The sequence below is a fragment of the Oryzisolibacter propanilivorax genome (assembly GCF_900103645.1).
GTDB lineage: Bacteria > Pseudomonadota > Gammaproteobacteria > Burkholderiales > Burkholderiaceae_C > Melaminivora > Melaminivora propanilivorax.
This window is the reverse complement of record NZ_FNHP01000004.1, coordinates 282,942-337,503: the sequence shown is the minus strand read 5'-3', so window position 1 is coordinate 337,503 and position 54,562 is coordinate 282,942. Positions and strand designations below refer to the sequence as shown.

At 69.6% G+C, this 54,562-nt stretch carries 57 protein-coding genes and 1 tRNA gene (2 of these 58 only partly in view); 43 read left to right on the top strand and 15 right to left on the bottom strand.

Features of this window, described 5'->3' with window-relative positions; all coding sequences use genetic code 11:
* The 6 genes from BLQ61_RS09185 to BLQ61_RS09165 form a co-directional block, all read left to right on the top strand.
* A protein-coding gene (locus tag BLQ61_RS09185; RefSeq protein ID WP_091569088.1) for a chorismate mutase crosses the window boundary here: on the top strand, positions 1–318 show its 3' portion. The gene continues 45 nt to the left of window position 1, outside the view; 318 of the gene's 363 nt are visible here — the last part of the coding sequence; its start codon lies beyond the left edge, outside the window; it ends in the stop codon at positions 316–318.
* Complete coding sequence (locus tag BLQ61_RS09180) at positions 315–890, top strand: anthranilate synthase component II (RefSeq protein ID WP_091569086.1); 576 nt, start codon at positions 315–317, stop codon at positions 888–890. The genes BLQ61_RS09185 and BLQ61_RS09180 overlap by 4 nt, the downstream gene beginning before the upstream one ends.
* Positions 891–964: 74 nt before the next feature.
* Positions 965–2,014, top strand: a complete 1,050-nt coding sequence (gene trpD, locus BLQ61_RS09175; RefSeq protein ID WP_091569085.1) for an anthranilate phosphoribosyltransferase — start codon at positions 965–967, stop codon at positions 2,012–2,014.
* Between the two features lie 14 nt (positions 2,015–2,028).
* On the top strand, positions 2,029–2,169 hold the full coding sequence (locus tag BLQ61_RS17365) for a hypothetical protein (RefSeq protein WP_175488261.1): 141 nt from the start codon (positions 2,029–2,031) through the stop codon (positions 2,167–2,169).
* A 31-nt stretch (positions 2,170–2,200) separates the two neighbouring features.
* Complete coding sequence (gene trpC, locus BLQ61_RS09170; RefSeq protein WP_091569083.1) at positions 2,201–3,001, top strand: indole-3-glycerol phosphate synthase TrpC; 801 nt, start codon at positions 2,201–2,203, stop codon at positions 2,999–3,001.
* A 134-nt stretch (positions 3,002–3,135) separates the two neighbouring features.
* Complete coding sequence (locus BLQ61_RS09165) at positions 3,136–3,858, top strand: uracil-DNA glycosylase (RefSeq protein WP_091569081.1); 723 nt, start codon at positions 3,136–3,138, stop codon at positions 3,856–3,858.
* 73 nt (positions 3,859–3,931) lie between these two features.
* Here BLQ61_RS09165 and queA read toward each other — a convergent pair whose 3' ends face one another.
* A complete protein-coding gene (gene queA / locus BLQ61_RS09160; RefSeq protein ID WP_091569080.1) occupies positions 3,932–5,035 on the bottom strand; it encodes a tRNA preQ1(34) S-adenosylmethionine ribosyltransferase-isomerase QueA in 1,104 nt (367 codons plus the stop codon).
* A 142-nt stretch (positions 5,036–5,177) separates the two neighbouring features.
* Between queA and BLQ61_RS09155 the strand changes: the two genes are divergently transcribed.
* On the top strand, positions 5,178–6,314 hold the full coding sequence (locus BLQ61_RS09155) for a GGDEF domain-containing protein (RefSeq protein WP_091569078.1): 1,137 nt from the start codon (positions 5,178–5,180) through the stop codon (positions 6,312–6,314).
* 147 nt (positions 6,315–6,461) lie between these two features.
* On the opposite strand, the gene fes is transcribed toward BLQ61_RS09155, so the two are convergent.
* Positions 6,462–8,177, bottom strand: coding sequence for an enterochelin esterase (gene fes, locus BLQ61_RS09150; protein WP_091569076.1), 1,716 nt, complete (start codon positions 8,175–8,177; stop codon positions 6,462–6,464).
* Between the two features lie 253 nt (positions 8,178–8,430).
* Between fes and recG the strand changes: the two genes are divergently transcribed.
* The 5 genes from recG (at position 8,431) to ubiA (ending at position 14,101) form a co-directional block, all read left to right on the top strand.
* Positions 8,431–10,521, top strand: a complete 2,091-nt coding sequence (recG, locus tag BLQ61_RS09145; RefSeq protein WP_091569075.1) for an ATP-dependent DNA helicase RecG — start codon at positions 8,431–8,433, stop codon at positions 10,519–10,521.
* Positions 10,522–10,542: 21 nt separating this feature from the next.
* Positions 10,543–11,508, top strand: a complete 966-nt coding sequence (locus tag BLQ61_RS09140) for a LysR substrate-binding domain-containing protein (protein ID WP_091569073.1) — start codon at positions 10,543–10,545, stop codon at positions 11,506–11,508.
* Positions 11,509–11,593: 85 nt separating this feature from the next.
* Entirely contained in the window at positions 11,594–12,136 is a 543-nt protein-coding gene (locus tag BLQ61_RS09135; protein ID WP_091569072.1) for a Dps family protein, read from the top strand.
* Between the two features lie 31 nt (positions 12,137–12,167).
* Positions 12,168–12,941 carry a phosphatase PAP2 family protein gene (locus tag BLQ61_RS09130; protein WP_091569070.1) on the top strand — a complete coding sequence of 258 codons (774 nt, stop codon included), beginning with the start codon at positions 12,168–12,170 and terminating at the stop codon, positions 12,939–12,941.
* Positions 12,942–13,207: 266 nt separating this feature from the next.
* Entirely contained in the window at positions 13,208–14,101 is an 894-nt protein-coding gene (gene ubiA, locus BLQ61_RS09125) for a 4-hydroxybenzoate octaprenyltransferase (protein WP_091569068.1), read from the top strand.
* Positions 14,102–14,288: 187 nt separating this feature from the next.
* On the opposite strand, the gene proC is transcribed toward ubiA, so the two are convergent.
* Both proC and glpK read right to left on the bottom strand, forming a co-directional pair.
* Positions 14,289–15,146, bottom strand: a complete 858-nt coding sequence (gene proC, locus BLQ61_RS09120; RefSeq protein WP_091569067.1) for a pyrroline-5-carboxylate reductase — start codon at positions 15,144–15,146, stop codon at positions 14,289–14,291.
* A 116-nt stretch (positions 15,147–15,262) separates the two neighbouring features.
* On the bottom strand, positions 15,263–16,798 hold the full coding sequence (gene glpK / locus BLQ61_RS09115) for a glycerol kinase GlpK (RefSeq protein WP_091569065.1): 1,536 nt from the start codon (positions 16,796–16,798) through the stop codon (positions 15,263–15,265).
* 102 nt (positions 16,799–16,900) lie between these two features.
* Here glpK and BLQ61_RS09110 point away from each other — a divergent pair, with 102 nt between their 5' ends.
* The 19 genes from BLQ61_RS09110 to BLQ61_RS09020 all read left to right on the top strand — a co-directional run bounded on the left by BLQ61_RS09110 (position 16,901) and on the right by BLQ61_RS09020 (position 27,698).
* Positions 16,901–18,499, top strand: a complete 1,599-nt coding sequence (locus BLQ61_RS09110; protein WP_091569064.1) for a glycerol-3-phosphate dehydrogenase/oxidase — start codon at positions 16,901–16,903, stop codon at positions 18,497–18,499.
* 235 nt (positions 18,500–18,734) lie between these two features.
* Entirely contained in the window at positions 18,735–19,103 is a 369-nt protein-coding gene (rplN, locus tag BLQ61_RS09105) for a 50S ribosomal protein L14 (protein ID WP_091569062.1), read from the top strand.
* Between the two features lie 13 nt (positions 19,104–19,116).
* A complete protein-coding gene (gene rplX / locus BLQ61_RS09100) occupies positions 19,117–19,437 on the top strand; it encodes a 50S ribosomal protein L24 (RefSeq protein WP_091569060.1) in 321 nt (106 codons plus the stop codon).
* Between the two features lie 9 nt (positions 19,438–19,446).
* Positions 19,447–19,986: a 50S ribosomal protein L5 gene (gene rplE / locus BLQ61_RS09095; protein WP_091569059.1), complete on the top strand. Its 540-nt coding sequence runs from the start codon at positions 19,447–19,449 to the stop codon at positions 19,984–19,986.
* A 9-nt stretch (positions 19,987–19,995) separates the two neighbouring features.
* On the top strand, positions 19,996–20,301 hold the full coding sequence (gene rpsN / locus BLQ61_RS09090; RefSeq protein ID WP_091569057.1) for a 30S ribosomal protein S14: 306 nt from the start codon (positions 19,996–19,998) through the stop codon (positions 20,299–20,301).
* Between the two features lie 20 nt (positions 20,302–20,321).
* Entirely contained in the window at positions 20,322–20,717 is a 396-nt protein-coding gene (rpsH, locus tag BLQ61_RS09085) for a 30S ribosomal protein S8 (protein WP_091569056.1), read from the top strand.
* A gap of 25 nt (positions 20,718–20,742) precedes the next feature.
* On the top strand, positions 20,743–21,276 hold the full coding sequence (gene rplF, locus BLQ61_RS09080) for a 50S ribosomal protein L6 (protein ID WP_091569054.1): 534 nt from the start codon (positions 20,743–20,745) through the stop codon (positions 21,274–21,276).
* Between the two features lie 11 nt (positions 21,277–21,287).
* Entirely contained in the window at positions 21,288–21,653 is a 366-nt protein-coding gene (rplR, locus tag BLQ61_RS09075; protein ID WP_091569053.1) for a 50S ribosomal protein L18, read from the top strand.
* Positions 21,654–21,668: 15 nt separating this feature from the next.
* Complete coding sequence (rpsE, locus tag BLQ61_RS09070) at positions 21,669–22,190, top strand: 30S ribosomal protein S5 (RefSeq protein WP_091569051.1); 522 nt, start codon at positions 21,669–21,671, stop codon at positions 22,188–22,190.
* Positions 22,191–22,207: 17 nt separating this feature from the next.
* Positions 22,208–22,393: a 50S ribosomal protein L30 gene (rpmD, locus tag BLQ61_RS09065; RefSeq protein WP_091569050.1), complete on the top strand. Its 186-nt coding sequence runs from the start codon at positions 22,208–22,210 to the stop codon at positions 22,391–22,393.
* A gap of 10 nt (positions 22,394–22,403) precedes the next feature.
* Positions 22,404–22,835: a 50S ribosomal protein L15 gene (gene rplO, locus BLQ61_RS09060; RefSeq protein ID WP_091569145.1), complete on the top strand. Its 432-nt coding sequence runs from the start codon at positions 22,404–22,406 to the stop codon at positions 22,833–22,835.
* Positions 22,836–22,861: 26 nt separating this feature from the next.
* Positions 22,862–24,178, top strand: coding sequence for a preprotein translocase subunit SecY (gene secY / locus BLQ61_RS09055; RefSeq protein ID WP_091569048.1), 1,317 nt, complete (start codon positions 22,862–22,864; stop codon positions 24,176–24,178).
* Positions 24,179–24,340: 162 nt separating this feature from the next.
* Positions 24,341–24,454: a 50S ribosomal protein L36 gene (gene rpmJ, locus BLQ61_RS09050; RefSeq protein WP_003050535.1), complete on the top strand. Its 114-nt coding sequence runs from the start codon at positions 24,341–24,343 to the stop codon at positions 24,452–24,454.
* A gap of 28 nt (positions 24,455–24,482) precedes the next feature.
* A complete protein-coding gene (gene rpsM, locus BLQ61_RS09045; RefSeq protein WP_091569047.1) occupies positions 24,483–24,848 on the top strand; it encodes a 30S ribosomal protein S13 in 366 nt (121 codons plus the stop codon).
* A 16-nt stretch (positions 24,849–24,864) separates the two neighbouring features.
* A complete protein-coding gene (gene rpsK / locus BLQ61_RS09040) occupies positions 24,865–25,269 on the top strand; it encodes a 30S ribosomal protein S11 (RefSeq protein WP_091569045.1) in 405 nt (134 codons plus the stop codon).
* Positions 25,270–25,366: 97 nt separating this feature from the next.
* The gene (gene rpsD, locus BLQ61_RS09035; protein WP_091569044.1) at positions 25,367–25,990 is read left to right on the top strand and encodes a 30S ribosomal protein S4; all 624 of its coding nucleotides are present in this window, start codon (positions 25,367–25,369) and stop codon (positions 25,988–25,990) included.
* Positions 25,991–26,117: 127 nt separating this feature from the next.
* Positions 26,118–27,110 (top strand): DNA-directed RNA polymerase subunit alpha, encoded by a 993-nt coding sequence (locus BLQ61_RS09030; protein WP_091569042.1) that lies wholly within the window; start codon positions 26,118–26,120, stop codon positions 27,108–27,110.
* An 83-nt stretch (positions 27,111–27,193) separates the two neighbouring features.
* Positions 27,194–27,595 carry a 50S ribosomal protein L17 gene (rplQ, locus tag BLQ61_RS09025; protein ID WP_091569040.1) on the top strand — a complete coding sequence of 134 codons (402 nt, stop codon included), beginning with the start codon at positions 27,194–27,196 and terminating at the stop codon, positions 27,593–27,595.
* Positions 27,596–27,621: 26 nt separating this feature from the next.
* Positions 27,622–27,698, top strand: a tRNA-Met gene (locus BLQ61_RS09020).
* Between the two features lie 115 nt (positions 27,699–27,813).
* Here the strand turns inward: BLQ61_RS09020 and rsmI are convergent.
* Positions 27,814–28,731 carry a 16S rRNA (cytidine(1402)-2'-O)-methyltransferase gene (gene rsmI, locus BLQ61_RS09015; RefSeq protein WP_091569039.1) on the bottom strand — a complete coding sequence of 306 codons (918 nt, stop codon included), beginning with the start codon at positions 28,729–28,731 and terminating at the stop codon, positions 27,814–27,816.
* Between rsmI and BLQ61_RS09010 the strand changes: the two genes are divergently transcribed.
* Genes BLQ61_RS09010 through BLQ61_RS09000 form a run of 3 tightly spaced genes read left to right on the top strand, consistent with a single transcriptional unit; the run spans position 28,731 to position 30,447 of the window.
* Positions 28,731–29,132 carry a YraN family protein gene (locus tag BLQ61_RS09010; RefSeq protein WP_091569037.1) on the top strand — a complete coding sequence of 134 codons (402 nt, stop codon included), beginning with the start codon at positions 28,731–28,733 and terminating at the stop codon, positions 29,130–29,132. The two genes, rsmI and BLQ61_RS09010, sit on opposite strands and share 1 nt — an antisense overlap.
* 59 nt (positions 29,133–29,191) lie before the next feature.
* On the top strand, positions 29,192–29,788 hold the full coding sequence (locus BLQ61_RS09005) for an SIS domain-containing protein (protein ID WP_091569035.1): 597 nt from the start codon (positions 29,192–29,194) through the stop codon (positions 29,786–29,788).
* A complete protein-coding gene (locus tag BLQ61_RS09000) occupies positions 29,785–30,447 on the top strand; it encodes a BON domain-containing protein (protein ID WP_091569034.1) in 663 nt (220 codons plus the stop codon). The genes BLQ61_RS09005 and BLQ61_RS09000 overlap by 4 nt, the downstream gene beginning before the upstream one ends.
* A 35-nt stretch (positions 30,448–30,482) precedes the next feature.
* Here the strand turns inward: BLQ61_RS09000 and BLQ61_RS08995 are convergent, their stop codons facing one another.
* The 3 genes from BLQ61_RS08995 to BLQ61_RS08985 all read right to left on the bottom strand — a co-directional run bounded on the left by BLQ61_RS08995 (position 30,483) and on the right by BLQ61_RS08985 (position 33,715).
* On the bottom strand, positions 30,483–31,418 hold the full coding sequence (locus BLQ61_RS08995; RefSeq protein WP_091569032.1) for an NAD(P)-dependent oxidoreductase: 936 nt from the start codon (positions 31,416–31,418) through the stop codon (positions 30,483–30,485).
* A 49-nt stretch (positions 31,419–31,467) separates the two neighbouring features.
* Positions 31,468–32,604, bottom strand: coding sequence for a PilT/PilU family type 4a pilus ATPase (locus BLQ61_RS08990; RefSeq protein ID WP_091569030.1), 1,137 nt, complete (start codon positions 32,602–32,604; stop codon positions 31,468–31,470).
* 67 nt (positions 32,605–32,671) lie between these two features.
* Positions 32,672–33,715: a type IV pilus twitching motility protein PilT gene (locus BLQ61_RS08985; protein WP_091569029.1), complete on the bottom strand. Its 1,044-nt coding sequence runs from the start codon at positions 33,713–33,715 to the stop codon at positions 32,672–32,674.
* A gap of 53 nt (positions 33,716–33,768) precedes the next feature.
* Here BLQ61_RS08985 and BLQ61_RS08980 point away from each other — a divergent pair, with 53 nt between their 5' ends.
* The 3 genes from BLQ61_RS08980 (at position 33,769) to BLQ61_RS08970 (ending at position 37,319) form a co-directional block, all read left to right on the top strand.
* A complete protein-coding gene (locus tag BLQ61_RS08980) occupies positions 33,769–34,503 on the top strand; it encodes a YggS family pyridoxal phosphate-dependent enzyme (protein WP_091569027.1) in 735 nt (244 codons plus the stop codon).
* A 211-nt stretch (positions 34,504–34,714) separates the two neighbouring features.
* The gene (locus tag BLQ61_RS08975) at positions 34,715–35,860 is read left to right on the top strand and encodes an aminotransferase class V-fold PLP-dependent enzyme (RefSeq protein ID WP_091569026.1); all 1,146 of its coding nucleotides are present in this window, start codon (positions 34,715–34,717) and stop codon (positions 35,858–35,860) included.
* Positions 35,861–35,969: 109 nt separating this feature from the next.
* Positions 35,970–37,319, top strand: a complete 1,350-nt coding sequence (locus BLQ61_RS08970) for a DUF445 domain-containing protein (protein WP_245703932.1) — start codon at positions 35,970–35,972, stop codon at positions 37,317–37,319.
* Between the two features lie 80 nt (positions 37,320–37,399).
* Here the strand turns inward: BLQ61_RS08970 and BLQ61_RS08965 are convergent, their stop codons facing one another.
* From BLQ61_RS08965 to purU, 6 genes are all read right to left on the bottom strand, one after another.
* The gene (locus BLQ61_RS08965; protein WP_091569022.1) at positions 37,400–37,849 is read right to left on the bottom strand and encodes a hypothetical protein; all 450 of its coding nucleotides are present in this window, start codon (positions 37,847–37,849) and stop codon (positions 37,400–37,402) included.
* Positions 37,850–37,960: 111 nt separating this feature from the next.
* Complete coding sequence (locus BLQ61_RS08960; RefSeq protein ID WP_245703931.1) at positions 37,961–39,496, bottom strand: FAD-linked oxidase C-terminal domain-containing protein; 1,536 nt, start codon at positions 39,494–39,496, stop codon at positions 37,961–37,963.
* A 73-nt stretch (positions 39,497–39,569) separates the two neighbouring features.
* The gene (locus BLQ61_RS08955) at positions 39,570–40,700 is read right to left on the bottom strand and encodes an ABC transporter substrate-binding protein (RefSeq protein ID WP_245703930.1); all 1,131 of its coding nucleotides are present in this window, start codon (positions 40,698–40,700) and stop codon (positions 39,570–39,572) included.
* A 117-nt stretch (positions 40,701–40,817) separates the two neighbouring features.
* Complete coding sequence (locus BLQ61_RS08950; RefSeq protein WP_091569016.1) at positions 40,818–41,933, bottom strand: ABC transporter substrate-binding protein; 1,116 nt, start codon at positions 41,931–41,933, stop codon at positions 40,818–40,820.
* Positions 41,934–42,063: 130 nt separating this feature from the next.
* Entirely contained in the window at positions 42,064–42,954 is an 891-nt protein-coding gene (locus tag BLQ61_RS08945; protein WP_091569014.1) for a LysR substrate-binding domain-containing protein, read from the bottom strand.
* A 10-nt stretch (positions 42,955–42,964) separates the two neighbouring features.
* Positions 42,965–43,813 (bottom strand): formyltetrahydrofolate deformylase, encoded by an 849-nt coding sequence (gene purU / locus BLQ61_RS08940; RefSeq protein WP_091569143.1) that lies wholly within the window; start codon positions 43,811–43,813, stop codon positions 42,965–42,967.
* Positions 43,814–43,887: 74 nt separating this feature from the next.
* Between purU and BLQ61_RS08935 the strand changes: the two genes are divergently transcribed.
* Positions 43,888–46,608 (top strand): sensor domain-containing protein, encoded by a 2,721-nt coding sequence (locus tag BLQ61_RS08935; protein ID WP_245703929.1) that lies wholly within the window; start codon positions 43,888–43,890, stop codon positions 46,606–46,608.
* Here the strand turns inward: BLQ61_RS08935 and BLQ61_RS08930 are convergent.
* Complete coding sequence (locus tag BLQ61_RS08930; protein ID WP_091569011.1) at positions 46,527–47,435, bottom strand: ChaN family lipoprotein; 909 nt, start codon at positions 47,433–47,435, stop codon at positions 46,527–46,529. The two genes, BLQ61_RS08935 and BLQ61_RS08930, sit on opposite strands and share 82 nt — an antisense overlap.
* Before the next feature lie 327 nt (positions 47,436–47,762).
* On the opposite strand from BLQ61_RS08930, the gene BLQ61_RS08925 reads away from it, so the two are divergent.
* From BLQ61_RS08925 to BLQ61_RS08905, 5 genes are all read left to right on the top strand, one after another.
* The gene (locus BLQ61_RS08925) at positions 47,763–50,201 is read left to right on the top strand and encodes an adenosylcobalamin-dependent ribonucleoside-diphosphate reductase (protein WP_091569009.1); all 2,439 of its coding nucleotides are present in this window, start codon (positions 47,763–47,765) and stop codon (positions 50,199–50,201) included.
* 127 nt (positions 50,202–50,328) lie between these two features.
* Entirely contained in the window at positions 50,329–52,269 is a 1,941-nt protein-coding gene (locus BLQ61_RS08920; protein WP_091569141.1) for a type IV pili methyl-accepting chemotaxis transducer N-terminal domain-containing protein, read from the top strand.
* A gap of 16 nt (positions 52,270–52,285) precedes the next feature.
* Positions 52,286–52,990, top strand: coding sequence for a response regulator (locus BLQ61_RS08915; RefSeq protein WP_091569007.1), 705 nt, complete (start codon positions 52,286–52,288; stop codon positions 52,988–52,990).
* A 227-nt stretch (positions 52,991–53,217) separates the two neighbouring features.
* On the top strand, positions 53,218–54,504 hold the full coding sequence (locus BLQ61_RS08910; protein ID WP_091569005.1) for an MFS transporter: 1,287 nt from the start codon (positions 53,218–53,220) through the stop codon (positions 54,502–54,504).
* Between the two features lie 33 nt (positions 54,505–54,537).
* Positions 54,538–54,562, top strand: the beginning of a protein-coding gene (locus BLQ61_RS08905) for an MFS transporter (RefSeq protein ID WP_091569004.1). 1,421 nt of this gene lie beyond the right edge of the window; the window shows 25 of its 1,446 coding nt (coding positions 1–25); it begins with the start codon at positions 54,538–54,540; the stop codon falls past the right edge of the window.

Below are 54,562 nucleotides of genomic sequence, written 5' to 3'. Positions count from 1 at the left end.
GCCAGCATGGACGAGGTGCGCAGGCACATCGACGCGCTGGACGACACCCTGGTGCCGCTGCTGGTCGAGCGCGGCGGCTACATGACGCAGGCCGCGACGCTCAAGCCCCTGGCCTCGCAGGTGCGCGACGAGGCGCGCATCGAGGACATCGTGCGGCGCGTGCGCGCGCGCGCCGCCGCGGAAGGCGGCGAGCCAGACGTCATCGAGGCCATCTACCGCGCCATGATGGAGGCGTTCATCGCCTTCGAACACCGCGAATTCGACCGTTTGACCGCCGAGGGCCGCAAGCCGCAGCTGCAACAGGAGACCGCACCATGACCCGCGTGCTGATGGTGGACAACTACGACAGCTTCACCTGGAACATCGTGCAGTACTTCGCCGAGCTGGGCGCCGAGGTGCAGGTGTTCCGCAACGATGAGATCGACCTGCAAGGCATCGAGCGCGAAGCGCCGGACCGGCTGGTGATCTCGCCCGGCCCCTGCTCGCCGGCCGAGGCCGGGGTGTCGGTGGCGGCCATCCGGCATTTCGCCGGGCGCCTGCCGATCCTGGGCGTGTGCCTGGGCCACCAGGCCATCGGCGCGGCGTTCGGCGGCAACGTGGTGCGCGCGCAGCAGCTGATGCACGGCAAGACCAGCACCATCACCACCACCCGGCAGGGTGTGTTCGCCGGTCTGCCGGCGCAGTTCACCGTGAACCGCTACCACTCGCTGGCGATCGAGCGCGCCAGCTGCCCCGAGGTGCTGGAGGTCACGGCCTGGACCGACGACGGCGAGATCATGGGCGTGCGCCACCGCGAGCTGGACATCCAGGGCGTGCAGTTCCACCCCGAGAGCATCCTGACCGAGCACGGCCACGCCATGCTGAAGAACTTCCTGCAGCCGCAGGTTTGAGGTTTTTCAAGCCAAAACGGTTGCTGGCCCTTTTGCACAACGGGCATGTAGCTATATAAAAAGGAGCAAAGCGGATGTCGCCCATCACCCCGCAGGAAGCGCTGCAGCGCACCATCGAGCACCGCGAGATCTTCCACGACGAGATGCTGCACCTGATGCGCCTGATCATGGGCGGCGAGCTGTCGCCGGTGATGACGGCGGCCATCCTCACCGGTCTGCGCGTCAAGAAGGAGACCATCGGCGAGATCACCGCCGCCGCGCAGGTCATGCGCGAGTTCGCGCGCCAGGTGCATGTGCCCGACACGCGCCATCTGGTGGACATCGTCGGCACCGGCGGCGACGGCGCGGGCACCTTCAACATCTCCACCTGCGCCACCTTCGTGATCGCCGCCGCCGGCGCGCGCTGCGCCAAGCATGGCGGGCGCAGCGTCAGCAGCAAGAGCGGCAGCGCCGACGCCATGGAGGCGCTGGGCGTGAACATTGCGCTGGAGCCCGAGCAGGTCGCCGCCTGCATCCGCGACGTCGGCATCGGCTTCATGTTCGCGCCGAACCACCACCCAGCGATGAAGAACGTCGCGCCGGTGCGCCGCGAGCTGGGCGTGCGCACGCTGTTCAACATCCTCGGGCCGCTGACCAACCCGGCGGGCGCGCCGAACACGCTGATGGGCGTGTTCCATGAGGACCTGGTCGGCATCCAAGTGCGCGCGCTGCAGCGCCTGGGCGCCGAGCACGCGCTGGTGGTCTACGGCCGCGACGGGCTGGACGAGATCAGCCTGGGCGCCGGCACGCTGGTGGGCGAGCTGAAGGACGGTGTGGTGCGCGAGTACGAGATCCACCCCGAGGACTTCGGCCTGCGCATGGCCGGCACGCGCGCGCTGCGCGTGGACAACCCCGAGCAGTCGCGCGCGCTGCTGCTGCAGGTGCTGGAGGGCGCCGACGGCCCGGCGCGCGACATCGTCTGCCTGAACGCCGGCGCCGCGCTGTACGCCGCCGGCGTCGTGCCCGGCATCGCCGAGGGCCTGGCGCGCGCGCAGGCCACCATCGACAGCGGCGCCGCGCTGGCCAAGCTGCGCGAGCTGGCCGCCTACACCCAGGCACTGGCGCAGCCCGTGGCCGCGGCCTGAAGGAGAAAGACGCCATGAGCCTGCTGGACGCCCCCATCTGGCGCGACCCCGGCACGTGGATCGTGCTGGGCGTGTCGCTGCTGTCCATCGTCGTGGCCGTGGTCATGCACCAGGTCATCCGCCGGGTGCTGCGCGCGCCGCCGCGCCAGGACTGAACCTGGCGACCCTTTATTCCCAAGGAAATCCGTGTCCGACATCCTGCAAAAGATCTGCGCCACCAAGCGCGAGGAAGTGGCCGCCGCGCAGCAGCGCCTGTCCCTGGCCGATGTGCGCCGCGACGCCGAAAGCCGCGTGCTGACGCGCGACTTCGAGGGCGCCCTGCGCGCGAAGATCGCCGCTGGCCAGGCCGCCGTCATCGCCGAGATCAAGAAGGCCAGCCCTAGCCAGGGCGTGATCCGCGCCGACTTCATCCCGGCCGACATCGCGCAAAGCTACGCCGAGGGCGAGGGCGGCGTCAGCGCCGCCTGCCTGTCGGTGCTGACCGACCGGCAGTACTTCCAGGGCCAGGGCGACTACCTGAAGCAGGCGCGCGCCAGCTGCCCGCTGCCGGTGCTGCGCAAGGACTTCATGGTCGATCCGTGGCAGGTCTACGAGTCGCGCGCCCTGGGCGCCGACTGCATCCTGCTGATCGCCGCCTGCCTGGACGACGCCCAGCTGGCCGACCTGGAGGCCATCGCCCACGGCCTGGACATGGCGGTGCTGGTCGAGGTGCACGACGCGGCCGAGCTGGAGCGCGCACTGCGCCTGAAGACGCCACTGGTCGGCATCAACAACCGCGACCTGCGCACCTTCCAGGTGCGGCTGGAGACCACGCTGGAGCTGCGCCGCGAGGTGCCGCCCGGGCGCCTGCTGGTGGCCGAGTCCGGCATCGCCACCCGGGAAGACGTGCAGCGCCTGCGCGACGCCGATGTGCACGCCTTCCTGGTCGGCGAGGCCTTCATGCGCGCACCCGAACCGGGGCAGGCGCTGGCGCGGCTGTTCGGCTGACGCGGCGCCGGTGCCAGGGGCCACGCACGGGACGCGGCATGCGTGCCATCGTCGCGGCCATCCGCCGCCCGGTCGCGCGCCGCGCTCGCCCGGCCCGGGCGCTGGCCACCCCTTGCCATTTTCAGGAGAGCCGCATGACGACCCATGCACCGACCGATCCCGACAGCCAGTTGCCCAGCGCCGACCCGGCCGACTGGCCCGTCGCGCCGGGCTGGCAGCCGCTGGTGGACGAGTTCTTCGCCAGCCCACGCGGCCAGGGGCTGCTGGGCTTCCTGCGCCAGCGGCTGGCGGCCGGCGCGGTGATCTTTCCGCCGCAGCCGCTGCGCGCGCTGCAGCTGACCCCGCCGCAGGAGGTGCGCGTGGTCATCCTGGGCCAGGACCCCTACCACGGCCGTGGCCAGGGCGAGGGCCTGGCGTTCTCGGTGCGCCCGGGCGTGCGCATTCCGCCGTCGCTGCGCAACATCTTCAAGGAGATGCAGCGCGACCTGGGCACGCCGCCGCCGCCGTTCCCGCAGCCTGGCGGCAGCCTGGTCAAATGGGCCGAAAACGGCGTGCTGCTGCTCAACACCACGCTCACGGTGGAAGAGGGCCAGGCCGCCAGCCACGCCGGCAAGGGCTGGGAGCAGCTGACCGACGCCGTGATCCGGCAGGTGGCCGAAGGGCCGCGCCCGGTGGTGTTCATGCTCTGGGGCAGCCATGCCCAGGCCAAGCAGTCCTTTATCCCCGAGGACCGCGGCCACCTGGTGCTGCTGGCCAACCACCCCTCGCCGCTATCGGCCGAGCGCCCGCCGCGCCCCTTCATCGGCTGTGGGCATTTTGGCCAGGCACGCGCGTTCAAGCTGCAGCACGGCCAGTGACGCAGCCTGTGGCCGTGCTGCAGGGTTTTGAAGCAAAATCGGCCTGTAGCCCTTTGCAAGTAAGGACAAGTAGCTATTTTTTTAATAGTAAATCCTGGCGCTGCAGCAGCATCGCGTCGCCGTAACTGAAGAAGCGGTAGCCCTCGGCCACCGCGTGCCGGTACAGCGCCATGACGTGCTCGTAACCGGACAGGGCGCTGACCAGCATCATCAGCGTGCTGCGCGGCAGGTGGAAGTTGGTGACCAGCAGGTCGACCACCTGGAAGGCGAAACCCGGCGTGATGAAGATGCTGGTGTCGCCCGTCGCCCGCCCGCTTTGTGCCCACGACTCGAGCGTGCGCACGGTGGTCGTGCCCACCGCCACCACGCGCCCGCCGCGCTGGCGGCAGCGCTCCAGCGCGGCCAGCGTCGCCGGCGGAATGTCATACCACTCGCTGTGCATGCGGTGTTCGGCGAGGTTCTCGGTCTTGACCGGCTGGAAGGTGCCCGCGCCCACGTGCAGCGTGACGCTGGCGCGCTCGATGCCGCGCGCCGCCAGGGCGGCCAGCACCCCCGCGTCGAAATGCAGCGCCGCCGTGGGCGCGGCCACGGCGCCGGGCTTGTCGGCGAACACGGTCTGGTAGCGCTCGGCATCCTCGGTCGCGTCCGGGTCGTTGCCGCCGGACTGCTGGCGCGCGATGTAGGGCGGCAGCGGCAGGTGGCCGTGGCGCTCCATCAGCTCCCAGGGCGACTCGCCGGCCGGCGGCTGCAGCGCCAGGCGAAACAGCGGGCCGTCGGCGTTCGGCCAGCGCCCCAGCAGCAGCGCGTCGAAGCCGCCACGCGCGCGCCCGCCCGCCAGGTGCAGCACGGCGCCGGGCTGCGGTTTCTTGCTGACCTTCATGTGCGCCACCACTTGGCCGCCGTCCAGCACGCGCTCGATCAGCAGCTCCAGCTTGCCGCCGCTGGCCTTCTCGCCAAAGATGCGCGCGCGCACCACGCGCGTGTCGTTGAACACCAGCAGGTCGCCGGGCGCCAGCAGTTCGGGCAGCGCGCGGAAGATGCGGTCGACGGGTTGCGCGCCGCGCCCGTCGAGCAGGCGCGAGGCGCTGCGCTCGGGCGCCGGGTGCTGGGCGATGAGCGCTTCGGGCAGCGCGAAGTCGAAGTCGCTCAGGGTGAAGGGGCGGTGGGTGTCGGGCATGCGAAGGGGCGGTGGAGCGGCGAAAAAATGCGCGCGATTGTCGCAAATGGCGTCCTTGTCGCAGGTCATGGGAACGGTGGCGGTGTTTCATACACTGGCCGGTTTGTTTGGCTGCCCTGGCGCCTGGCGCGCCCTTTGCGTAATGGAACCTTCCTTTGTCTGGGACGACAGCTATCTCACCCACCTGGGCGACGTCGACGAACAGCACCGCGCGCTGATCGCGTTGTTCGACGAGCTCAGCCGCGCGCTGTTCCAGGGCGCCGGCGCCGACGATGGGCCGGCGCACGCCATCTACCAGCGGCTGCTGGCGTACACGCAATACCACTTCCACGAGGAGGAGGAGCTGATGCGCCGCGCCGGGCTGGACGAGCGCCACGTGCAGGCGCACTGCGCGCTGCACCAGCAGTTCGTCGAGCAGATCCGCCTGCTGTGGAGCCAGCGCCGGCACATGCAGGACCAGGCGGCGACGCTGGCCGGCTTCCTGACCTCGTGGCTGGGCCTGCACATCCTGGGCATCGACCAGGCGATGGCGCGCCAGATCGCCGCCATCGAGGCCGGCACGGCAGCGGCCGAGGCCTTCGAGCACGAGCGCGAGGGCCACGACCAGGGCACGCAGGCGCTGCTGCGCATGATCGGGCGGCTGTACGGCGTGCTGTCGGCGCAGAACGCGCAACTGGCGCGGGCCAACCAGACGCTGGAGGAGCGCGTGGCGCAGCGCACCGCCGAGCTGCAGCAGGCCAACGAGCGCCTGCGCGTGGCCTCGCGCACCGATGCGCTGCTGGGCATTGCCAACCGCGCCAGCTTCAACGAACGGCTGGAGCAGGCCTGCGCGCTGGCCCGGCGCGGACGGCGCCCGCTGGCGCTGGTGATGCTGGATGTGGACCATTTCAAGCGCTACAACGACCACTACGGCCACCTGCAGGGCGACGCCTGCCTGCAGGCGGTGGCGCACGCGGTGCGCGGCTGCCTGCGCCGCGACAGCGACCTGGTGGCGCGCTACGGCGGCGAGGAGCTGGCGGCGATCCTGCCCGACACCGACGCGGCCGGCGCGCTGGCCGTGGGCCAGGCCATGGTGCAGGCGGTGCGGGCGCTGGCCCGGCCGCACGCGGCCTCACCCGGGGCGCCGCACGTCACGGTCAGCGCCGGGGTGTGCGCCGACGTGCCGCCGGCCGACGCGCCGGGCGCCAGCGGCTCGGCGGCGCTGGTGGCGCGTGCCGACGCGGCGCTGTACCGCGCCAAGGCCGCCGGGCGCGACCGCTGCCTGGGCGAAGGCGGCTGACGGCGCGCTGGCCAGCGCGCCGTCAGCCGCGCTTCCCGGTCGGGGCGCGTGCATGTGCGCCAGGGCTCGCGCGCGGCAACGCGGTGCCGCGGCCGGTCCCGCGCTGGTTGCGCTGCGCCCGGGTGTGGCGGTGACCGCCCGGCGAATTCACGGGTCGGTATCGGGGCAGGCTGCCAGCGGCGGCGCCTGCGTGCCCGGGTGCAGCAGCGCCACCAGCCCGCAGGCCAGCGCGCCCTGCCAGTGCAGGTAGTCGTGTCCGGTGGCGTGCTCGCGCTGCACCACCGGATAGCCGCGCGCGCGCAGCACGTCGGCCAGGTGGCGGTTGGTTTCCAGGATGCCGTCCAGCCCGCCGCGCGCGCGCTCGTAGCGGCCGGCGTCCAGGTAAAAGCGCACCGGCCGCACCGGCGCCCGGGACCAGGCGCGCATCATCCAGCCCGGCGTCTCGCCCGGCGGAGCCCACCAGAACGAGCCCGACAGGCTGAGCACGCGCCCGAAGCGCTGTGGCAGCACCAGGCCGGCATAGGCCGCGGCCAGGCCGCCATAGCTGGAGCCGGCGATCACCGTGGCCTCGGGTGGCAGTGCCAGGCCCTGCGCCTGCGCCCACGGCATCAACTCCTCGTCCAGGAAGCGCGCGAAGCGCGGGTTCGGCGGCAGCTCGGCGGCGCGTGCCGCGGGACTGGGGTTGGCCACCAGCAGCACCGCCGTGGGCGGAATCAACCCGTCCGCCGCCAGGTGGGCGACGATGCGCGCGGCCGGCACGTCCTCGCGGTAGGCGTGCGCGTCGAACAGCACCAGCAGCGCCCGCGCCGGGCCCTGCACCGGTCGGTACAGCCAGACCGGGCGCTGGTTGCCCAGGATGCGGCTGGCCAGCATGTGGCGCTGCGCCGGGCCTAAACCGGCGCCGGCGCGCGGCGCGCTCCACGGCTGCGGTGGTGCGCCGGGCAGTTCCAGCACCGAAAAACCCTGGAACACGTCCAGCGCCGCGTCGGCGCGCGCCGGGAACACACGCGGGTTCAGCGGGTCGCGCTGCGCGGTGGCCAGGATCATGCGGCGCTGGTCCAGCGCGCTGCCCGCCACCTGCGGCACGTCGGGCGCCAGGCGGTAGGACAGGCGCGCGCTGTCGGGCATGCGGAAGCTCGCCCACCACACATCGCTGTCGCCCAGCCGGGCCAGCGGATCGTGGTTGCCCGAGGGGCTGCCGAACAGGCGCACGCTGCGGGTGCCGGCGCCGCGCCACAGGAAGGTGACCAGCCAGTCGCCGCCCTCCAGCGGCTCGGTCAGCGGCGTGCCCTGGGCAGCGCGCTCGCGCCAGAACGCCTCGGTGTCGCCGCCGTCCCGCAGGGTGCGTGCCAGCGCGCGCAGGCGCGGGCTGTCCGGCAGCGGCGCGGCGGCGCCCGCGGCGGAGCGGTCCGGGGCCAGGGCGCGGTCCAGCTGCACGCGGTAGTCGCTGCCCGGCCCGTCGGCGGCGGCGCGCACCTGCAGTTGCTGGCCCGGCCGGACCTGCCAGGTAAAGCCCTGTGGGCTGCTGCCTGCGGCCACCAGGCGGCGCAGATGCCGGCCGCTGGCGTCCAGCAGGTCCAGCGCCGCGCCGTCACCGTCGAAGCTGCCCTGCACCACATGGCCGGCGGGCACCTCCACCTCCAGGCGCAGCGCATGGCCGGCGTCCAGCTGGCCGGAACGGGGCGCGCCGACGGCGATGCCGCCGGCCTGCGCCGCGGACAGCAGCGGCAGGAGCAGCAGCGCCAGCAGGGCGGCGGCGCTGGGCCGGGGCAGTACACACCGGCTCTGCTGCGCCGGCGGTGCGCGGTGCGTGCGCAGACTGGCCGACGCCCGGGCGGGCGCGGCGGGAGAGACGCTGGTCATGGGCGGATGCGCTGCGGGGCTCTGGTTGATAATAATTCCCATTATCTTGGGCGTGCCTCCGATCGGCGCGGCGCCTGCCGCTGCTGAGCGTGCCATGGCTGTTGAATTTGGAGGCAAAATGGCCTGAAGCCGTTATTCTGCAAGGGCATGCAGCTATTCTTTGCGGAGCATGCCCGGCACGGCGCAACGGCCCGGGCCGGCGTGTTAGCCTGCGCCAGCGCCCCGTTTGCCTTGCCCGCCGCCTTCCGTCCGCATGCCCACTCCCGCCCCTTCCAGCCCCGCGCGCCAGGCGCTGCACAAACTGGGCCTCACCCGTGACATCGACCTGGCGCTGCACCTGCCGCTGCGCTACGAGGACGAGACGCGCATCACCCCCATCGCCAGCGCGCGCGAGGGCGCCAGCGTGCAGATCGAGGGCACCGTCACCAACAGCCAGGTGCAGCTGCACCCGCGCCGCCAGCTGGTGGTGACGCTGCAGGACGCCACGGGCAGCTGCGAGCTGCGCTTTTTCAGCTTCTACCCCTCGCACCACAAGACCATGGGCGTGGGCATGCGGCTGCGCGCGCGCGGCGAGGTGCGCGGCGGCTTCTGGGGCCGGCAGATGCTGCACCCGGTGGTCAAGAGCGCCAACGCCGAGCTGCCCGCCGCGCTCACCCCGGTCTACCCGACGGTGGCGCAGCTGCCGCAGGCCTACCTGCGCCGGGCGATTGCCACCGCCCTCACGCGCGTGCAGCTGCCCGAGACATTGCCACGCAGCCTGCCGCCCCCGCCGCTGGCGGTGTATGGTCAAAACGCCGGTCAGCCGGCATGGAGCTTGCGCGATGCGCTCTTGTTTTTGCACCGCCCGGCGCCCGACGTGGCGCTGGCGACGCTGGAGGACCACAGCCACCCAGCCTGGCAGCGCCTGAAAGCCGAGGAGCTGCTGGCGCAGCAGCTGTCACAGTTCGCCGCGCGGCGCGAACGCGCGCAGCTGGCCGCGCCGACCCTGGCGCCCGCCGCCGAACAGCCCCTGCACGAGCAGCTGCTGGCGGCGCTGCCGTTCGAGCTGACCGGCGCGCAGCGGCGCGTGGTGGACGAGATCGCGCGCGACCTGGGGCAAAGCCGCCCCATGCACCGCCTGCTGCAGGGCGACGTCGGCTCCGGCAAGACGGTGGTGGCGGCGCTGGCCGCGTGCATCTGCATGGACGCCGGCTGGCAGTGCGCGCTGATGGCGCCCACCGAGATCCTGGCCGAGCAGCACTTCGCCAAACTGATCGGCTGGCTGCGCCCGCTGCTGGGCGCGCGCGGGCAGGGCATCGCCTGGCTGGCCGGCGGGCAGAAGAAACGCGAGCGCGCGGCGATGTTGCAGGCCATCAAGGACGGCACGGCGGCGCTGGTGGTGGGCACGCACGCGGTGATCCAGGAGCAGGTGCGCTTTGCCCGCCTGGGGCTGGCGGTGATCGACGAGCAGCACCGCTTCGGCGTCGCCCAGCGCCTGGCGCTGCGCCAGAAGAACGCCCACCTGCGCGAGGAGCCGCACATGCTGATGATGAGCGCCACGCCCATCCCGCGCACGCTGGCGATGAGTTATTACGCCGACCTGGACGTGTCCACCATCGACGAGCTGCCGCCCGGGCGCACGCCCATCGTCACGCGCGTGATCGCCGACAGCCGGCGCGACGAGCTGATAGAGCGCATCGCCGCGCAGGTCGCCGCCGGGCGGCAGGTGTACTGGGTCTGCCCGCTGATCGAGGAGAGCGAGGCGCTGGATCTGTCCAACGCCACCGCCACGCACGCCGAGCTGGCCGAGGCCCTGGCCGGCACGCCGGTCGGGCTGCTGCACTCGCGCCTGCCACCCGCCGAGAAGAAGGCGGTGATGGAGGAGTTCAAGTCCGGGCGCATGGGCGTGCTGGTCTCGACCACCGTGATCGAGGTCGGCGTGGACGTGCCCAACGCCTCGCTGATGGTCATCGAGCACGCCGAACGCTTCGGTCTGTCGCAGCTGCACCAGCTGCGCGGGCGCGTGGGCCGCGGCGCGGCGGCCTCGGCCTGCGTGCTGCTGTATGCCACCGGCGATTCCGGCCGCCTGGGCGAGACCGCGCGCGAGCGCCTCAAAGCCATGCAGGAGACCAACGACGGCTTCGAGATCGCCCGGCGCGACCTGGAGATCCGCGGCCCGGGCGAATTCCTGGGCGCGCGCCAGTCGGGCGATGCGCTGCTGCGCTTCGCCGACCTGGCCGGCGACACCGGCCTGCTGGACTGGGCGCGCGAGGTGGCGCCGGTGATGCTGGAGCAGTATCCCGAGCTGGCGGCGCAGCACGTCGAGCGCTGGCTGGGCTCAAAATCGGACTACTTGAAAGCCTGACGCCATGGCGCATATCCGTTCATGACCCTGACCGAACTCAAATACATCGTCGCCGTGGCGCGCGAGCGGCACTTCGGCCGCGCCGCCGAGGCCTGCTATGTCTCGCAGCCGACGCTGTCGGTGGCCGTGAAGAAGCTCGAGGACGAGCTGGAGCTGAAGCTGTTCGAGCGCAGCACTGGCGACGTGACGGTCACGCCCCTGGGCGAGGAGATCGTGCGCCAGGCGCAGAGCGTGCTGGAGCAGGCCGCCGCCATCAAGGAGATCGCCAAGCGCGGCAAGGACCCGCTGGCCGGCGTGCTGACCCTGGGGGTGATCTACACCATCGGCCCCTACCTGCTGCCGCAGCTGGTGCGCCACGCCATCGCCACCACGCCGCAGATGCCGCTGATGCTGCAGGAGAACTTCACCGCCCGGCTGCTGGAGATGCTGCGCACCGGTGAGATCGACTGCGCCATCCTGGCCGAGCCGTTCCCGGACACCGGCTTGGCGCTGGCGCCGCTGTATGACGAGCCGTTCCTGGCGGCCGTGCCGTCCAGCCACCCGCTGGCGCAGCAGGACAGCGTGTCCACCACCGAGCTGAAGAACGAGACCATGCTGCTGCTGGGCGCCGGGCACTGCTTTCGCGACCATGTGCTGCAGGTCTGCCCGGAGTTCGCGCGTTTCGCCAGCAACGCCGAGGGCATCCGCCGCACCTTCGAGGGCTCATCGCTGGAGACCATCAAGCACATGGTCTCGGCCGGCATGGGCGTGACGCTGGTGCCGCGCCTGTCGGTGCCGCGCGACGCGCTGCACACCGGCGCGCGGCGCCGAAAGAGCGACGACGCGCACATCCGCTACCTGCCGATCGCCGCCGACGACAGCGGCGGCGTGCCCACGCGCCGCGTGGTGCTGGCCTGGCGGCGCAGCTTCACGCGCTACGAGGCGATTGCCGCGCTGCGCAACGCGGTCTACGCCTGCGATCTGCCCGGGGTCAAGCGGCTATCCTGAAGCCCGGTTCATGATGCCGGCGGGGCGGCCACCCTGCGCCGCCCGGCAGCATTTTTTCGTCACCCACCCCACCAGGAGTTGTTACATGGCCAAGGCCCCCAGCACCAAGACCACCCCCAAGGCGAACAAGACCCCGGTGACGCGCAGCGGCGCGCCGCGCATCGACATCGGCATCAGCGACAAGGACCGCGCGGCCATCGCCCAAGGCCTGTCGCGCCTGCTGGCCGACACCTACACGCTGTATCTCACGACGCACAACTTCCACTGGAACGTCACCGGCCCGATGTTCAACACCCTGCACGTGATGTTCATGGAGCAGTACACCGAGCTGTGGAACGCTGCCGACCCGATCGCCGAGCGCATCCGTGCGCTGGGCCACCATGCGCCGGGCTCGTACGCCGCCTTCGGCAAGCTGGCCAGCCTGCCCGACGCGCCCGAGGCGCCGCCGCCGGCGCTGGAGATGGTGCGCATCCTGGTCGAGGGCCACGAGGCCGTGGCGCGCACCGCGCGCGAGATGTTCCCGGTGGCCGACAAGGCCAGCGACGAGCCCACCGCCGACCTGCTGACGCAGCGCCTGGCGGTGCACGAGCAGACGGCGTGGATGCTGCGCTCGCTGCTCGAGGCGTGATGCCGCGCTGCGCCCCGGACGGGCCGCCCCGGTGATCTGGGGCTGGCTGGACCGCCACGCCGTCGCCTTCGGCTTGGCCCTGACCCTGGCCGCCGTGGGCGGCCTTTTCTTTTGGCTGCATCGCACGCGCGGCGCCGCGCCGCACTGGGGCGCGCCGGTGCTGCCGGCGCGCGCCTGGCCGCCGCTGGCGCTCGTCGGTGTGCTGGCGGCGCTGGCGCTGGCCGGCATGGCGGCGGCGCTGGCCGGCGACGCGGGCGGGATCGACTGGCCGGCGCTGGACGCGGCCGTGGCCGGGTGGGTGCAGCGCCATGTGCCCAGCCACTGGCGCACGCCGCTGGTGGTGTTCACGCAATTGGGGCATGTGGCCCTGCTGCTGGCCGTGGGCGTGCTGGTGCTGCTGGCGCTGGCGCGGCGGCAGGCTTGGCTGCACGCCGGCGTCTGGCTGGCGGCCACCGGCGGCGCCGGGCTGTGGACGCGCGCGCTGAAGGCCGAGGTGGCGCGCCCGCGTCCTGCAGACGCCTGGGTGACCGAGGCCAGCCACAGCTTTCCCAGCGGCCACAGCGCCGGCACGCTGGCGTTCTGCGCCGCGCTGGCTTGGCTGCTGTGGCCCCGGCTGCGCCGCGCCTGGCGCTGGCCGGCGGCGCTGGCGCTGGTCGGACTGGCGCTGGCCGTGGGCGTCAGCCGGGTGCTGCTGCGCGTGCACCACGCCAGCGACGTGCTGGCCGGCTGGCTGCTGGCGCTGGCCTGGCTGGCCTGCGTGCTGGGCGCGGCGGAGTGGGCGCTGCGCCGGCGCGCCGGGCGGTGACGGGTGCCTGCAGCCTCGGGAAGAGCGCGCTTCGCGCGCCAGCCACCACGCCGGCTGGCGCAGCACTGGCACGCGCATCCACGCATCCATGCCTACCCTACGTTGCATGCGCGCGGGCGCGCCGTGCGCCAGGCGCCTGTCTGTAGCACCGCAGGCCTGTGACCGGCAACGGCCAACGCTGGCCTGATGTCCGCGCGGCGCGGCCCCTTGCACCAGCGCGACCAGACGCTGGGCCACAATCGCCGGTTGCCGTGTTGTTGCCTGCCATGCCTGCCTCTGCCCCTTCCGTCCCGCCCGCGCGCAGCCGCCTGGCGCTGTACCTCGACCTGATCCGCTTCAACCGCCCGGCCGGCTGGCTGGTGCTGGTCTGGCCGACGCTGGCGGCGCTGTGGGTGGCGGCGGACGGCTTTCCCGGCTGGCACCTGCTAGCGGTGTTCGTCGCCGGCACGGTGCTGATGCGCAGTGCCGGCTGCTGCGTCAACGACGTGGCCGACCGCGATTTCGACCGGCATGTGAAGCGCACCCAGGCGCGGCCGATCACCACCGGCCAGGTCTCGGTGCGCGAGGCGTTGCTGCTGGCCGCCGCGCTGGCGCTGGTCGCCTTCGCGCTGGTGCTGACCACGCGCTGGCAGGCCGTGGCCTGGTCGGTGCCGGCGCTGGCCTTCACCATCGTCTATCCGTTCACCAAGCGCTTCTTCGCCATGCCGCAGGCCTTCCTGGGGCTGGCGTTCAACTTCGGCATCCTGATCGCCTTCGCCGCCGTGCAGGGCCGGGTGCCGGGGCTGGCCTGGCTGCTGTGGCTGGCCAACCTGTTCCTGGTGCTGGCCTACGACACCGAATACGCCATGGTGGACCGCGACGACGACCTGAAGATCGGCATGCGCACCTCGGCCATCACGCTGGGGCGCTTCGACGTCGCCGGGGTGATGCTGTTCTTCGTCCTGTGCCTGGGATTGACCGCCGCGGCACTGGCGCCGCAGGGCCTGGGCTGGCCGCTGTGGCTGGGCCTGGGCGCCGCCGCCGCGCAGGTCGCCTGGCACTGGACGCTGATCCGTGGCCGCACGCGCGCCGGCTGCTTCGTTGCCTTCAGCCAGAGCCACTGGATCGGCGCGGCGATCTTCGCCGGCGTGGCGCTGGGCTTCATGCTACGCAATCAATAGCTGCAGGCCCTTGATTGTCAAGGGCTGAAGCCCATTTTCATGTAATTTTTCGGTGTGCCGCATGGTTGGGTCGCGGGCGCAACTGGCGCCAGCAGCCGCCGTGCCAGGGCCGCCCCGCAGCACCGGTGGCGCCCCCCTTCCCGCTGCGCGCAACGGTGCGAGAGCAGGGGGGAAGGCGCGCAGCGCCTCAGGGGATTGCCTCGTGGTCCTTCCCGAACTCCGCCGCCATGGCCTGCGCCCGTGCCTGTGCGGCGTGCATGGCGGCGATGAACTGCTCGGGCACCTGGTGCTGCTGCATGTGGCTGATGGCGGCGTGGGTGGTGCCGCCGGGGCTGGTCACGCGCTGGCGCAGCAGGGCCGGGGCGTCGCCCGAGCGTGCGGCCAGCTCGGACGCGCCCTGGAAGGTGGCCAGCGCCAGTTGCCGCGCCTGCGCTTCGGTCAGGCCCATCTCGGTGCCGGCGCGCGCCATCGCCTCCAGGAACAGGAACACATACGCCGGGCCCGAGCCAGACAGCGCGGTGACCGCGTCCAGCTGCGCCTCGTCCTGCAGCCACAGGAGCTGGCCGGTCGGCTCCAGCACCTGCTCGACCAGCGCCCGCGCGGCCGCATCGACCTGGGGGCGCGCATACAGCCCGGTCATGCCGCGCCCGACCAGCGCTGGCGTGTTGGGCATGGCGCGCACGATGCGCTCGCTGCCCAGCCAGTGCGCGATGCTGTCCGTGGTGATGCCGGCGGCCACGCTCAGGTGCAGCGCTCCGGGCGCGGCGTGCGTGCGCACTTCGCGGGCGGCGGCGGCGAAGGTCTGCGGCTTGACGGCCCACAGCACCAGCCGTGCGCGCGCCAGCGCCGGCGACGGCGCCGCCTGCGCCGTGACGCCGAAGGCCTGTGCCAGCGCGGCGCGCGCCGGCTCGAACGGCTCGACGACTTCGAGTTGCGCGGCCGGCAGGCCCTGGCGCAGCAGGCCACCGATCAGCGCGCTGGCCATGTTGCCGCCGCCGATGAAGGCGATGGGGGTGTCGAGCGAGGGCAGGGCAGTGACGGTCATGGTGAGGAGATAAGGTAACTGGAAGAAGGAGTTTGGTCGCCGGATGTGTCTTTCCGGCTATTTTCAAGGAAAAAATGGATTCAGCCCATGTATTTCAAGGGTCTGCAGCTATCTTTTCAGGAGTGATCGGGTGGCAGCGTCGCCTGCGCCACGGCATGTTCCCAGCGCGCCATCAGCTCCTGCGCACGCCCCGGCGCCAGCGTCGGCACGAAGCGCCGCTCGGCGCGCCACAGGCCGCTGAGTTCGTCCTGGTCGGCATACACGCCTGAGGCCAGGCCGGCCAGCCAGGCCGCACCCAGGGCGGTGGTCTCGACGCAGGCCGGGCGCACCACCGGGATGCCCAGCAGGTCGGCCTGGAACTGCATTAGCAGGTCATTCACGCAGGCGCCGCCGTCCACGCGCAATTCCGACACCGGTGCGCCGCCGGCGGCCACCGCGTCGCGGCCCATGGCGGCCAGCAGGGCCGCACTCTGGTAGGCGATGGATTCGAGTGCCGCGCGCGCGATGTGCGCCAGGGTGCTGCCGCGCGTCAGCCCGGTGATGGTGCCGCGCGCATCGGGCTGCCAGTACGGCGCGCCCAGGCCGGTGAACGCCGGCACCAGCATCACGCCGCCGGAGTCGGGCACGCTCTCGGCCAGCTGTTGCACCTCGCTGCTGGCGCGGATGGCGTGCAGGCCGTCGCGCAGCCACTGCACCACGGCGCCGCCGACGAACACGCTGCCCTCCAGCGCGTACTGCGGCGCGGCAGGCGTGCCGCCGGGCTTGGGCGCCAGCTGTGCGGCACTGGTGGTGAGCAGGCCGTTCTGGCTGTGCTGAAAGCGCTCGCCGGTGTGCATCAGCAGGAAGCAGCCGGTGCCGTAGGTGTTCTTGGCCAAGCCGGGTGTGAAGCACGCCTGGCCGAACAGCGCGCTCTGCTGGTCGCCGGCCACGCCGGCGATGGGGATGGCGCCGCCCAGCAGCTCGGGCGTGGTGGCGCCGAACTCCAGGCTGGACGAGGGCAGCACCTCGGGCATCAGCGTGCGCGGGATGTCCAAGAGCGCCAGCAGCTCGTCGTCCCACTGGTTGCTGTGCACGTTCAGCAGCATGGTGCGGCTGGCGTTGGTCACGTCGGTGACGTGGCGCGCGCCGCGCGTCAGTTGCCAGATCAGCCAGCTGTCCACGGTGCCGAAGGCCAACTCGCCGCGTTCGGCAGCTGCGCGCGCACCAGGCACGTGTTCAAGGAGCCACTGCAGCTTGGTGGCAGAGAAGTAGGCGTCGATCCGCAGGCCGGTCTTGTCCCGGATCAGCGCCTCATGGCCCTGCTCGCGCAGCCGCGCGCAGGCCGGCTCGGCGCGCCGGTCCTGCCAGACGATGGCATGGTGGATGGGCTGGCCGGTGGCGCGGTTCCATACCAGCGTGGTCTCGCGCTGGTTGGTGATGCCCAGGGCGCGCACTTGGGCGGCGCCGATGCCGGCCTGCGCCAGCGCCTGGCGCGCGGTGGCCAGCTGGGTGGCCCAGATCTGCTGCGGGTCATGCTCGACCCAGCCGGGGCGCGGGTAGTGCTGCGGCAGCTCCTGCTGCGCCTGTGCCACGATGCGCCCGGCCCGGTCGAAGACGATGGAGCGCGAACTGGAGGTGCCCTGGTCCAGGGCGAGCAGGTAGGGTGTCGTCATCGCCCGAGGATAAATCGGGCCTGTCGCCGACGCGCCTGTGCCGCGTGCCGGAATCCGGGGTAAACCCTGACGCGACTGCGCCAACTGAAGGAAAATCGCCGCATGACCGATGCCACCGCCGCCCCCCTGCCGACCGACCGCGCTGCGCTGCTGCAGCAGTTGGCCCAGCCCCGTGTGTATGACCTGGCCGTGGTCGGTGGCGGTGCCACCGGCCTGGGCGTGGCGCTGGACGCGGCGGCGCGCGGCTTTTCGGTGGTGCTGCTGGAGTCGCACGACTTCGCCAAGGGCACCTCGTCGCGCGCCACCAAGCTGGTGCACGGTGGCGTGCGCTACCTGGCGCAGGGCAACATCGCGCTGGTGCGCGAGGCGCTGCACGAGCGCACCACGCTGCTGGCCAACGCGCCGCACCTGGCGCAGCCGCTGGCCTTCGTCATGCCGTCGTACAAGCTGTGGGAGACGCCGTTCTACGGCACCGGCCTGAAGATGTACGACGCGCTGGCCGGCAAGGCGGGCCTGGGCGACACCCAGTGCCTGTCGCGCATGGAAACCCTGCGCTGCCTGCCCACCGCCGCGCCGGCAGGTCTCAAGGGCGGCGTGAAGTACTGGGACGGGCAGTTCGACGACGCGCGCCTGGCGCTGGCGCTGGCGCGCACGGCAGCCGCCAAGGGGGCGCTGCTGGTCAACTACTGCCCGGTCACCGACCTGCTGTACGACGGTGCGAAGGTGGCCGGCGTGGTCTGCGAGGACGCCGAGGGCGGCCAGCGCTTCGAGGTGCAGGCGCGCTGCGTGGTGAACGCCGCTGGCGTCTGGGTGGACGCGCTGCGCCAGCGCGACGGCGCGGCGGCCGGCCGGGAGCTGGCCCCCATGGTCGCGCCCAGCCAGGGCGTGCACCTGGTGGTGGACCGCGACTTCCTGCCCAGCGACCACGCGCTGATGGTGCCCAAGACCGCCGACGGGCGCGTGCTGTTCGCCGTGCCGTGGCTGGGCAAGCTGATCCTGGGCACCACCGACACGCCGCGGCGTGACCTGGCACGCGAGCCGCTGGCGCTGCGCGAGGAGGTGGCCTTCATCCTAGCCGAGGCGGCGCGCTACCTGCGCCGCGCGCCGCAGGCCTCGGACGTGCGCAGTGTCTGGGTCGGGTTGCGCCCACTGGTCAAGCGGCAGGAGGGCGACGGCGGCAATACCAAGCGCATCAGCCGCGAGCACACCGTGATTGCCAGCGGCAGTGGTCTGGTCACCGTCACCGGCGGCAAGTGGACCACCTACCGCGCCATGGCCGAGGATGTGCTGGACAAGTGCTTCGACGCCGGCCTGCTGCCGCGCCGCGCTGGCGGCGTGACGGTGGCGCTGCCGGTGGTCGGCGCGCCCGGCGTGCGGCCGCGCCACGGCATGAATCAGCCGCAGGGCTTGCATTCGTACGGCAGCGAGGCGCCCCAGGTGGCGGCGCTGCCGGGTGCCGACCGCTGGCTGGCCGAGGGCCTGAGCGAGGCCATGGTGCGCTGGGCCGTGCGCCATGAATATGCGCGCACCGTGGAGGATGTGCTGGCGCGGCGCGCGCGCGTGCTGTTCCTGGATGCACGCTTGGCCGCCACGCTGGCGCCGCGCGTGGCGCAGATCCTGGCCGAGGAACTGCCGGGCCACGATCCGCAGCTGGCGGCCTTCCTGGAGCTGGCGCACCAGTACGCCAGCGTGCCGCTGTAAGCCGGCAGCAGCGCGACTGCGCCAAAAAAACCTGCACAGGGCCTTGACGGGCCTTTTGCTTTTTGCGACACTTGCGGGCTTCGCGCTTTATCTGCGCGAGGCTTATCTGCCCAGCGGAAACGCTTGCGAAACGGTTTGCGGCGTGGACGACGGGCCCAAGACTGACTGGCGTTGCGTCTTTGCTTTCGAGCGATCGGAGGCATGAGCGCCGCTGGTACAAGTTGGGAATATTCACATGATCCAGACAGAATCTCGGTTAGAGGTTGCCGACAACACCGGCGCCAAGTCCGTCCTGTGCATCAAGGTGCTGGGTGGCTCCAAGCGCCGCTATGCCAGCGTCGGCGACATCATCAAGGTGAGCGTGAAAGAAGCCGCTCCCCGTGGTCGCGTCAAGAAGGGCGAGATCTACAGTGCCGTGGTGGTGCGCACCGCCAAGGGCATCCGCCGCGCAGACGGTTCGCTCGTCAAGTTCGACGGCAACGCCGCCGTGCTGCTCAACGCAAAGCTGGAGCCCATCGGCACCCGCATCTTCGGCCCGGTGACGCGCGAGCTGCGTACCGAGCGCTTCATGAAGATCGTGTCCCTGGCTCCTGAAGTCCTCTGAAAGGCAAGGCACCATGAACAAGATCCGCAAGGGCGACGAGGTCATCGTGCTGACCGGTCGTGACAAGGGCAAGCGCGGCACCGTCGCGCTGCGCGCCGATGACTCGCACCTGGTCATCGACGGCATCAACCTGGTCAAGAAGCACGTCAAGCCCAACCCCATGAAGGGCACCACCGGCGGCATCGTGGAAAAGGCCATGCCGATCCACCAGTCCAACGTGGCCATCTTCAACGTCGCGACCGGCAAGGCCGATCGCGTCGGCATCAAGCTCCAGGCCGACGGCACGCGCGTGCGTGTGTTCAAGTCCAGCGGCGCCGAAATCAAGACGGCTTAAAGGGTTCCCATGGCACGACTGCAACAAATCTACCGCGACAAGATCGCGTCCGAACTGAAGGAAAAGTTCGGCTACCAATCCGTCATGCAAGTCCCGCGCATCACGAAGATCACCCTGAACATGGGTGTCAGCGAAGCCGTGGCCGACAAGAAGGTGATGGACAACGCCGTGGCCGACCTCACCAAGATCGCCGGTCAGAAGCCCGTGGTCACCAAGGCCAAGCGCGCCATCGCCGGCTTCAAGATCCGTGAAGGCCAGGCCATCGGCTGCATGGTCACGCTGCGTGGCGTGCGCATGTACGAGTTCCTGGACCGTTTCGTCACCGTGGCCCTGCCGCGCGTGCGTGACTTCCGCGGCATCTCGGGTCGCGCGTTCGACGGCCGTGGCAACTACAACATCGGCGTCAAAGAGCAGATCATCTTCCCCGAGATCGAGTACGACAAGGTGGATGCGCTGCGTGGTCTGAACATCAGCATCACCACGACGGCCAAGAACGACGAAGAAGCCAAGGCGCTGCTCGCCGGCTTCCGTTTCCCCTTCAAGAACTAAAGGTGGCGCATGGCTAAGAAAGCTTTGATCGAGCGCGAACTCAAGCGCGAAAAACTGGCCGCCAAGTACGCTGCCAAGTATGCCGAACTGAAGGCCATCGCCGGCGACGCCAAGCGTTCCGACGAAGAGCGCGAAGCCGCCCGCCTGGGCCTGCAGAAGCTGCCGCGCAACGCCAACCCCACGCGCCAGCGCAACCGCTGCGAAATGACCGGCCGCCCGCGTGGCACGTTCCGTCAGTTCGGTCTGGCGCGCGCCAAGATCCGCGAACTGGCCTTTGCCGGTGACATCCCCGGTGTCACCAAGGCCAGCTGGTAAGCAGCGAGGAGTAATACAACATGAGCATGAGTGATCCCATCGCTGACTTGCTGACCCGCATCCGCAATGCGCAGATGGTCTCCAAGTCCACCGTGTCGGTGCCGTCTTCCAAAGTGAAGATCGCCATCGCCCAGGTGCTCAAGGACGAAGGCTATATCGACGGTTTCGAAGTCAAGAGCGAAGCCGGCAAGTCTGAACTGCAGATCGCCCTGAAGTACTACGCCGGCCGTCCGGTGATCGAGCGTATCGAGCGTGTCAGCCGCCCTGGCCTGCGCGTGTACAAGGGCTCGGCCTCCATCCCCCAGGTCCAGAACGGTCTGGGCGTGGCCATCGTCACCACCCCCAAGGGCGTGATGACCGACCGCAAGGCGCGCGCTACCGGTGTCGGTGGCGAAGTGCTGTGCTACGTGGCCTGACGCCGGCATCGAGGAGAACACAGAAATGTCCCGAGTAGGCAAATCCCCGGTGACCATCCCGCAAGGCGTGGATGTGTCCATCCAGGCCGATCAGATCAGCGTGAAGGGCGCCGGCGGCTCGCTGCAGCTGCCCCAGCACGCACTGGTCAAGGTCACCAACAGCGACGGCAAGCTGAGCTTTGCGCCGGCCGACGAGTCGCGCGAAGCCAACGCCATGAGCGGCACCATCCGCCAGCTGGTGAACAACATGGTCGTCGGCGTCAGCCGCGGCTTCGAGAAGAAGCTGACCCTGGTCGGCGTGGGCTTCAAGGCTGCGGCCTCCGGCTCCAAACTGAACCTGAACATCGGCTATTCCCACCCCGTCAACTTCGACATGCCCGCCGGCGTCACGGTGGCCACCCCGACTCCGACCGAGATCGTGATCAAGGGTGCCAACCGCCAGGTGGTGGGCCAACTGGCCGCCGAGATCCGCGCCGCTCGTCCGCCCGAGCCCTACAAGGGCAAGGGCATCCGCTATGCGGACGAGAAGGTCGCGATCAAAGAGACCAAGAAGAAATAAGGAGCTGCAACATGTTGACCAAGAAAGAGCAGCGTCTTCGCCGTGCCCGTCAGACCCGTATCCGCATCGCCCAGCAGGGCGTGGCGCGCCTGACCGTGCATCGCACCAACCTCCATATCTACGCCAGCGTCATCTCCGAAGATGGCGCCCGCGTGCTGGCCACCGCCTCGACCCTCGAGGCCGAGCTGCGCAAGTCGCTGGGTGGCGCGGGCAAGGGCGGCAACGCCGCTGCCGCGACGGAAGTCGGCAAGCGCATCGCCGAGAAGGCCAAGGCCGCCGGCGTCGAGAAAGTGGCTTTCGACCGTGCAGGCTTTGCCTACCACGGCCGTGTGAAGGCCCTGGCCGAAGCCGCCCGCGAAGCCGGCCTGCAGTTCTAAGGGAGCGAAACAACAATGGCTAAATTTCAACCCCGCGTGCAGGACGAAGGTCGCGACGACGGCATGCGCGAGAAGATGATCGCGGTCAACCGCGTCACCAAAGTCGTCAAGGGCGGCCGTATCCTCGGTTTCGCAGCCCTGACGGTGGTGGGCGACGGTGACGGCCGCATCGGCATGGGCAAGGGCAAGTCCAAGGAAGTGCCGGCTGCCGTGCAGAAGGCCATGGAAGAGGCCCGTCGCAAGCTGGTGAAGGTGTCCCTCAAGGATGGCACCATCCACCACCAGGTGACCGGCCACCACGGCGCGGCGCGCGTGATGATGGCTCCGGCTCCCAAGGGTACCGGCATCATCGCCGGCGGCCCGATGCGTGCTGTCTTCGAAGTCATGGGCATCACCGACATCGTGGCTAAGAGCCACGGCTCGTCCAATCCCTACAACATGGTGCGTGCAACGCTGGACGCTCTGGCCAACTCCACCACGCCGGCCGAAGTGGCCGCCAAGCGTGGCAAGTCGGTCGAAGACCTGTTTGCCGCCTGAGCCGGAGTCGACAAGCTATGACGACGCAAGAACAAACCGTGAAGATTCAACTGGTGCGCAGCCCCATCGGCACCAAGGAATCGCACCGCGCCACCGTTCGTGGCCTGGGCCTGCGCAAGCTCAACAGCGTGAGCGAGCTCAAGGACAGCCCGGAAGTGCGCGGCATGATCAACAAGATCAGCTATCTGGTCAAAGTCCTGTAAGAGGTCGATGATGGAACTCAACAGCATCCAGCCTGCAGCAGGTGCCAAGCATGTCGCGCGCCGTGTCGGCCGCGGCATCGGCTCCGGCCTGGGCAAGACTGCCGGTCGCGGCCACAAGGGCCAGAAGTCGCGTTCGGGCGGCTACCACAAGGTCGGCTTCGAGGGCGGTCAGATGCCCCTGCAGCGCCGCCTGCCCAAGCGCGGCTTCAAGTCGCACCTGCTGAAGTACAACGCCGAAGTCACGCTGACGGCCCTGGCCCGCCTGGACGCAGCCGAGATTGACGTGCTGGCACTCAAGCAGGCCGGCCTGATCGACGCTATGGCCAAGGTGGTCAAGGTCGTCAAGAGCGGCGAGATCGGTCGTGCCGTGAAGCTCTCGGGCATCACCGCGACGGCTGGCGCCAAGGCGGCCATTGAGGCGGCCGGCGGCAGCGTGGCCTGATTCAGGCTTCATCAGGAAAGGCATCCGTGGCTACGAACGCAGCTCAACTGGCGAAAACCGGCAAGTTCGGCGACCTTCGCCGGCGTCTGGTCTTTTTGCTGCTCGCGCTGGTCGTGTACCGCGTGGGCGCGCACATCCCCGTGCCGGGGATCGACCCGACGCAGCTGCAGCAGCTGTTCAACAGCCAGCAGGGCGGCATCCTCAACCTGTTCAACATGTTCTCGGGCGGGGCACTGTCCCGCTTCACGGTCTTCGCGCTGGGGATCATGCCGTACATCTCGGCATCGATCATCATGCAGCTGATGACCTACGTCATCCCGACGTTCGAGCAGTTGAAGAAGGAAGGCGAGGCCGGTCGGCGCAAGACCACCCAGTACACGCGCTACGGCACAGTGGGCCTGGCCATCTTCCAGTCACTCGGCATCGCCGTGGCGCTGGAAAGCCAGGCCGGCTTGGTGATCGACCCGGGCTTCGGCTTCCGCATCACGGCGGTGGTCAGTCTGACGGCCGGCACCATGTTCCTGATGTGGCTGGGCGAGCAGATCACCGAGCGTGGGCTGGGCAACGGCATCTCGATCCTGATCTTCGCCGGCATCGCTGCCGGTCTGCCCAGCGCGCTGGGCGGTCTGCTGGAACTGGTGCGCACGGGTGCGATGAGCATCATCGCCGCCATCTTCATCGTGCTCATCGTCGGTGCGGTCACGTACTTCGTGGTCTTCGTCGAGCGGGGTCAGCGCAAGATCCTGGTGAACTACGCGCGTCGCCAGGTGGGCAACAAGGTGTATGGCGGTCAGTCGTCGCACCTGCCGCTGAAGCTGAACATGGCCGGGGTGATTCCGCCGATCTTCGCGTCGTCGATCATCTTGCTGCCGGCGACGGTGGTGAACTGGTTCAGCGCTGGTGAGTCTATGCGCTGGCTGCGCGACATCGCCGGCACCCTGACGCCAGGCCAGCCGATCTACGTGCTGCTGTATGCCACGGCCATCATCTTCTTCTGTTTCTTCTATACCGCGCTGGTGTTCAACAGCCGCGAGACGGCAGACAACCTGAAGAAGAGCGGGGCCTTCATTCCGGGAATCCGCCCGGGCGAGCACACGGCGCGCTACATCGACAAGATCCTGCTGCGCCTGACGCTGGTGGGGGCGATCTACATCACCTTCGTTTGCCTGCTGCCCGAGTTCCTGATCCTGAAGTACAACGTCCCGTTCTACTTCGGCGGAACATCACTGCTGATCATCGTGGTGGTCACCATGGACTTCATGGCCCAGGTGCAAAACTACATGATGAGCCAGCAGTACGAGTCGCTGCTCAAGAAGGCGAACTTCAGAACGACCGCAGGCTGATCGTATCGATCCGTTTGAATGCCAAGGTTTTGGCGGATGCGCTATAGTGCGCGGTTCGCCAAAATCCGCTGGCTGCCATAGATGCCCAACGATGCTTCGCGGGGCAAGGTTTTCACTATGTTCCGCCAGAGCCGGAACGCTTTGGACAGTTAGGAGAATGCAATGAGAGTTTCGGCTTCAGTGAAGAAGATCTGCCGCAACTGCAAAATCATCCGCCGCAAGGGCGTTGTGCGCGTGATCTGCACGGATCAGCGTCACAAGCAGCGCCAGGGCTGATTCGCACAAGAACAGTTAGAGGACGCACATGGCTCGTATCGCTGGTATCAATATTCCGCCCCATCAGCATGCTGAGATTGGCCTTACGGCCATCTACGGCATCGGGCGCACCCGTGCTCGCAAGATCTGCGACGCATGCGGCATCGCTTATTCCAAGAAGGTCAAGGAACTGACCGACGCCGATCTGGAAAAGATCCGCGACCAGATCGCCCAGTTCACCATCGAAGGCGATCTGCGTCGCGAGACGACGATGAACATCAAGCGCCTGATGGACATCGGCTGCTATCGGGGCTTCCGTCACCGCCGCGGCCTGCCGATGCGCGGTCAGCGCACCCGCACCAACGCCCGCACCCGCAAGGGTCCGCGCAAGGGCGCAGCGGCTCTGAAGAAGTAAGGACTGAGGAAATTTCATGGCCAAGTCTCCCGCCAACAACGCCGCCCAGCGCGTGCGCAAGAAGGTCCGCAAGAACATTGCCGATGGCATCGCCCACGTGCACGCGTCCTTCAACAACACCATCATCACCATCACCGACCGTCAGGGCAACGCGCTGTCGTGGGCTTCCTCCGGCGGTCAGGGCTTCAAGGGTTCGCGCAAGTCGACGCCCTTCGCCGCCCAGGTGGCTTCCGAGATGGCTGGCCGCGCCGCCATGGAGCAGGGCATCAAGAACCTGGACGTCGAAATCAAGGGCCCAGGCCCGGGTCGCGAGTCCTCCGTGCGCGCCCTGGGCGCCCTGGGCATCCGCATCACCTCGATCTCCGACGTGACGCCGGTGCCGCACAACGGCTGCCGCCCGCAAAAGCGCCGCCGCATCTAATCTTCACTGAAGCCCACCGCCACCTCGCGCCCGTGACGGCGACGAAGGTGGCTCCCGCAGCCGTGCTGCGGTAGCTGAAAATTCCAAGGAAATACAAGTGGCACGTTATCTCGGCCCCAAGGCCAAGCTCTCCCGCCGTGAAGGCACCGACCTGTTCCTGAAGAGCGCCCGTCGCTCCATCGCGGACAAGGCCAAGTTCGACACCAAGCCTGGCCAGCATGGCCGCATCTCCGGCGCACGCACCTCCGACTACGGTCTGCAGCTGCGCGAGAAGCAGAAGGTCAAGCGCATGTATGGTGTGCTGGAAAAGCAGTTCCGCCGTTACTTCGCCGAAGCCGAGCGCCGCCGTGGCAACACCGGCGCCAACCTGCTGGGCCTGCTCGAGTGCCGCCTGGACAACGTCGTCTATCGCATGGGCTTCGGCTCGACCCGTGCCGAGGCGCGCCAGCTGGTGTCGCACAAGGCGATCACGGTGAACGGCCAGTCGGTCAACATCGCGTCGTACCTGGTCAAGGCCGGCGACGTGGTGGCCGTGCGCGAAAAGTCCAAGAAGCAGGCGCGTATCGTCGAGGCGCTGCAGCTGGCACAGCAGGTCGGCATCCCCGCCTGGGTCGAGGTCAATGCCGACAAGGCCGAAGGCACCTTCAAGAAGGTGCCGGATCGCGACGAATTCGGTGCCGACATCAACGAATCGCTGATCGTCGAACTGTACTCGCGCTGATCCTTGAAGGCGCCGCCATGGCGCCAACGCACGCAAAAACCGTCCCCCCTACCGCGAGGCATCGCGATAGGGGCGCTTCACCAGCCTTACCGGCGTAACGAGCTGGGGGTATTGAGAGGAAGTCTGCATGCAAACCAATTTGCTGAAGCCCAAGGCCATCAACGTCGAGCAGCTGGGCCCCAACCGCGCCAAGGTCGAACTGGAACCGTTCGAGCGCGGTTACGGCCACACGCTGGGCAATGCCCTGCGTCGGGTGCTGCTGTCGTCCATGCTGGGCTACGCAGCAACCGAAGTGACGATTGCCGGCGTCGTGCACGAGTATTCGTCCATTGATGGCGTCCAGGAAGACGTCGTCAACATCCTGCTGAACCTGAAGGGCGTGGTGTTCAAGCTGCTCAACCGTGACGAAGTCACGCTGTCGCTGCGCAAGGATGGCGACGGTGTGGTCACGGCGCGCGATATTCAGACGCCGCACGATGTCGAGATCGTCAACCCTGACCACGTCATCGCGACGCTGTCTGCTGGTGGCAAGCTCGACATGCAGATCAAGGTCGAGAAAGGCCGTGGCTATGTGCCCGGTACGCTGCGCCGTTACGCCGATGAGTCGACCAAGTCCATCGGCCGCATCGTGCTGGATGCATCGTTCTCGCCGATCCGCCGCGTCAGCTACACCGTCGAAAGCGCCCGCGTTGAGCAGCGTACCGACCTGGACAAGCTGGTCATGGAGATCGAGACCAACGGTGCCATCACCGCGGAAGATGCGGTGCGTGCCTCGGCCAAGATCCTGGTCGAGCAGCTGGCGGTATTCGCGCAGCTCGAAGGCGGCGAACTGGCGGCCTTCGATGCCCCGGCCAGCTCGCGTGGTGCGGCCACGTTCGATCCGATCCTACTGCGTCCGGTGGACGAGCTGGAACTTACGGTGCGTTCAGCCAACTGCCTGAAGGCCGAGAACATCTACTACATCGGTGACCTGATCCAGCGCACCGAGAACGAGCTGCTGAAGACCCCCAACCTGGGCCGCAAGTCGCTCAACGAAATCAAGGAAGTGCTTGCCTCGCGCGGCCTGACCTTGGGCATGAAGCTCGAAAACTGGCCGCCTGCCGGCCTGGACAAGCGCTGATCTGCCATTTTCCCATTGTGGGAGTGCTCCGGGCAGTACCTGATACGGCTGTCCGTTTTAATTGAATCAAGAAGGAAAGCACCATGCGTCACGGACACGGCCTGCGCAAACTCAACCGCACCACATCGCACCGCCTGGCGATGCTGCAGAACATGATGAACTCGCTCATCGAGCACGAGGCCATCAAAACCACTGTGCCGAAGGCCAAGGAACTGCGCCGCGTGATCGAGCCCATGATCACCCTGGCCAAGCAAGACTCGGTGGCCAATCGCCGCTTGGCTTTCAACCGCCTGCGCGACCGCGACAGCGTGACCAAGCTGTTCAACGAACTCGGCCCGCGCTTCAAGGCCCGTCCGGGCGGCTACACGCGCATCCTGAAGATGGGTTACCGCGTGGGCGACAACGCGCCCATGGCTTTTGTGGAGTTCGTCGAGCGCGCTGAAGAAAATGCAGCGGATGCCGGCGAAAATGCTGCCAAGGCCTAAAAACTAGGTTATACTTTCGTTTCTGACGCGCGATGGAGCAGCCTGGTAGCTCGTTGGGCTCATAACCCAAAGGTCGGAGGTTCAAATCCTCCTCGCGCAACCAAACTTCAGCAACTCCGGTTGTTGTGAAAGACCCGCTACAAGCGGGTCTTTTTTTGTCTGCTTGAGCGGCATTGCAGGCCATCCCGGCCCGGATGGCTTTGCTGCGCAGCTCGCCTTCAGCTTCCCGTGCTTTTTTCTTGCAGGGCAGCGTCATAGAGCGTGTTGCGCGCGGCGCCGGTGATCTGGGCGGCCAGTCGCACCGCGGTCTTGGTCGGCAGTTCCTGCAGCAACAGGCGCAGCACGTCCAGTGCCTGGGATTGCTGCGGCGCCAACTCCGTTGGATGCAGCACGACCACGAATTCTCCTTTGCTGCGTTGTGGCGCTGCCTCCAGCCAAGCGTCCAGGTCCTGCGCCACATGGCTGGTGATTTCTTCGAACTGCTTGGTCAGCTCGCGCGCCAGCGTCACGCGGCGCGTACCCAGCACTCCCAGCGCTTGTGCCAAATCGCGGATACGGTGCGGCGCTTCCAGAATCAACACGCTGCGCGGCTCGCCGGCCAGTGCCTGCACCGCTGTACGACGCTCCGCGCCCCTGGACGGCAAAAACCCCGCGAACAAGAAGCCTGTACTGTGGTTGCCCGTGCCGATGGCGCCTGCCGCGGACAGCGCCGTGGTCACGCTGCTGGCCCCTGGCAGTGGAATGCAGCGCATGCCGGCGGCCGTGATGCTGTCCACCAAACGGGCACCCGGATCACTCACGCCCGGCGTGCCGGCGTCGCTGACATAGGCCACGCGCTGCCCCTGCTGCAGCCGTGCCAGCACCTGCTGGGCCGCCTGGGCCTCATTGTGCTGGTGCAGCGCCACCAAGCTGCCGGCCGGCTTGTCGATGCCATAGGCACGCAGCAGTGCCTGGGTGTGGCGCGTGTCCTCGCAGGCGATGATGTCCACCAGCTGCAGCACATGCAGCGCGCGCAGGGTGATGTCGGCCAAGTTGCCGATGGGCGTGGCCACCACGTACAGGGCGGCCTGCGGATAATGCTGACTGGCCGCGGCATCGCGGGCGGCAATCAGGGCCTGGGCAAAGGATGGATTCAATGGGATTCCTCGAACGGATACGGCCAGCTTCCAGCCCTGATACCACCCGTGCCAGGGGCCAGGCAGCGGAGGATCAGGCGCTGGACCACCTGCTGGCCGCTGGCCTGACGCTGGTAGCGCGCAATTATCGAACCGCCGGCCGCGGCGGTGGCGAGATCGACCTGATCCTGCGCGAGCGCGACGGCACGCTGGTGTTCGTCGAAGTGCGCAGCCGCTCGGGGACCGGTCATGGCGGTGCCGGCGGCAGCATCGGCGCGGCCAAGCGCCGGCGCATCGTCTTCGCTGCGCGCTGCTACCTGATGCGCCTGCCGGCGCCGCCGCCGTGCCGCTTCGATGTGGTGCTGATCGAGCCCCAGAGCCTGCAGTGGCTGCGTGCCGCCTTCGACGCGGACGGTGCCTGAGCGAGGCGCACCCGCCTGTTGCGTCCTGCTACAGAAGCCGCGGGTATCATCCCCGGCCCATGCTCGAGCAACGCATACAACAGCAGTTCATCGACAGCGCGGACCTCAAATACCAGTCCGCCCAATCCCTCAGCCCCGCCATCGCCGCTGCCGCGCATGCCGTGGTGGCCTGCATCACCAGTGGCGCACGCCTGCTGGCCTGCGGCGTCGGTCCGTGCGGTGCGCTGGCGCAGCAGTTCGCCGCGATGTGCGTCACCGGTTTCGAACGCGACCGCCCGGAGCTGGCCGCGCTGGCGCTGGTTCCCGACGCGACCTGGTCGCTGTGCAGCGATGCCGGCCTCGGCGACACACGCTTGGCACGCCAGGTGCGGGCGCTGGGGCAGGCTGGTGACGTGCTGCTGGTACTCACCATGGCTGGCAGCGACACGGCCCTGCTGCAAGCGGTGCAGGCCGCGCACGAACGCGACATGACCGTGATCGCCTGCTATGGCCGCGACGGTGGCGAACTGGCCACGCAGCTGCGCGAGACCGATGTGCAGATCGCCGTGATGCACGAGCGCGCCGCGCGCGTGCGCGAGGTGCAGGCCCTGGTGCTGCACTGCCTGTGCGACAGCGTGGACACCCTATTGCTTGGAGACCAGGAGATCATGCTATGAACCCGTTCCTGACGCGCGGCACGCTGGCCGTGCTTGCAACCGCCAGCTTGGCCGCCAGCCTGACGGCGTGCGTACCGCTGGTCATCGGCGGTAGCGCCGTGGTGGGCACGTTGATCGCCGTGGACCGGCGCACCACCGGCGCTCAGGTCGAAGACGAGGGCATCGAGCTGCGCGCTGCCAACCGCATCCGTGAAACCCTGGGCGAGCGCGTGCACGTCAATGTCACCAGCTACAACCGCCAAGTGCTGCTCACCGGCGAGGCCAGCAGCGCTGGGGACGTGCAGAAGGTGGAACAGGTGGTGCGTACCGTCGAGAACGTGCAATCCATCGTGAACGATGTCGGCGTGATGGCGCAGACTTCGCTGTCCCAGCGTTCCGCCGATACCTTCATCACCGGCAAGGTGCGCGCCAGCCTGGTGGATGCGCGCGACCTGTCGGCCAGCGCCTTCAAGGTCGTGACCGAGCGCAACGTGGTGTACCTGATGGGCCGGGTCACGCAGCGCGAGGCCAAGCGCGCCGCCGAGATCGCGCGCGGTGTCGATGGCGTGCGCAAGGTGGTGCGGGTGTTCGAGGTGTTGACCGAGGAGGAGCTCAGCCGCCAGCTGGCGGCTCCGGTGACGCAGGACCCGGCGGCCGCCTCGACCCCTGCCAAGCCGTGATCGTGCCCGTCTAAGCGGGCGCTGCGAGCAGTGGTTCAGGAGGGCTGCGGCGGCAGCAGGCGGGTGATCAGGCTGGAAGTGTCCCAGCGGGCCCCGCCGGACTCCTGCACATCGGCATAGAACTGGTCCACCAGAGCCGTCACCGGCATGCGCGCGCCGTTGCGCCGGGCCTCGTCGAGCACCAGGCCCAGGTCCTTGCGCATCCAGTCCACGGCGAAGCCGAAATCGAACTGTCCCTGCAGCATGGTGGGGCCGCGGTGGTCCATCTGCCAGCTTTGCGCCGCGCCCTGGCCGATCACCTCCAGCACCTGCGGCATGTCCAGGCCGGCGCGCATGCCGAAGGCCAGCGCTTCCGACAGACCCTGCAGCACGCCCGCGACGCATACCTGGTTGACCATCTTGGCCAGCTGACCGGCGCCGCTTTCGCCGACATGCGTGACCGCGCGCGCAAAGGCCAGCGCCACCGGCCGCACCTGCTCGAACGCTGCCGCGTCACCGCCGCACATCACCGTCAGCTGCCCGCCTTGAGCGCCGGCCTGGCCGCCCGAGACGGGCGCGTCCAGGAACTGCAGGCCACGCTCGCGCGCTGCGTCATATAGCTCGCGCGCCACCGCTGCCGAGGCAGTGGTGTGGTCGACGAAGATGGCGCCGGCGCGCATGCCGGCGAACGCGCCTTCCGGCCCCAGCACCACGCTACGCAGGTCGTTGTCGTTGCCCACGCAACTGAAGATGATGTCTGCTTCCTGCACGGCTTCGCGCGGCGTGTGCGCCGGATGCCCGCCTTCGGCCTGTGCGTTGAATTCCTCGCGCCAGGCTTCGGCCCGGGCGTGGGTACGGTTGTACACCGTCACCTGATGGCCGGCGCGCGCCAGGTGCCCGGCCATCGGGTAGCCCATCACGCCCAGGCCCAGGAAGGCGACGCGGCGGGGTTTCGGGGTGTCGTAGGTGCGGGGCTGGATGCTGGGTGTCATGGGCGTGAAAGTTGAGGAGGCCAGGGAAGGATAGAAGGACGCCGAGGGATCAGATGATGGTCAGGTGCTCGGTGCCTGCCGCCAAGTCGGTGGTCTTCAGGCGCTGGCTGGAGAGCTTGAACTGCAGCCGCAGGTCGTTCACCGAGTCGGCGTTGCGCAGCGCGTCCTCATAGGTGATGACATTGGCCTCGAACAGGTCGAACAGCGACTGGTCGAAGGTCTGCATGCCCAGGTTGCGGCTCTTCTTCATGATCTCCTTGATCTCCACCACCTCGTTCTTGAAGATCAGGTCGGCGATCAGCGGGGTGTTCAGCATGACCTCCACGGCGGCCGCGCGGCCCTTGCCGTTCTGGTGCGGGATCAGGCGCTGCGAGACCATGGCGCGCAGGTTCAGCGACAGGTCCATCAGCAGCTGCTCGCGCCGCTCCTCGGGGAAGAAGTTGACTATGCGGTCCAGCGCCTGGTTGGCGCTGTTGGCGTGCAGCGTGGCCAGGCACAGGTGGCCGGTCTCTGAAAACACCACCGCGTGCTCCATGGTTTCACGGTCGCGGATCTCGCCCATCAGGATCACGTCCGGCGCCTGGCGCAGGGTGTTCTTCAGCGCGATCTCCCAGCTGTCGGTGTCCAGCCCGATCTCGCGCTGCGTGACCACGCAGTTCTTGTGCGCATGCACGAATTCCACCGGGTCTTCCACGGTGATGATGTGGCCGTGCGAGTTCTCGTTGCGCCAGTCCAGCATCGCCGCCAGCGTGGTCGACTTGCCCGAGCCGGTGGCGCCCACCAGGATGCACAGCCCGCGCTTGGCCATGGCGACTTCCTTGAGCACCTGCGGCATGCCCAGGCCGTCGATGGTCGGCGGCCGGGTGGGGATCGAGCGCATCACCATGCCGACCCGGCCCTGCTGCACGAAGGTGTTGACGCGAAAGCGCCCGATGCCGGCCGGCGAAATGGCGAAGTTGCACTCCTTGGTGCGCTCGAAGTCGGCGATCTGCCGGTCGCTCATGATCGAGCGCGCCAGCGCCAGCGTGTGGCCGGGGGTGAGCGGCTGCGGCGAGACCTTGGTGACCTTGCCGTCGACCTTGATGGCCGGCGGGAACTCGGCAGTGATGAACAGGTCGCTGCCGCCGCGGCTGACCATCAGCCGGAGCAGGTCGTTGATGAATTTGCTGGCCTGATCGCGTTCCATGGTGCAGTGGCTTTCATGGGCCGCCCGGCGGGGGCGGCATTGGGGACGGCAGCGGCGGCGCGCCGCGTCAGCCGGGGAAGTTCTCCGGGATCTTGGCCTTGGCCCGTGCCTCGGCCGGGCTGATGACGCTGCGCCGCACCAGATCCGTCAGGTTCTGGTCCAGCGTCTGCATGCCGACGCTGTTGCCGGTCTGGATGGCCGAGTACATCTGCGCCACCTTGGCCTCGCGGATCAGGTTGCGGATGGCGCTGGTGCCCAGCATGATCTCGTGCGCCGCCACGCGCCCCTGGCCGTCGCGAGTCTTGCACAGGGTCTGCGAGATCACGGCCTGCAGCGACTCCGACAGCATGGCGCGCACCATCTCCTTTTCCTCGGCCGGGAAGACGTCGATGATGCGGTCGATGGTCTTGGCGGCACTCGACGTGTGCAGCGTGCCGAACACCAGGTGGCCGGTCTCGGCGGCGGTCATGGCCAGGCGGATGGTCTCCAGGTCGCGCATCTCGCCCACCAGGATCGCGTCCGGGTCCTCGCGCAGCGCCGAGCGCAGCGCGGCCGAGAACGACAGCGTCATCGGCCCCACCTCGCGCTGGTTGACGAGCGATTTCTTGGACTCGTGCACGAACTCGATCGGGTCCTCCACCGTCAGGATGTGGCCGTAGCTGCTCTCGTTCAGGTAGTTGATCATCGCCGCCAGCGTGGTCGACTTGCCCGAGCCGGTCGGGCCCGTGACCAGCACCAGGCCACGCGGCTTGAGCGCCAGGTCGGCGAAGATCTTCGGCGCGCCGAGTTGCTCCAGTGTCAGGATCTTGCTCGGGATGGTGCGGAACACCGCCCCCGCGCCCCGGTACTGGTTGAAGGCGTTGACGCGAAAGCGCGCCAGCCCCTCGATCTCGAATGAGAAATCAACCTCCAGGAACTCCTCGTAGGCCTTGCGCTGCGAGTCCGTCATGATGTCGTAGACCATGGCGTGCACCGTCTTGTGGTCCAGTGCATCGACGTTGATGCGGCGCACGTCGCCATGCACGCGGATCATCGGCGGCAGGCCGGCTGACAGGTGCAGGTCCGAGGCCTTGTTCTTCACGCCGAAGGCCAGCAGCTGGGTGATGTCCACGAGAATGTCCTGACCTGAAAATCACGGGTTTTGGATACGTCTGGACAAACATTATGGCGACGATTGCCGAGCGACTGGAACACGTGCACGCCCGCATCCGGGAGGCCTGCCACGCGGCCGGGCGCCCACCCCAGGCCGTCGGCCTGCTGGCGGTTTCCAAGACCTTCGATGCCCACGCTGTGCTGGCGGCGGCGCAAGCCGGCCAGCGTGCCTTCGGCGAAAACTACCTGCAGGAAGGCGTGGACAAGATCGCCGCCGTGCGCGCGCTGGCACCACAGCTGGCCGATGACCTGCACTGGCACTGCATCGGCCCGATCCAGAGCAACAAGACCCGGCTGGTGGCCGAGCATTTCGACTGGGCGCACACCATCGACCGGCTGAAGACCGCCGAGCGCCTGTCCGCGCAGCGCCCGCCCAGCCTGGCGCCGCTCAACGTCTGCATCCAAGTCAACGTCGATGGCGGTGCCACCAAATCCGGCGCGGCGCCGCAGGACGCGCTGGCGCTGGCGCAGGCCGTGGCGCGGCTGCCGCGCCTGGTGCTGCGCGGAGTCATGGCGATCCCCGATCCGGTGGAAGGCTTCGAGGCGCAGCGCGCGCTGCATGCGCGCGTGCGCGCGGTGTTCGATGCTATCGCCACCTCGGGCGCGCCGGGGCTGGCGCAGTTCGACACCGTCTCGCTGGGCATGACCGCCGACCTGGAGGCCGCCGTGGCGGCCGGCAGCACGCTGGTGCGCGTGGGCAGCGGCATCTTCGGTGCGCGCCCGACGCGGGCGGAGCTCGCCGGCTAACAATGCCAGACTATCAAAAACGATAGCTGCAAGCCGTTACGGAATATGGGCTAAAGCCTTAAAACGTCCTGAACCCACGGGCGTGAAGCCGGGGCGCTGGCGCAGGGCCTGGCCGCAGCCACGGCGCTGCCAGGGGCGACAGCCCGGTGGTAAGCTGACCCGATTCGGCGCCGGCCTCCGGCGCCGGTCCTTTTTTCGGAGAACCTTCCCCATGCCCGGACTGCTGCCCGACATCGACCCCGACGGCCTGCTCGAATTTTCCGTGGTCTATACCGACCGCGCGCTCAACCACATGTCCCGGCGCTTCGTCGGCGTGATGCAGGACATCCTGGCGACGCTCAAGGAGGTCTACCACGCCCGCACCGCGGTGCTGGTACCCGGCAGCGGCACCTTCGGCATGGAGGCCGTGGCGCGCCAGTTCGCCAACCAGCAGAAGGTGTTGATCGTGCGCAATGGCTGGTTCAGCTACCGCTGGACGCAGATCTTCGACGCCGATGCCGGCCTGGGTGGCGGCTCGGTGGTGTGCAAGGCGCGCCAGCAGGCAGGCGGCAGCCAGGCGCCCTGGGCGCCGTGCCCGGCCGACGAGGTTGCTGCGACCATCCGCGCGGAAAAGCCGAAGGTCGTGTTCGCCCCGCACGTCGAGACCGCCAGCGGCATCATCCTGCCCGACGACTACCTGCGCACCGTGGCCGATGCGGCGCACGAAGTCGGTGCGCTGTTCGTGCTGGACTGCGTGGCCTCCGGCGCGATGTGGGTGGACATGGAAAAGACCGGCGTGGACGTGCTGATCAGCGCGCCGCAAAAGGGCTGGAGCGGCTCGCCGTGCTGCGCCATGGTGATGCTGTCCGAGCGCGCCCGCGCGGCCATCGAGCACACGCAGAGCTCCAGCTTCTCGTGCGACCTGAAGAAATGGATGCAGATCGCCGAAGGCTATGAAAAGGGCCAGCACGCCTACCACACCACCATGCCAACCGACGCGCTGGTGCTGCTGCGCGACGTGATGCTGGAGACGCGCGCCTACGGCTTCGACAAGGTGCGCGACGAGCAGATCGCGCTGGGCGCCCAGGTGCGTCAGCTGCTGGAGTCGCGCGGTTTCCCGAGCGTTGCCGCCGAAGGGTACAAGGCGCCGGGCGTGGTGGTCAGCTACACCACCGACCCGGGCCTGCAAAACGGCAAGAAATTCCTGGAGGCCGGCCTGCAGACCGCCGCCGGGGTGCCGCTGCAGTGCGGCGAGGGGCCGGACTTCCAGACCTTCCGCATCGGTCTGTTCGGTTTGGAGAAGTGGCACAACGTCGAGCGCACGGTGGGCCATCTGCGCGCCGCGCTGGACCGCATCGGCGTGCCGGCCACGGCCTGACTGGAGCGGACAGGGCGCGGCACTGGCGCGGTGGGAGCACGCGCGCCGGCTGCCCTTTCCTACAGCCCGGCATGGACGCGGCGGCAGGCGCCGGTCTATGCTGCGGCGCATGCAAGCCTCTCCCCTGCAGCGCGCCGCGGCGGCCGCTGCCCCTGATCTGCAGCCGCCCCTGCCGCCGGACAGCCACGCGCGCCAGCTGGCGCGCGCCAAGCGCCAGGCCACCGGGCTGCTGCTGGCGGTGATCGTGGTCTTCGCGGTCACGCATTTCCTGCCCACGGGCTTGGCCACCAGCTGCCTGCGCGCCGTGGCCGAGGCGGCGATGGTCGGCGCGCTGGCGGACTGGTTCGCCGTCTCGGCGCTGTTCCGGCGCATCCCGCTGCCGCTGGTCTCGCGCCACACCGACATCATCGCCCGCAACAAGGACCGCATCGGCGGCAACCTGGCGGGCTTCGTGCGCGACAAGTTTCTGGACGCGCCGTCGCTGGTGGCGCTAATCCGCCAGCACGACCCGGCCGGCATGCTGTCGCAGTGGCTGACGCTGCCGGCCAACGCCCAGCTGCTGGGCCGCCAAGTGGCGCGGCTGGCGCTGACCGCGCTGGATACGGTCGAGGACAGCAAGATCCAGGCCTTCATCGCACGCGCGGCGCGCACGCTGGTCGGGCAGCTGGACGTGTCGCGCACCATGGCCTCGGCGCTGGGCGCGCTGACGCACGAGGGCCGGCACCAGGCGCTGCTGGACGCGTTGCTGGCACGCCTGGGCGACACCGTGCGCTCACCCGAGACGCGCCAGTTCATCGCTGATACGCTGGTGCAGTGGCTGCGCCGCGAGCACCCGCTGAAGCAGAAAATGCTGCCTACCGACTGGCTGTCGGGCAAGGGCGCCGGCGCCATCACGCATGCGGTGGAGACGCTGCTGCAAAGCATCGCCGAAGACCCGCGCCATGAGCTGCGCGAGGCCCTGGATGGCGCCATCGCCCGGCTCATCGAGCGCCTGCAGCAGGACCCGGAATGGGAGCGGCGCGGCCAGGAGGTGCGCAGCTACCTGCAGAGCGACGCGCTGCTGGGCGAGTACGTGCAGGAGCTGTGGCACGACCTGCGTCTGCGCCTGCGCCAGGACCTGCTGGACGAGGACTCGGAACTGTCACGCCGCGTGGCCGGCATGGGCCAGTGGCTGGGCATGTCGCTGGCCGGCGATGCCGCGCTGCGCGTGCGCCTGAACGTGCGCCTGGAGCTGTGGGCCGCCACTTTCGCACCCGACGTGGCGCAGTCGGTGGCCGAGCACATCGAGGCCACGGTGCAGCGCTGGAACGCCCAGGAGACGGCGCGGCTGGTCGAACTGCACATCGGCCCGGACCTGCAGTACATCCGCATCAACGGCACCATCGTCGGCGGCCTGATCGGCCTGGTGCTGTTCGGCATCTCGCACGCCCGCGCGCTGTGGGCGGCGGCGGGCGGCTGAGCTATTCGTTTTTGATAGCTGCCAGCCCATATGGAACAAGGGCTGGCGGGTGTTTTGACCTGAAAACCGCGCTGGCGCGGTCAGAAACGGAAGTCCAGCGACTGCGGCGCGCCGCCGACTTTCACCGTGCGGCTGTGGCGCTGGCCCGCGCCCTGCACGTCCACCTGGTAGCTGCCGGCCGGCAGCTGCAGCAGGCACACCGGGCCGCTGGCGGTGAACTGCATGGCCTGGCCGCTACCGCCCTGCGGGCTGACGCGCACATCGACATTGGCCTCGTACGCGCCGTCGGCGCGGGCGAACAGCAGCGACAGCGGATAGTCCTTCATGGCGGCGCGCATGGCCGTGGATTCGTCCACGCCAATGCCGCCGCAGCGGTGGCTGGCCGTCGCCTGAGCGTGCTGCGTGGGCGGCGTGGCGCCGCTGGCGGCGGCGGATTGCGCCAGGGCGCCGCCGCCGGCCAGCAGGGCCGCCAGGCCCAGCGGGACCAGGGCGGGCAGCGCAAGGCGGCGGGTGGGATGGTGCATCGGCATGGCAAGTCCTCCTGAGGAAGTGAAAGGAAGTGCCAATGCTGGCGCGGCGCCCTGCGCCGGACTGTCAGCGCAGCGCGTGCGCCGCTGTGCTGCGGGCGCGCATGGCGCACGTCAGAAGCGCGGCAGGTCCGGGTGGCTCAGCTGGCCGCCGCGCACCAGCATCCGGCCGTACTCGGCACAGCGGTTCAGCGTCGGGATGACCTTGCCCGGGTTCAGCAGCCCGGCCGGGTCGAACGCGGTTTTCAGGGCGATCATCTGCGCGTTCTCCTCTGCGGTGAACTGCACGCACATGCTGTTGAGCTTTTCCACGCCCACGCCGTGCTCGCCGGTCACCGTGCCGCCCATGGCCACGCTGGTCTCCAGGATGTCGGCGCCGAACAGCTCGCAGCGGTGCAGCTCGTCCGGGTCGTTGGCATCGAACAGGATCAACGGGTGCAGGTTGCCGTCGCCGGCATGGAACACGTTGCAGCAGCGCAGCCGGTATTTCTTCTCCATCTCCTGGATGGCCAGCAGGATGTCGGCCAGGCGCTTCCTGGGGATGGTCGAGTCCATGCACATGTAGTCCGGGCTGATGCGGCCGCTGGCCGGAAAGGCGTTCTTGCGCCCGCTCCAGAAGCGTGCGCGCTCTTCCTCGTTCTGGCTGACGGCGATGGCCGTGGCGCCGGCGGCGGTGAGCACCGCGCTCATGCGGGCGATCTCTTCTTCCACTTCCTCGGGCGTGCCGTCGGATTCGCATAGCAGGATGGCCTCGGCCGACAGGTCGTAGCCAGCCTTGACGAAGTCCTCGACGGCGGCCGTCATGGGCTTGTCCATCATCTCCAGCCCGGCCGGGATGATGCCGGCGGCGATCACCGCCGCCACCGCATCCCCGGCTTTGCGCACGTCGTCGAAGCTGGCCATGATGCAGCGTGCCAGCTGCGGGCGCGGGATGAGCTTCACCGTCACCTCCAGCGCCACCGCCAGCATGCCCTCGCTGCCGATCACGGCCGCCAGCAGGTCCAGGCCGGGCGCGTCCAGCGCGTCGGATCCGAAGGTGACGGGCTCGCCCTCCATGGTGTAGCCGCGCACGCGCAGCAGGTTGTGCACCGTCAGGCCGTACTTCAGGCAGTGCACACCGCCGGAGTTCTCCGCCACATTGCCGCCGATGGTGCAGGCTATCTGGCTGCTGGGGTCGGGCGCGTAGTACAGGCCGTGCGGCGCCGCGGCCTCGCTGATGGCCAAGTTGCGCACGCCGCACTGCACGCGCGCGGTGCGGCTCACCGGGTCCACCTGCAGGATGCGGTTGAACCGAGCCAGCGACAGCGTCACGCCCATGGCGTGCGGCATGGCGCCGCCCGACAGCCCGGTGCCGGCGCCGCGCGCCACCACCGGCACCTGCAGGCGGTGGCAGGTGCGCAGCACGGCTTGCACCTCCTGCTCGGTCTCGGGCAGACAGACCACCAGCGGGCGCTGGCGGTAGGCGGTGAGGCCGTCGCACTCATACGGCGTAGTGTCCTCGGCGTGCCACAGCAGGGCGTGCTGCGGTAGGCAGGCGGACAGCGCCTGCACCACTTCCGTCTGGCGTGCCGCGCGCGTGGCCGGCTCGGGCGTGGCGGGTGGTTGCGCTGGCGCGCCAGTGGATCGGGAAGGAGCAAGGACGGCGTTCATGGCCGCCACTGTAGGGCAGGGCCGCGGCGCGTGGCTGAGGTTTATTGCATGCTCGCGTGAAAAGCGGTGTGCCTCACTCGATGAACTGCCCCCGTCGGTCGATCATCGCCAGGCCGACGTAGCTGGAACCCTCGTGCTGCTGCTGCGGCCCGAAGCGCACCGCCATCGCGCCGTACTGGCGCGTCTCCATACTCTCCAGCGCCTGGATGAGCGACTCACGCTGCACGGTGCGGCCGGCCTTGCGCAGGCCGTCCACCAGCACGCGCGCGTTCAGGTAGACCTCCAGGCCCAGGTAGGAGGGGCGCGGCGGCCTGTCCATCGCGGTCAGCAGTTGCTGGTAGTCGCGCACCGCGGGCACGCTGGTGCGCCACGGGCTGGGCACCAGCGTTGTGAAGACCACGCCGGTGGTGTGCTCGCCCAGGCCCTGCACCACGCTGTCGCTGGCCTGCGCCGCCAGGTTGTAGAACTGCGCCCGCAGCCCGGCCTTGCGCGCCTGCGGGATGAGCGCCACGGTCGCCGGCGGCGACGCCAGCAAGATGATGCCGTTGGGCGCCGGCTCGCGCGCCAGCGCCTGCGCCACGGCTGCGGCATTGGCGCCGTCCGCGGCCAGTGCCTGCTGCAGCACCGGCTGCAGGCCGCGTTCGCGCAGCACCTGCTGCGCCACCTCCAGCCCGCCCTTGCCGAAAGCGTCATCCTGGTAGACCACGGCGATGCGCTGCTGGCCGATGCTGGTCATGTGGCGCACCATGGCGCCGATCTCGGCCGCAGTGCTGGCGCGGATGTTGAACACCTGGCGCGCCGGCGCCGCGCGCATGGCGCCGCCACCGGCGATGCCGCCCACCAGCGGCAGCCCGGTCTGCGTCACCACCGGCACCATGGCGCTGCAGCTGGCCGTGCCCCAGCAGTTGACCAGCGCCACCGCCTTGCCCGCGGCCAGCGTGCGTGCATTCTCGGCCGCTTTGGCGGGCACGAAGGCGTCGTCCAGCGCGGTCAGCTGCAGCGGCCGGCCGTCCACGCCGCCGTTGCGGTTGACGCTGTCGCAGTACGCCTGCAGCACGGCCAGGCCCTCGTTGCCGACGGCCGCGTTCGTGCCCGACAGCGGCAGGCTGGCGCCGATCAGAATGGGTCCGGTGTCGGCCTGTGCCAGTCGGGCGCAGGGCAGGAGCGCAGCGGCGTAAAGGGTGAAGGCGCGGCGTGACGGCAAGAAAACCTCCGGTACGGGAGCGGGCAGTGCGGGGAGTCGCCGTCCGATTATGGGTTCGGCCCGCGCGCCCCGGCAGTCAGCCCGTGGTGTTCAGGACGCGCCGCCCTGCGCGCCGGCTCACTCGATGAACTGTCCGCGCCGGTCGATCATGGTCAGGCCGACATAGCTGGAGCCCTCGCGCCGCTGCGGGCCGAAGTGCACCGTCATCGGGCCGTACTGGCGCGGCTCCTGACTCTCCAGCGCGGCGACCAGCGCGTCGCGCGTCACGCCGCGGCCGGCCTTGCGCAGGCCTTCCACCAGCGTGCGGGCGTTCAGGTACACCTCCATGCCCAGGAAGGAATACTGCGCCTGCGCGCCGTCCTTGCCCACCAGCTGCTGGTACTCGCGCACCGCAGGAATGGCGCTGCGCCAGGGGCTGGGCACCAGCGTCGTGAAGACCACGCCGGAAGTGTGCCGGCCCAGGCCGCGCACCACGGCGGCGTTGGCCTGCGCGGCTAGGTTGTAGAACTGCACGCCGACACCGGCATTGCGCACCTGGTTGATGAAGCCCACGGTGAGTGCGGGCGAGGCCAGCAGGATCACGCCGTTGAGCGCATCCGCCTTGCCAAGCTCGGCCGCCACGGCGCCTGCGTTGCTGCCATCGGGCGCCAGCGCCAGCTCCAGCAGCGGTTGCAGGCGGTGGTCCTGCAGCGCCCTGCGCGCCAGCCCGTGGGCCTCCTTGCCGAAGGCCGCGTCCTCATAGACCACGGCGATCTGGGTCTGGCCGATGTTGGCCATGTGGCGCACCACGGCGGCCAGCTCGGATTCGGTACTGGCACGCACATTGAAGACGTAGCGCCCTGGCGGGGCACCGATGCCGCCCATCAGGGGCATGCCGGCCTGCGTCGCCACCGGCGCCATGGCGCTGCAATTGGCCGTGCCCCAGCAGTTGAGCAGCGCCACGGCGCGGCTGGCGGCCAGCGTGCGGGTGTTCTCGGCCGCCTTCTCCGGCTCGTAAGCATCATCCAGCGCATTCAGCTGCAATGGGCGGCCGTCGATGCCGCCGCTGCGGTTGATGCTGTCGAAATAGGCCTTGAGGACGGACAGCGTCTCCTGGCCGGTGGCGGCGTTGGCGCCCGACAGCGGCAGGCTGGCGCCGACGATGATGGGATGGGCGTCGGCATGGGCTGGCACGGTCAGCGCCGCAAGGCTCGCCAGCGCTAGGACGGTCAGGCAGGGGCGGTGGCGTGGCATCAAGGCGGCAGCTTCCAGACGGCAAGAGGGGCGATGAGCGCAGGCGCGCTGACTGTTTCATTATGTGTCTGGCTGCCCGGATGTGCGATTCCTCCGGGGTATATGTGTTATTAGGCATGAAGCCATGCGCTCAGGTCATGGTCCGGTGCAGCCATTCCGCGAACGCCGCGCACTCCCAGCGGTCCATGGTGCCGGTGCGCCAGCACAGATAGTGGGCGTGCGGGCTGGGCGCGTCGATGTCGAACAGGCGCACCAGCAGGCCCTGCTCCAGCCACGGCAGGCCGAGTTTCAGGCGCACCAGCGCCACACCCATGCCGGCGGCGGCCGCGTCGCACATCAATCCGACGTCGTTGAACTGCGAGCCCTCGGCAGGTGCCGGCCAATCCAGGCCACAGGCATCGAACCAGCTGCGCCAGGGCTCTAGCGGGCTGCGCAGCAGCGGCACCTCGGCCAGGTCCTCGGGCCGCTGGAACGGCCCATGCTCGCGCACGAAGGCCGGCGAGGCCAGCGGCGTGACGATGTCGCGCGCGATCTCCACGTGCTCCATGTCGGCGTAGTGGCCCGGGCCGAAGCGCACCACCAGGTCGGCGTCCTCGGCCACCACGTCGAGCAGCGGAATGGACACCTGCAGCGCCAGGTCGATTTCCGGGTAGGCCTCGGTGAACTGGCGCAGGCGCGGGATCAGGATGGCGCGCGCGAACGTCGGCGTGACAGCGATCTTCAGGCGCCGCTTGGTCGGGTTGGCGGCCATGCCGGGGAAGCGCTGCAGCGCGGTCAGCCCCTCGCGCACGTGCGCCAGGTAGGCGCTGCCGTCGGTGGTCAGCGAGAAATCCGCCCGGCCGAACAGGCGCGTGCCCAGGATCTGCTCGAGCTGCTTGACCCGGTGGCTCACGGCGCTGGGCGTGACGCACAGCTCGTCGGCGGTCTGCGTCACGCTGCGCAGCCGGGCCAGCGCCTCGAAGGTCAGCAGGCACTGGATGGGCGGGATGCGCCGCAGGCCGGCGCCGGGCGTGGTAGACATGGGAATGGGATCAGCGGAAGACTACGGTCTTGTGGCCGTTGGGCAGCACGCGGTGCTCGCTGTGCCACTTTACGGCGCGCGCCAGCACCAGGCTTTCGGTGTCGCGCCCGCGGGCCGTGAGGTCCTCCACCGTGTCGGTGTGGTCGGCGCGGGCTACGTCCTGCTCGATGATCGGGCCCTCGTCCAGGTCGGCGGTGACGTAGTGGGCGGTGGCGCCGATCAGCTTCACGCCGCGGTCGTGTGCCTGGTAGTAGGGCTTGGCGCCCTTGAAGCTGGGCAGGAAGCTGTGGTGGATGTTGATCGCCCGCCCGGCCAGTTTGGTGCACAGGTCGTTGGACAGCACCTGCATGTAGCGCGCCAGCACCACCAGCTCGGCGCCCTCGGCCTGGATGATCTCGTACTGCCGCGCCTCGGCCTGGACCTTGGTGGCCGCCGTGACCGGGATGTGGTGGAACGGGATGTCGTAGCTGGCCGCCAGCTGGTAGAAGTCGCGGTGGTTGCTGATGATGGCGCGCACCTCGATCGGCAGCAGGCCGCTCTTCACGCGGAACAGCAGATCGTTCAGGCAGTGGCCCTCGCGGCTGACCATGATCACCGTCTTCATCGGCACGTCGCGCTGGTGCAGGCCCAGGCGCATCTGGAAGGGCTTGGCGAACTCCTCCAGGTCGGCGCGCAGCGCGCCCGCGTCCTGGCCATCGCAGGCGAACTGCACGCGCATGAAGAACAGGCCGGTGGCGTGGTCGTTGTACTGCGCGGCTTCCTCGATATTGGCGCCATGTTCCAGGAGAAAACCCGAAACGGCGTGCACCAGCCCCAGCCGGTCGGGGCAGGACAGGGTGAGAATGTAGGTTTGGCTCATGGCGGCGAATTGTCGCAGCAGGCCCACACGCTGCAGCAGCAATGGACATGCATGATTTGGGGCGCACGCCCCGCATGACGCCCGCCCGCGGGCTGGCGCTCTACCTTCTCGCGGGCGCGGCGTGGGTTTTCGTGGGCGACGCGCTGATGGCGCAGTGGCTGTACGGTGCCGGGCACACGCCGTCGCCCTGGCATATGGTCAAGGGCCTGGTCTTCGTGCTGCTGTCGGGGCTGCTGTGCTGGTGGCTGCTGACGCGCATGCGCAGCGCCGAGCAGCAGCGCGGCGCGCTGGCGCGCGAGCTGGCGCACGTGGTGCGGCACGCGCCGGCCGGCATCGCGCGGGTCGATCCACACAGCCTGGTCGTCCTGTGGGCCAACGACCGCCTGGCCGGCTGGCTGGAGCTGCCGGCGCTGGCACTGCCCGGGCGCGACCTGCGCGAACTGGCGCCCGCTGTCGACGAGGCCCGCGCCGCGCAGCTGCTGCAGGCGCTGCTGGCCGGGGACGCCAGCCACTACCAGGGAGAGCATGTCTGCCGCCCGGCCAGCGGAGGGCCGGAGGTGCTGGTGCTGTGCCAGGCCAGCCTGGTGCCCGCCGCCGACGGCCAGACGGCGCACCTGGTGTGCGTGCTGCTGGACATGGGCGAGATCGGCGCCGCGCGCGCCGCGCTGGCGCACAGCCAGCGCGTGCTGGGCCTGGCGCTGGAGGGCAGCGGCAGCGGCCTGTGGGACTGGGACCTGGCGCGCCAGCGCCATACCTATTCACCCAGCGTGCTGCGGCTGCTGCGCCACCCCGACCCTGAGAGGGTTTATGGCCAGCCGCTGCTGCTGCAGCGGCTGCACCCCGAGGACCGCGAGCGCGTGCAGCGCGCGCTGGAGCACACCATCGCCAGCGGCGCGCCGTTCGAGGAAGTGGCGCGGCTGCGGCGTTTCGACGACAGCTGGTGCTGGGTGCAGGCGCGTGGCCAGCGCCACCTGAACGCAGCCGGCGAGCCCGAGCGCTGCTCGGGCATCGTCACCGACCTGAGCGCACGCCGCGCCGCCGACGAGCGCCAGCGCCTGGCCGCCACGGTGGTGGAGAACACCATCGAGGGCGTGGTGGTAACCGACGCGCAGATGCAGATCCTGTCGGTGAACGCCTCCTTCACGCGGCTGCTGGGCTACCACGAGGACGAGCTGCGTGGCCTGACTCCCCGGGTCTTCAAGTCCGGCCGCCACGACAAGGCCTTTTACCGCGCCATGTGGGACAGCATGAACCGCACCGGCCACTGGCAGGGCGAGATCTGGAACCGGCGCAAGGACGGCGAGATCTTTCCCGAGCGCATGTCGCTGTCGGCGGTCTATGACGCGCAAGGCGCGGTGACGCACTACGTGTGCATGTTCACCGACATCTCCGAGGAAAAGCAGCAGCAGGAGCGGCTGGATTTCCTGGCGCACTGCGACCCGCTCACCGGCCTGGCCAACCGACTGTGGTTCGGCGAGCAATTGCAGGACGTGGTGCAGCAGGCGGCGCGCAGCGGCGAGTTGCTGGCGGTGCTGCTGCTGAACCTGGACCGCTTCAAGGACGTGAACGGCAGCTGGGGCCACGCCGTGGGCGACCAGGTGCTGCAGCACATCAGCGCCCAGGTGCGCTCGGCGCTGCGCCCCGGCGACCTGATCGGGCGCCTGGCGGGCGACGAGATCGCGGTGGTGGCGCGCCACCTGCGCCACGCCGACGGCGCCGCCGCCGTGGCGCGCAACCTGATCGGCGTCGCCGCCCGGCCCTGGCTGTCGCCCGACGGGGTGGCGGTGGTGGTGGGCGTCAGCATCGGCATCTGCACCTACCCGGAGCAGGCGGACAGCGCGCAGCAGCTGCTGCAGGGCGCGCACGCCGCGGTGTACGGCGCCAAGGCGCGCGGGCGCGGTGCGTATTGCTTCTTCACCGAGCAGATGACGCAGGACGCGCGCGAGCGCCTGCAGATCGAGGCCCGGCTGCGCCAGGCGCTGGCGCTGGGCCACCTGCGCCTGCACTACCAGCCGCAGGTAAACGTGGCCAGCGGGCGGATCACCGGCGCCGAGGCGCTGGTGCGCTGGCTCGACCCCGAGGAGGGACTGATCTCGCCGGCACGCTTCATTCCGGTGGCGGAGAGCTCGGGCGTGATCGGTGCCCTGGGCGACTGGGTGCTGCGCGAGGCCTGCCGGCAGGGCCGGCGCTGGCGCGATGCCGGCCTGCCCGAGCTGCGCATCGCGGTGAACGTCTCGCCGCGCCAATTCCACCTGAACGACGTGGCCGGCAGCGCCGCGCAGGCGCTCGCCGAGAGCGGCTTTTCCGCGCGCTGCCTGGAGCTGGAGCTGACCGAGAGCGCGCTGGCCGAGCGCCCCGAGGAAGCGCGCCAGACGCTGCTGCGCCTGCACGCGCTGGGCGTCCACATCGCGGTGGACGACTTCGGCACCGGCTACTCGTCGCTGGCGCACCTCAAGCGCTTTCCCATCGACGTGCTGAAGATCGACCAGGGCTTCATCCGCGACATCCCGGCCAGCGGCGACGACATGGCCATCAGCGCCGCCATCATCGCCATGGGTCACAGCCTGGGGCTGCAGGTGGTGGCCGAGGGCGTGGAGACCCAGGCACAGCTGGACTTCCTGCGCGCGCGCGGCTGCGACCTGTACCAGGGCTGGCTGTGCAGCCGCCCGCTGCCGCCCGAGCAGTTCGAGGCGCTACTGGGCGCGCAGCCGCCTCAGCGCGCCGATGGCGCTGGAGCGTCCGACGAGGAGGCAGGCGCGCCGCCGGGCCAGCGCCCGCGCAGCCCGGCGCAGTGATCGGACGCCGGCGGGGCGTCCGTGGCATGCCGGTAGTCCGCTCCTTTTTCGGTAGCTGGCTGCCCTTGATATACATGGGCTAGAGCCACTTTTGACTCCAAACCGGGCGGCAGCCAGGTCGGCACGCCCAGGTCGCGCAGCACATGCCCGCCGCCGGCCAGCAGCAGCGCCGTGCGCTCGGGCTGCAGCGACTGCTGCAGCTGGCGCGCGAAGCTGGCGTCGCGTGCCAGCTGCACGCGCACCATGGGCTGCACGCGCGCCGGCGGCAGCAGGCCGCAGTGGCCGTCTTCGATGGCGCGGCGCTGGCGCGCCAGGGCGGGCGGCGGCAGGTGCGCGTCCAGCGTCGCGTCCTGCAGCGCGGCGCGCAGGGCGGCGGCGTCCAGGTTGGCGCCGCGCACCGGCACTCCGGCGGCGACGGCGGCCATGATCGCGCCGGCATAGTGCTCCCAGGGCCATAGCCGCTCGTTCCAGCGCAGCCGCGCGCGCACGGCGTCGGCACTGGCGGTAGGCGGCAGGCCATCGGTGGCGGTGCCGGCCTCGGCCATCTCGAGGACCAGCGCCGCCAGCCGGCCGCGCGCGGCCAGCCACTGCACGGTGGCCTGCTCCCACTGCTGGTGCGCGGGCACGTCATGCTGCTCGCCCAGCAACAGCACCGGCACGCCCTGCCAGCGCTGCAGCTGTGCCAGCCAGGCGGCGTCGGCGTCGCCCGGCGCGGGGCCGGCGGTGGCGCGGTCGGGCGGGGCGGCGCAGCCGGCCAGGACGGTCAGCGCCAGGCCGGCCAGCAGCGCCCGCCGCCGCGCGCGCAGGGGGATGGGAAAGACGGTCATGCCGACATGGTAATTTGTGCGTTTGCGGCGACGCACTGGTCTGGCGCCCTTGCCAAAGCGGGCAAAATTTGCGCCCCCGCATGGGCCGGCGCCGCGCTGCTACAAAAACCGCAGGGCGGCCCGGCACTGCCCGCCGGCCGCTGCCGGGTCTTTGCCGCCGGCTGCGGCGCGGCCCTGCGGCAGGGTGTACAACCCCGGCTTCGCGCGCGCGACTCCCACTCCCGGGCGCATCCCGCGTGTTGCGGCGACGGCCCGCCCCCCCGGGGTGCCATGCCCCGTCTCCGCCTTCCCTTTTCCTGCCTTTCTTCCTGCCGAGAACCCAACGCCATGCAACGTGAATCCACCAGCCTCGCCCCCAGCCTGCCCGTCCAGCCCATCAGCCTGGACGTGTTGCGCGAGAAATACCTGAAAAGCGGCGAGCACGAGGTGGACCAGCTGTATGCGCGCGTGGCGCGCGCCCTGGCCTCGGTGGAAAAACCCGAGCTGCGCCAGAAGCTCGAGGAGCGCTTCCTGGAGAACCTGCGCGGTGGCGCCATCGGCGCCGGGCGCATCATGAGCGCCGCCGGCACCGACATCCAGGCCACCCTGATCAACTGCTTCGTGCAGCCGGTGGGCGACTGCATCCAGGGCGTGGACGACGCCGGCTACCCGGGCATCTACGAGGCGCTGCGCGAGGCCGCCGAGACCATGCGCCGCGGCGGCGGCGTGGGCTACGACTTCTCGCGCATCCGCCCGCGCGGCGCGCTGGTCAAGGGCACGCACTCCATGGCCTCGGGCCCATGCAGCTACATCAACGTCTTCGACCAGTCGTGCTCGACGGTGGAGAGCGCCGGCGCGCGCCGCGGCGCGCAGATGGGCGTGCTGCGCATCGACCACCCGGACGTGCTGGACTTCATCACCGCCAAGCGCACGCCGGGGCGCTGGAACAATTTCAACGTCTCGGTCGGCGTGCCCGACGCCTTCATGCAGGCGGTGGAGCAGGACGGCGAGTGGGAGCTGGTGCACGGCGCCGCCCCCGGCCCGGACGCGCTGGCGGCCGGCGCGCGCCAGCGTGCCGACGGCCAGTGGGTGTACCGCAGCGTGCGCGCGCGCGAGCTGTGGGACACCATCATGCAGTCGGCGTATGACTTCGCCGAGCCGGGCATCCTGTTCCTGGACCAGATCAATACCGACAACAACCTGCACTACACCGAGAGCATCCAGGCCACCAACCCCTGCGGCGAGCAGCCCCTGCCGCCCTACGGCTGCTGCGACCTGGGGCCCATCATCCTGACGCGCTTCGTGCGCCACCCGTTCGGGCTGCACGGCGATGCGTCGTTCGACTTCGACGCTTTCGAGGCCGCCGTGGCGCTGCAAGTGCGCGCGCTGGACAACGTGCTGGACGTCACTTTCTGGCCGCTGCCGCAGCAGCAGGCCGAGTCCGCCGCCAAGCGGCGCATCGGCGTCGGCTTCACCGGCATGGGCAACACCCTGGCGATGCTCAAGGTGCGCTACGACCGCCAGGAAGGCCGTGACATGGCGGTGCAGATCGCCCGGCGCATGCGCGACGCGGCCTACCGCGCCTCGGTCGAGCTGGCCAAGGAAAAAGGCGCGTTCCCGAAGTTCGACGCCGCGGGCTACCTGGCTGAGGGTACCTTCGCCAGCCGCCTGCCCGAGGACATCAAGAAGGCCATCCGCAAGCACGGCATCCGCAACAGCCACCTGCTGTCCATCGCGCCCACCGGCACCGTGAGCCTGGCCTTCGCCGACAACGCCTCCAACGGCATCGAGCCGCCGTTCTCCTGGACCTACACGCGCAGGAAGCGCGAGGCCGACGGCAGCAAGAGCGAGTACGTGGTCGAGGACCACGCCTGGCGCCTGTACAAGACCCTGGGCGGCGACGTGAACCAGTTGCCCGGGTACTTCGTCAATGCCATGGACATGAGCGCCGCCGACCACGTGGCGATGATGGAGGCGGTGCAGCCCTACGTGGACACGGCCATTTCCAAGACCGTGAACGTGCCGGCCGACTATCCGTATGAGGACTTCAAGAACCTGTACCTGCAGGCCTGGCACTCGGGCCTGAAGGGCCTGGCCACCTACCGGCCGAACAGCATCCTGGGCGCGGTGCTGGAAGTGCCCGCCGCAGCGCCGGCGGCCGCACCGGCGCCGGCCACCGCCGAAGAGCCGGCCGCGCCGTTCGACCCGATGCGCACCGTCATCGAGAGCCGCCCCAAGGGCGGGCTGTCGGCGGTGGCCGAGAAGGTCGAGTACTGGACGCAGGAGGGCCAGAAGCGCCTGTACCTGATCGTCTCCTTCCTGCCGGTGCCGGACGGGCGCGGCGGCACGGTGGACCGGGCCATCGAGTTCTTCATGCCGGTGGGTCAGAGCGGTGAGTCGCAGCAGTGGATCACCTCCAGCATGCGCCTGCTGTCGCTGGCCGCGCGCGGCGGCTTCCTGGAGCGTGCGCTGTCGGACATGCGCAAGGTGGCGTGGGACCGCGGCCCGGTGCGTCTGGGCACGCACACCCGCGCCGACGGCACGCCGGTGCCGCTGTGGCACGACTCGGAGGTGGCGGCCATCGCCTACGCGGTGCAGAACATCCTGGCGCGCCGCGTGACCGAGCCCGAGCAGCAGCAGCTGCCGCTGGAGGAGCCGGCGGTGGCCATCGGCATGCCCCCGCCCATGGCCGGCAAGAAGTGCCACGAGTGCGGCGCGCACGCCGTGATCCGCAAGGACGGCTGCGACTACTGCACCCAGTGCGGGGCGCTGGGCAGCTGCGGCTGAAAACCTTTGGTTCACTCGCCTGCAGCGCTATTGAAAAAATAGCTGCAGGCCCTTGCAATACAAAGGCTAAAGGCACTTTTTCCTTGTAAGGCGCCGGGCTGTGGCCCGCGCCGCCTACACTGCGGTCATGCTGCACCGCCCCACGCTCTCGACCAAGCTGCTGGCCATGGGCACGGCCTTTTTGCTGGTCGCGCTGGCCTCCATCGGCTTCACCCTGTGGGTGACCTGGAAGCTGGAAGGCGGCGCGGCGGCGGTGAACGAGGCCGGTCGCCTGCGCATGAACATGCTGCGCATGGTGCTGGCGCAGCAGCACGAGTCGCCGCAGGATTTCGAGCAGCTGGCCCAGCGCTTCGAGGGCAGCCTGGAGCTGCTGCGCACCGGCGACCCGTCGCGGCCGCTGTTCGTGCCCTGGGGCGATGCCACGCGCGCGCACTACACCGGCATCGTGCAGCGCTGGCGCACCATCCGCGCGGACTGGCGCGCGCAGCCGCCCAGCGGCGAGCAGGCCATGGCGCGCGGCGATGCCTTCGTCACCGAGCTGGACGGTTTCGTCGAGGCCATTGAGGTGCAGATCGCACGCTGGACCGCCGGGCTGCATCTGTTCCAGCTGCTGATGGTGGCGCTGGTCATCGCCGCCGCGGTGGCCTTCATGGCGCTGAGCTACTTGGTGGTGCTGAACCCGGTGATGCGGCTGCAGCAGGCGCTGGCGCGCGTGCAGCGTGGCGAACTGGGCACGCGCCTGGCGGTGGAGGCCGACGACGAGTTCGGCCAGCTCACCGCCGGCTTCAACCGCATGGCGCACGCGCTGCAGACCTCGCACCACGACCTGGAGCGCAAGGTGCGCGACAAGACCGCCAGCGTGGAGGAGCAGAACCTGCGCCTGCAGGCGCTGTACGAGGTCAGCGCGCTGGCCGCCGAGGCAGGCAGCCTGGAGGCGCTGACCCAGGGCTTCGTGCAGCAGGTGCGCCGCGTGGCGCTGGCCGATGCCGCGGCGGTGCGCTGGTCGGATGAGACCAACCAGCGCTACGTGCTGCTGGCCGCGGACGGACTGCCGCAGTCCATGGTCGAGGACGAGCACTGCGTGGTCGCCGGTGCCTGCGAGTGCGGCCAGACGGCGCAGCAGGCGCGCATGCGCGTGATTCCCATCCTGCCGGCCACGGACCTGCAGATGCCGCACTGCCGCGAGGCGGGCTTCCAGACCGTCATCAGCATCCCGGTGCGCCAGCACCAGCGCCTGATGGGCGAGGTGTCGCTGTTCTTCCGCCGGCCGGTGGCGCTGGCCGACGATGCGCGCGAGCTGCTGGCCAGCATGGCGCGGCACCTGGCCAGCTCCATGGAAGGGCTGCGCGCCGCGGCGCTGGAGCGCGAGGCGGCGGTGGCCGCCGAGCGCGGCCTGATCGCGCGCGAGCTGCACGACTCCATCGCCCAGTCGCTGGCCTTCCTGAAGATCCAGGTGCAGCTCTTGCAGACGGCAGTGGCGCGCGGCAAGGGCGCCGCGCGCGACGCCGCCATCGCCGAGCTCGACATCGGCGTGCGCGAGTGCTATGCCGACGTGCGCGAACTGCTGGTGCACTTTCGCACCCGTACCCAGGACGAGGACATCGAGGGCGCGCTGCGCGCCACGCTGTCCAAGTTCGGGCACCAGACCGGCGTGGCGGCCAGGCTGTCCATGTCTGGCCAGGGCCTGCCGCTGGCGCCGGACGTGCAGATCCAGGTGCTGCACATCGTGCAGGAAGCGCTGTCCAACGTGCGCAAGCATGCCGGCGCCAAGAGCGTGCAGGTGAACGTGCAGCGCCACCCGCGCTGGCGCTTCGAGGTGCACGACGACGGGCAGGGGTTCGACCCGCAGGCGGTGCCGCCAGACTCGCTGCACGTCGGCCTGGGCATCATGCGCGAGCGCGCCGAGGCCATCCAGGCCACGCTGTCCGTGACCTCGCAGCCGGGCGGGCAGGGCACCTGCGTGGCGCTGGATCTGCCCGCGACCAGCGTCGAAAGCGCCGCGCCGCCGCCCACATTCCAACCTTCCGGCCCGCCCGCGCCCCTGGCGCAAGTCTCCCTGACCGACTGATTCCGCCCCGACCGCCATGCCTCCTGCCTCCGCCACCCCGGCCGCCGCCCCCGTCACCACGCTGTTCCTGATCGACGATCACACCCTGCTGCGCCGCGGCCTGGTGGCCCTGCTGAGCCAGCACGAGGATCTCCAGGTGGTCGGCGAGGCGGGCGACGCCGGCGAGGCGCTGCGCCTGCTGCCGCAGCTCGTGCCGCAGGTCATCCTGCTGGACAACCACCTGCCCGGCGTGCTGGGTGTGGACGCCATCGCCGACCTGCGCCGCGCCTCGCCCGGCAGCCGCGTGGTCATGCTGACGGTGAGCGAGGACGGCGCCGACCTGGCCGCCGCGCTGCGCCACGGCGCGCAGGGCTACCTGCTCAAGACCATCGACGGCGACCTGCTGGCCGAGGCGGTGCGCCGCGCCGCGCGCGGCGAGCCGGTGGTCAGCCCGGAGATGATGGGCAAGCTGGTGGCGGCCTTCCAGGCGCAGGGCGTGCCCGAGGCGCCAGTGTCGGCTGTCGCCGCGGCGCCCGAGGAGGGCGGCACGCCGCTGTCGCCGCGCGAGGAAGAGGTGCTGCGCGAGATCGCGCGCGGCGCCAGCAACAAGGAGATCGCGCGTGCCCTGGACATCGCCGAGACCACGGTGAAGATCCACGTGCAGCACATCCTGCGCAAGCTGGGCCTGACCTCGCGCGTGCAGGCGGCGGTCTACGCCTCGGACCGGCAGCGGCCGGAGTAGTCCCGCCGCGCGGGCGCTGTGCTATGGTTTCGATAGTTTGAGGCCGGCGCAAACAAAGGGCCGCGGGCACTTTCGAGCATTATTGGCGAGGGGGCGATAGTTCTTTGGAACTAGGCCCAGGCGGGCGCGCCATCGTTCTTCCGCCGCGCGCTGCCCCTGCCACCGGAGGATGGGCAGGCCAGGGCGTTGCGGCGAGCATTGGGCATCGCACAAACGGAAAAACCGCCATGTCCACCCCGTCGCAATCCGCGGCAACCGATCCCCGCCGCACCCGCCAGGCCTGGTCCGTGCTCATCGTGAGCACCCTGGCGTTCACCGTGTGCTTCATGGTCTGGATGATGTTCGGCATCATCGGCATCCCGATCAAGAAGCTGCTGAACCTGAGCTCCACGCAGTTCGGGCTGCTCACGGCCATGCCGGTGCTGACCGGCTCGCTGATCCGCGTGCCGCTGGGCATCTGGACCGACCGCTTCGGCGGGCGCATCGTCATGACGATCCTGCTGGCCATCACCGTCCCGGCGATCTGGTTCATGGGCTCGGCCACCGAGTACTGGCACTTCCTGGTCATCGGCCTGTTCGTCGGCCTGGCCGGCGGCGCGTTCTCGGTCGGCACGCCCTACGTAGCGCGCTGGTTCCCGAAGAACCGCCAGGGCATGGCCATGGGCGTGTACGGCGCCGGCAACTCGGGCGCGGCGGTGAACAAGTTTGTCGCCCCGGTGATCCTGGTGGCCTTCGGCTGGCAGGCCGTGCCGCACGTGTATGCGGCCATCATGCTCGGCACGCTGGTGCTGTTCTGGATCTTCAGCTCCAGCGACCCGGCGCACCTGGTGCCGAGCAACGTCTCGTTCACCCAGCAGCTCAAGGCGCTCAAGGACCCCAAGGTGCTCAAGTACTGCCAGTACTACAGCATCGTCTTCGGCGGTTACGTGGCCCTGGCCCTGTGGATGGTGCAGTACTACGTCGGCGAGTACGGCCTGGACATCCGCGTGGCGGCGTTGCTGGCGGCCTGCTTCTCGCTGCCCGGCGGCGTGCTGCGCGCCATCGGCGGCGTGCTCTCGGACAAGTACGGCGCGCACAGCGTGACCTGGTGGGTCATGTGGGTGAGCTGGATCTGCCTGTTCCTGCTGTCCTACCCGCAGACCGACTTCACCATCACCACTGTCAACGGCCCGATGACGCTGCACATCGGCCTGAACGTCTATGTCTTCACCGGCCTGATGTTCATCCTGGGCATAGCCTGGGCGTTCGGCAAGGCCAGCGTCTTCAAATACATCAGCGACGACTACCCCGGCAACATCGGCGCCATCAGCGGCATCGTGGGCCTGGCCGGCGGCATGGGCGGCTTCATCCTGCCGATCCTGTTCGGCATGCTGATGGACTGGACCGGCATCCGCTCCAGCGCCTTCATGCTGATGTACGGCGTGGTTTGGGTCTCGCTGATCTGGATGTATTTCACCGAGGTGCGCCGCACCGACGTCATGGCCGCGCAGGCCGTCCCCGCCGCGGTGCGCTGACAGCGCCGCCCCGTTTCCACCGGAGACCGTTTCATGTCTTCCACCACCGCCACCCCCG

Excerpts from the sequence above, each read along its gene's own strand:
- BLQ61_RS08995 (WP_091569032.1), bottom strand. The coding sequence starts at position 31,418 with ATGACACCCAGCATCCAGCCCCGCACCTACGACACCCCGAAACCCCGC.
- recG (WP_091569075.1), top strand. The coding sequence starts at position 8,431 with ATGCCCACTCCCGCCCCTTCCAGCCCCGCGCGCCAGGCGCTGCACAAA.
- rpsE (WP_091569051.1), top strand. The coding sequence starts at position 21,669 with ATGGCTAAATTTCAACCCCGCGTGCAGGACGAAGGTCGCGACGACGGC.
- rpsH (WP_091569056.1), top strand. The coding sequence starts at position 20,322 with ATGAGCATGAGTGATCCCATCGCTGACTTGCTGACCCGCATCCGCAAT.
- BLQ61_RS08945 (WP_091569014.1), bottom strand. The coding sequence starts at position 42,954 with ATGTCTACCACGCCCGGCGCCGGCCTGCGGCGCATCCCGCCCATCCAG.
- rplO (WP_091569145.1), top strand. The coding sequence starts at position 22,404 with ATGGAACTCAACAGCATCCAGCCTGCAGCAGGTGCCAAGCATGTCGCG.
- BLQ61_RS08990 (WP_091569030.1), bottom strand. The coding sequence starts at position 32,604 with ATGGAACGCGATCAGGCCAGCAAATTCATCAACGACCTGCTCCGGCTG.
- rplF (WP_091569054.1), top strand. The coding sequence starts at position 20,743 with ATGTCCCGAGTAGGCAAATCCCCGGTGACCATCCCGCAAGGCGTGGAT.
- ubiA (WP_091569068.1), top strand. The coding sequence starts at position 13,208 with ATGCCTGCCTCTGCCCCTTCCGTCCCGCCCGCGCGCAGCCGCCTGGCG.
- BLQ61_RS17365 (WP_175488261.1), top strand. The coding sequence starts at position 2,029 with ATGAGCCTGCTGGACGCCCCCATCTGGCGCGACCCCGGCACGTGGATC.
- BLQ61_RS08920 (WP_091569141.1), top strand. The coding sequence starts at position 50,329 with ATGCTGCACCGCCCCACGCTCTCGACCAAGCTGCTGGCCATGGGCACG.
- rpmD (WP_091569050.1), top strand. The coding sequence starts at position 22,208 with ATGACGACGCAAGAACAAACCGTGAAGATTCAACTGGTGCGCAGCCCC.
- BLQ61_RS08925 (WP_091569009.1), top strand. The coding sequence starts at position 47,763 with ATGCAACGTGAATCCACCAGCCTCGCCCCCAGCCTGCCCGTCCAGCCC.
- BLQ61_RS08960 (WP_245703931.1), bottom strand. The coding sequence starts at position 39,496 with ATGAACGCCGTCCTTGCTCCTTCCCGATCCACTGGCGCGCCAGCGCAA.
- BLQ61_RS08915 (WP_091569007.1), top strand. The coding sequence starts at position 52,286 with ATGCCTCCTGCCTCCGCCACCCCGGCCGCCGCCCCCGTCACCACGCTG.
- BLQ61_RS09180 (WP_091569086.1), top strand. The coding sequence starts at position 315 with ATGACCCGCGTGCTGATGGTGGACAACTACGACAGCTTCACCTGGAAC.
- proC (WP_091569067.1), bottom strand. The coding sequence starts at position 15,146 with ATGACCGTCACTGCCCTGCCCTCGCTCGACACCCCCATCGCCTTCATC.
- BLQ61_RS09110 (WP_091569064.1), top strand. The coding sequence starts at position 16,901 with ATGACCGATGCCACCGCCGCCCCCCTGCCGACCGACCGCGCTGCGCTG.
- queA (WP_091569080.1), bottom strand. The coding sequence starts at position 5,035 with ATGCCCGACACCCACCGCCCCTTCACCCTGAGCGACTTCGACTTCGCG.
- BLQ61_RS08935 (WP_245703929.1), top strand. The coding sequence starts at position 43,888 with ATGACGCCCGCCCGCGGGCTGGCGCTCTACCTTCTCGCGGGCGCGGCG.
- BLQ61_RS09165 (WP_091569081.1), top strand. The coding sequence starts at position 3,136 with ATGACGACCCATGCACCGACCGATCCCGACAGCCAGTTGCCCAGCGCC.
- BLQ61_RS08980 (WP_091569027.1), top strand. The coding sequence starts at position 33,769 with ATGGCGACGATTGCCGAGCGACTGGAACACGTGCACGCCCGCATCCGG.
- BLQ61_RS09005 (WP_091569035.1), top strand. The coding sequence starts at position 29,192 with ATGCTCGAGCAACGCATACAACAGCAGTTCATCGACAGCGCGGACCTC.
- BLQ61_RS09010 (WP_091569037.1), top strand. The coding sequence starts at position 28,731 with ATGGGATTCCTCGAACGGATACGGCCAGCTTCCAGCCCTGATACCACC.
- BLQ61_RS09155 (WP_091569078.1), top strand. The coding sequence starts at position 5,178 with ATGGAACCTTCCTTTGTCTGGGACGACAGCTATCTCACCCACCTGGGC.
- rplQ (WP_091569040.1), top strand. The coding sequence starts at position 27,194 with ATGCGTCACGGACACGGCCTGCGCAAACTCAACCGCACCACATCGCAC.
- rplN (WP_091569062.1), top strand. The coding sequence starts at position 18,735 with ATGATCCAGACAGAATCTCGGTTAGAGGTTGCCGACAACACCGGCGCC.
- glpK (WP_091569065.1), bottom strand. The coding sequence starts at position 16,798 with ATGACGACACCCTACCTGCTCGCCCTGGACCAGGGCACCTCCAGTTCG.
- fes (WP_091569076.1), bottom strand. The coding sequence starts at position 8,177 with ATGACCAGCGTCTCTCCCGCCGCGCCCGCCCGGGCGTCGGCCAGTCTG.
- trpD (WP_091569085.1), top strand. The coding sequence starts at position 965 with ATGTCGCCCATCACCCCGCAGGAAGCGCTGCAGCGCACCATCGAGCAC.
- rplX (WP_091569060.1), top strand. The coding sequence starts at position 19,117 with ATGAACAAGATCCGCAAGGGCGACGAGGTCATCGTGCTGACCGGTCGT.
- BLQ61_RS09135 (WP_091569072.1), top strand. The coding sequence starts at position 11,594 with ATGGCCAAGGCCCCCAGCACCAAGACCACCCCCAAGGCGAACAAGACC.
- BLQ61_RS09140 (WP_091569073.1), top strand. The coding sequence starts at position 10,543 with ATGACCCTGACCGAACTCAAATACATCGTCGCCGTGGCGCGCGAGCGG.
- BLQ61_RS08950 (WP_091569016.1), bottom strand. The coding sequence starts at position 41,933 with ATGCCACGCCACCGCCCCTGCCTGACCGTCCTAGCGCTGGCGAGCCTT.
- BLQ61_RS08975 (WP_091569026.1), top strand. The coding sequence starts at position 34,715 with ATGCCCGGACTGCTGCCCGACATCGACCCCGACGGCCTGCTCGAATTT.
- rplR (WP_091569053.1), top strand. The coding sequence starts at position 21,288 with ATGTTGACCAAGAAAGAGCAGCGTCTTCGCCGTGCCCGTCAGACCCGT.
- BLQ61_RS08970 (WP_245703932.1), top strand. The coding sequence starts at position 35,970 with ATGCAAGCCTCTCCCCTGCAGCGCGCCGCGGCGGCCGCTGCCCCTGAT.
- BLQ61_RS08930 (WP_091569011.1), bottom strand. The coding sequence starts at position 47,435 with ATGACCGTCTTTCCCATCCCCCTGCGCGCGCGGCGGCGGGCGCTGCTG.
- rpmJ (WP_003050535.1), top strand. The coding sequence starts at position 24,341 with ATGAGAGTTTCGGCTTCAGTGAAGAAGATCTGCCGCAACTGCAAAATC.
- BLQ61_RS08965 (WP_091569022.1), bottom strand. The coding sequence starts at position 37,849 with ATGCCGATGCACCATCCCACCCGCCGCCTTGCGCTGCCCGCCCTGGTC.
- rpsM (WP_091569047.1), top strand. The coding sequence starts at position 24,483 with ATGGCTCGTATCGCTGGTATCAATATTCCGCCCCATCAGCATGCTGAG.
- rplE (WP_091569059.1), top strand. The coding sequence starts at position 19,447 with ATGGCACGACTGCAACAAATCTACCGCGACAAGATCGCGTCCGAACTG.
- purU (WP_091569143.1), bottom strand. The coding sequence starts at position 43,813 with ATGAGCCAAACCTACATTCTCACCCTGTCCTGCCCCGACCGGCTGGGG.
- rpsK (WP_091569045.1), top strand. The coding sequence starts at position 24,865 with ATGGCCAAGTCTCCCGCCAACAACGCCGCCCAGCGCGTGCGCAAGAAG.
- BLQ61_RS08910 (WP_091569005.1), top strand. The coding sequence starts at position 53,218 with ATGTCCACCCCGTCGCAATCCGCGGCAACCGATCCCCGCCGCACCCGC.
- BLQ61_RS09030 (WP_091569042.1), top strand. The coding sequence starts at position 26,118 with ATGCAAACCAATTTGCTGAAGCCCAAGGCCATCAACGTCGAGCAGCTG.
- BLQ61_RS09000 (WP_091569034.1), top strand. The coding sequence starts at position 29,785 with ATGAACCCGTTCCTGACGCGCGGCACGCTGGCCGTGCTTGCAACCGCC.
- rpsN (WP_091569057.1), top strand. The coding sequence starts at position 19,996 with ATGGCTAAGAAAGCTTTGATCGAGCGCGAACTCAAGCGCGAAAAACTG.